Raw genomic sequence first — 57,671 nt, 5'->3', positions numbered from 1 at the left:
GAAGAACTTTTTGGGCACGAAGCTGGTCTCTTCGGTGAGCAATCGTCACTGTTTTTGCAAACTGAGTCAAAAAGACAGCTTCTTCTACCGCAGAATCGCCGCCACCAACGACCAAGAGATCCTCATCTCTAAAGAAAGCTCCATCACAAACAGCACAGTAGGAAACCCCTCTACTATTAAGCTCCTCTTCACCAGGGACATTCAATGAACGGTGGTTAGACCCTGTTGCAATCACCACGGTTTTAGCTTCAAATTCCCCATCATCTGTGACAATCTTTTTGGTTGCTCCGTGGTCTTCGATGCGCTCTACCTGACCAAACAAATGTTCCACGCCAAGATTTTCTAAAGGCTCAAACATTTTTTCAGCCAAATCTGGGCCACTAATATTCGCATAGCCAGGATAGTTTTCGATGTCAGACGTATTGTTCATTTGACCACCTGGAATTCCTCTCTCAATCAATGCGACCTTTAAATTGCTTCGTGCTGCATAAAGGGCAGCAGTCATCCCTGCAGGACCTGCTCCAATAATCACTGTATCAAACATACTAAACCTCTTTCTGTTTTGTTGTAACCATTATAATTCTAACACAGTCTTTTTGCAATTATCGTGCTTGAAAGATAAACAAAATCCCTATGACCGCAAAGGTTAAAATAGGAATCGTCATGATATCAATTAAGAGGATATCATACAAATGGGCTTGTCGTTGCTTGGCTGTTTTATCTTTCTTCTTAAGGGCACGGTAGCCAATCCAAATACAAGAAGCGATCCCAACTAAAATCGTTGTCGTCACTAAACTTTGTAAATATAAGGACAATAATTTATTTAACATCACGACTCCAAATATTTTTACATTTTCAGAAAACAAACCCAGCTAGCATCGCCAGCTGAGTCTTACCTCTCCTCTATTATATCAAACATAGGTCCGTTTGTAACTAGCAAAGAATTCTTTTGTCCGTTCTTCTTTTGGATGTTGCATGATTTCCTCTGGTGTTCCAGATTCAATAATCCGTCCTTTATCCAAAAATAATACCTTATCTGCTACTTGCGCTACAAAAGACATATCATGGCTGACCAGTACCATGGTTTGTCCTGATTTTGCCGCATTGGCAATGGATTTTTCAACTTCTCCAACCAATTCTGGATCCAAGGCTGAAGTCGGTTCATCCAACAAAAGAACCTCTGGTTTCATGGCCAAGGCACGGGCCAAAGCCACCCGTTGTTTTTGTCCACCTGAGAGGTGACGAGGATAGTGATTTTCACGATCCGATAAACCGACTTTTGCCAGTTCTTCTCGAGCAATTTTCGTTGCTTCTTGATCGGATAACCCCTTCACAACAATGAGCCCTTCTTTCACATTTTCAAGGGCTGTTTTTCTACCAAACAAATTAAACTGTTGGAACACCATGGCCAATTTTCTTCTTAAGGTTAAGATTTGATCTTGGGTAATGTGTTCAAAATCAACTTCGAAATCATCAATCTTAATTCTACCACTATCTGGTGCTTCCAAATAGTTTAAACTGCGTAAGAAGGTTGATTTACCAGCTCCCGAAGACCCGATTAGGGCCACGACTTCCCCTTTTTGAATTTCCAAACTTAGATTATTTAAAACCTTTTGACCTGAAAATGTCTTTGATAATTCTGAAATATAAATCATTAGATCCGGACCTCCTGATCTGGTAAATCAATTGCTACGGGAGTCTCAATATCCAGTCGACGTTCAATGTGACGGCCTAGTATTTCAATGAGAATGTTCACAATCCAGTAAACAATCGATACCGTGATAAAGCGTTCAAAGTACTTCAAATCGCTCCCCCCAATAATCCGTGCTTGAGCAAAAATTTCAACCACACTGGCACTAAAGGCGAGCGAGGTCCCCTTGGTCAAGCCAATGAGAGAGTTGATTAAAGTAGGAGTTGCAACGACTGCTGCATTGGGAATAATAATCCGGCGATAAACTTGACGGTTGGTCATCCCAAGACTACGCGCTGCCTCAATTTCACCAGGATCCACTGATAAAATGGCTGCCCGGATGGTTTCACTCGCATAAGCTGCCTCATTAAAGGCAAGAGCCACAATTGCAAATAACTCAGCTGGAATAGCATTAATATTAAAAGCTGTTCCATAAGACTGATTGATTGCTTTTAAAATAAGAGGAATCCCATAATAGGTCAACATCAACTGAACCAACAAAGGAGTCCCCCGTAAAAAACTGACAAAAACAGCTTGAATCGGGTATAGAATTCGTACACGATTAATTTTGACCAGAGCAAAAATCATGGCAAAAATAATCCCAAAAAATGCGCCTCCTAGGGCTAGTAAAATCGTCACAGGCAATTTTCCTATGACAGACGGAAATGCATCCAATACGGCTCTCAAACTAAACAGCTTGCTATCTGGAACGTGTTTTAAAAAGTCAGCATACCAGTTGGCAGCTAAAAGATTAGTTGTAAACATTTTTGTTACTTCCTTTCTCGAACATAAACATTCTATCACATTCACTATCGGAATTCCAAAAATTGCTACAGAAATAGAAAAATGATAGACTACTCAAATTTAGTCTATCATAATTTTAGACAAGTTCCTAATAGTTTTTCTTTATGGAGTTCATAAAGAAAATCTATGTTTTCTTCTGAACATTTGAAAGAAGGGGTTAGAAAGTTTGGCGTTTGGCCTTACGTTCCGCCCGACCACGCGCACGGTTTTCAGCTCGCTTAGCTTTTCTCCGCTTTTCATCAACTGCCCATTTGATTTTTTTCTTGTAGCCTGGTTTGATTTTTTTCTTTTTCTTCTTCACCAGACCAATCATTTCGATGTCGAGTTTCTCTTGCTTTTTCTCACGATTCGCCCGTCTGTCCCGATCATAAGTATCTTCAATAACCCCATTTTTCAACACTTTCGGTACGAAACGAATGCCCATTTTTTCTAGTTCACGGATATCTGAATCATCACTCGGTTGATAAAGAGTAATAGCGACACCTGGTAGACCATTGCGTCCTGTCCGACCGACACGGTGGACAAAGAAGGAAAGATCTTGTGGAATAGCATCGTTGATGACATGACTCCCCCCTTCGATATCAATCCCACGAGCCGCTAAATCTGTGGCCACAATATACTCAAAATCAAGATTTTTAACCTGATTCATGATCCGTTTCCGTTCACGTGGTGGGATATCTCCGTGAATCTTTGCCACTTTCAATCCCTGAGCCACCAAATAGGCATGGAGATCATCTGCTCTCGTTTTGGTATTAACGAAAATCATGGCCAAATAAGGTTGCAAGGTCTTGGTCAATTGGTAAATTTGCTCATTTTTATCCCGACCCTTGGTGGAAACCAGCCAATTATCGATGGTATCTGAAATCACCGTCTTAGTCTTAATTTGCTCCATGACTGGGTTTGAGAGATATTTTTTCAAGAAAGGCTGCAATTTTTGCGGAATGGTGGCTGAAAAAACTAAAAATTGCAGTTGTTGCGGAAGCCTTGAAGCAATCTTATCCACAGTAGACAAGAATCCCATGTCCAGTGTCATATCTGCCTCATCTACCACAAAAGTATGGGCCTTATGAATAGCCAGATCACCCGATGCAACCAGATCATAGATCCGGCCTGGAGTTCCAATCACGATATGTGGTTGTTTGACCTGCAATTTTTCAATCTGACGGCTTTTATCCGTTCCTCCAACATAATTCACAATCCGAATCTCTTTGTCAGAATGACTAGCGATTTGACGAGCAGCTTGGTAAATTTGCGTCGCCAACTCCCGACTAGGAGCCGTGATGACCGCTTCAACTTGCTCACTGTCTTCATTTAAGGTTTGAAAAATCGGCAAGAGGAAAGTATGGGTCTTCCCAGAACCTGTCTTTGACTCTCCAACCAAATCATTTCCAGCTAGGACAATCGGAATTAGTTTTTCCTGTACTTCGGTTGCTTCTCTAAAATTGATTTCTTTCAGTGCCTCTTGAATATAGGGCTTAAAATTAAACTCTGTAAATTTCATTTTCTCAGTTCCTTTCATGATCTCTATTATTATATCAGAAAAGCTGTCTTCTTGCCTCTCTTATGGGTCATTTTTCCTAACCAGCGAAGTCTCTCTGAGTCAGCAAAAAAACGATGGGCAAGCCCACCGTCGTTTTATAGGTAGAGAAGGACTAGAGTCACGACACTTGTCACTAAGGCAATGCTCCACATAAAGGCATCCACTTTCCATTCTGACCAGTTTCGGCCATTGCCAGAAAGGCCACCCAGTTCTAAATGATGGTGGAAAGGAGTCATTCGGAAAATCCGACGTCCTTCCCCGTAACGTTTCTTGGTCCATTTGAAATAGGTCACTTGTAGCATTACTGAACCCGTTTCAATGACATAGACCAGACCAATTAAGAGCAGGGTCCACTCGACATGCAAAGCCATTGACAAGGCTGCAAGCATCCCTCCAAGAGCTAGACTACCGACATCTCCCATAAAGATTTTAGCCGGCTTGTGGTTGAAGACAAAGAATCCTAGCAAGGCCCCAATCATACTCAAGGTGACAAAGAGAATGTCCCATTTCCCTTGCATATAGGCAATAAAGGAATAGGCACTCAGGCTAATGGCAACGGAGATGCTGGCTAATCCATCAATCCCATCTGTCAAATTGACCGCATTTGAAAAACCAACCAACCAAAATAAAGCAAAGAGAATGTAGAAATAGCCCAAGTAAAGTTCATATCCGAAAACATTCAAAAGGCTTCCTGCACCGTGGCGTTCAGAAAAAATATAGAAGATGATTCCACCAACAAGTTGAAGGGCCAATTTTTGTTTTGGGTTAAGACCTTCATTAATCTTACGAAAAACTTTTAAAAAGTCATCCAAAAATCCAACAATTCCATAAAGAATCAAGATAAATAGAATCAGTTGAACAGGGCGCGTGAAATTTCCAGTCAATACGGTAACGACAAAACTAACTAGAACGGCTGTAATGAGAAATACAACTCCACCCATTGTCGGAGTGCCAGCTTTCGCTTTGTGTTGTTTCACATCTTCGTGCATTTGTTGCCCGGAAATATGAGCACGATGGTAAAATCGAATAAAGGCTGGAATAGCAGCCACTGTTAATAGAAACGATACAAGGATCGTAGCAATATACATCTTAGTCTCCTAATGTTAAGGTAATCTTTTTAGTTTTATTGAGTGAGGTGTTCATTTTGACACTTTGTTTGGTTACTTTCTTTCCACTACCTTTATAGGTAATCTCAATTCCAGTCCATTCTCCAAAGATATCAGCATTTTTCTTTGTCCAACCATACATATCTGGAACCGCATCAAAGTCTTCTGTTAATAACAATACTTGCTGATTGGCTTTGACTTTAGAGCCTACATCCACAGACATTTTGCGGATATTTTCCCCGGTTCCTAGGACAATTGGCTGCACCAAATTGCGACGCAATTCCTCTGAATAAGCACCTGGGCTCAGATTTTGTTTCAGATTCAACTCCTTAGAGAGAGTTTCTACTGAAGGGATTTTGTAGGTCGTTTCTTTGGTCACACCATCCAAAGTTGGTGCCTCTGATGTCAAATGCAATTCGTCTTTTAAAGCAACTGCATCTTCCAAAATAGGATTGACCAACTCTTCCCAGCTGGTGGCTGAGAATTTCACTTCTGGTTGTTGGACCGTCACATACATAATGAATTCAGGATCTTCTGCAGGTGTCATGGCTACAACCGAGTTGATATAATCATTTTCTCCTTGCAAGTATCCTTGATCTGTCGCCATTTGGGCAGTCCCTGATTTCACCGCAACGTTTTGACCGGGTACCTGAATGATGGGTCCATCACTGTACAAGGTTCCATACTCTGGATCTGTTCCGACGGTGATCATATAGTTCCGTGTCTGTTGCGCAGCTGATCCTGAAACTGGTTTTCCAACAACTTCTTTTTTTGATTTGCGGGCTGTGTCTGATTTTTTATCGTAAATGGCACTAATAAACTTCGGCTCCAACATTTGTCCATCATTAGCGATGGCACTAAAGGCCCGTAACATTTGGGTTTGACTGACGGAAATCCCTTGACCAAAGGCAGATTGTGCCTGACTGACATAGTTATCCCCTGGAAGACCCCCGTAAGCTTCATTTCCCATTCCAAAACGGGTCGGAAGACCGAATTTAAAGCGGGTTAGATAGTCCATCCAGACAGCATTTCCCATTTTTTGCTCTAAGCGGGTCATCCCCACGTTACTTGAGTAAGCAAATCCCTGTGCGATATTCATATAGCGACCTTCAGACAGCCCCATATTGACATCCCAGTCACGGATGGTCGCATCTTTTACTTGTAGTTCGTTATTGTAGTATCCCTCATTATAAGCTGGGAAGGTTCCATGATCAATCGCCGAAGCTAATAACATGACCTTCATCGTTGAACCCGGTTCATATTGATCTTGATAAAGGATGGTATTCCAGGTTTTCAAGTTTTTCAGATCCAACCCTTGTTTGGTATCCGCATTATAGGATGGACGTTGCGTTGTCGCTAGGATCTCTCCAGTTTTTGCACTCACAAGAGTCGCACTAACATACTTTCCTTTTACTTTTTCTTGGAAAACATCCATTCGCGTCTCAAGGTAGGTCTGCAACTCTGCTGAAATAGTCGTATAGACATCTTTTCCATCTTCTGTTTTGACAGAAACCTTATCTGAACCAGGAACGATATTGCCGTTTCGGTCTTTGTCATAGGTGATAACCCCATTTTGACCAGCGAGAATACGATCGAGGGATTTCTCCATCCCTGATTGCCCCTTCAGGGTTTTATTCCCCTCTTTATCTTCTTGAAGAGAGGCCTGACCTATAAATTGAGAAGCAAAAACTCCATTTTTATAGCTTCGATTTGGACTGGTTGTAAAGGCAACCCCTTCAATCTTCGCCGCTTCCATGGCCTCACGGATGGCTGTCATATTACTATAAGTTATGCCGTTTCCGTTCGAGCCAAAAGAAACCTGTTTCAATTTCTTTTGCGACAACTGTTGAATGACGTAATCCTCATCCATCCCTAAGTACTGCTTAAAGATTTCTGCTACTTTTTTAAATTGGCTCTCTTCTACATAGAGGATTTTCCCAGTTGCTGATTTGTACTTTTTATCAATAATGGCATAAACATTATAGGTCGTCGCATCTTCAGCAATTACTGCTCCATTTCGATCATAGATCGTTCCACGTTTTGCAGGAACAATGACCGTCTGCTCATGGACTTTCTTGGCTTGATCCGATAAGGTCACACCAAATTTTTTGTCAGTCCCAATGATCATTGCAAAATTAATCAGAAAGAGAAAAAAGAGGAAAATCGCCAGTACACTGAGATTTTTCCCAACTTGTTTTCGATTCTGATCCGGCAAGCGACGTTTCTTTATCGAATACCCGATCAAAAATTTTTTGAATTTATTCATCACTACTTGCACTCACTGTTTTTCGATTTTCTTTTTGCAGCTTCATTCCTTGGGAGCTAGCCAACTGTGATAAGCGGTCATAACGTGTTAATTCATTGACCTCTTGACGAACATCTGCCAATTCCGTCTTTTTGGCTTCTAGTTCCGTATTCAAATCAGTCAGTTCACTTTGAACTTGTAAAATCCGTGTCTGCATAAAGACAATACTAATGGCTAAAATCACAGCTGTTAGGACAATCGACCCATAAAAAGCCTTTTCTACTCTAGAGAAACGGCGAAAGCGGTCTTGCAGTATCTGTGTTCTTGTTCTCTCATCTCTTGCTGCCATATCAATTCCTCTTACTTGTGTATTTTTCGAGCAACCCGTAATTTTGCTGAATGAGATCGATTATTTTCCTCAAGCTCTTTTTCACTTGGCAAAATAGGTTTCCGGTTAACCAACTCCATCTTTGGTTTCAAATCATCTGGAATAAAGGGAAGCCCCTTTGGAACCTCAACCGTCGAAGCTTCTTTAAACAATTGTTTGGTCAATCGATCCTCTAACGAATGAAAGGTAATCACAGAAATACGACCATCGAGGGCCAACAAATCCATGGCTTGCTGAATCGATTCATCTGCAGCTCCCAATTCATCATTGACTTCGATACGAATGGCTTGGAAAATCTGTTTCGCAGGATGGCCCTTTTTCTTGAGCTCCTTAGCTGGTTTAGCAGATTTAATAATCTCTGCTAATTCAGTCGTCGTTTCAATCGGTTTAATTGCTCGTGCTTGCTCAATTTTCCGCGCAATTTGCTTGGAAAATTTGTCTTCTCCATATTTGAAAAAAATACGGACTAGATCATGGTAATCGTAGCTATTAACGACCTCATAGGCTGTCAAGGAAGCTTCTTGATTCATCCGCATGTCCAGTGGCGCATCTTTCTTGTAAGAAAATCCGCGTTCCCGTTCATCTAACTGAGGACTAGACACACCTAGGTCATAACAGATCCCATAAATTTCAGTCACACCTAAGTCATTTAGACGTTCCTTCAAATGACGAAAGTTATCCTTAATGAAGGTCACCATGCCTTTCTCAATGAAAGGTGCCAATCGGATCTTAGCATTCTCAATTGCATGCTGATCTTGGTCAAAGGCATAAAGATGGCCCGATTCATTTAATTTTGTTAACAAATATTCGCTGTGGCCTGCCCCACCCAATGTGGCGTCTACATAGATCCCATCTGGCTTAACATCCAGCATATCGATCGTTTCATGAAGCAAAACCGTTACATGATGAAATTCTTTACTCATATCTTTACTATTTTACCACAAATGGGACCAAGATGCACTCCTGAAAGAAAATTCACTAACTAACCCTATCGGACCTTTTCAGATCCTACAAAATACCTAGAAAGGCTTGATTTTATTTGTTTCCTCTAGGATTTATGATACAATATTCTTATGAAAATAAGAAAACAGATTCTCATCCCACTTTTATTGGTCGATGCTATCGCTCTCTACTTTTTTCTAACCACTATTGAGGCTTGGATTTTTTGGCTTGCTGCCCTGATCCTAGCCGGCTCACTTTGGTGGCTCAAAAAAGCCATTCAAGGACAAAAAACAGAGATGGAAGAAAAATAATTTCTTCCACCTCTGTTTTTCTTTTATTCCCTCCAAGTAATTCCTTAAAAGAAAGCAAACTAGCTCTGAAATAATAAAGAGCTGGGACAAAAGTCCTAGCCTCTCAATTATTTTTTGACTGTCGAGCAAGACGCAGTGGTTGAGTGGGATATACTACGCTGATTTCATCAGCTTTTACAGCCCTACTCAACTGTGCGGAGGTGGGACAACGAAATCGAATTCTAACGAATTACCGATTTCTGTCCCACTCTCTTGCGGTTTATTGATTATGTTTCCAATTGCTGTAAATCCCAAAAAGAATGATCCAGATGGTTGCCCCAATCGCTCCAATGTATGTTGATTCTTGCAAGAAGAGACAAACAAATACAAAGAGGAAGAAAACAATGGTCAATGGATTCAACACTTTATAGGCTGGCATGACAAAACCATCTGGCATAAATTCTTTCGATTTACGGTACTTAAGATGGGCGAGCATGGTCAAAATGTAAATAGCAATGTAGACACCAGAAGAAGATGCCGTAATCAAGGCAAAGGCATCTGAGACACCTGGCAAGATATTGATAAAGGCTGAAACAGCAACCACAATCGCAGAAAAAATAATCGCGCGACTTGGAATCCCCATACGAGATAAGCTATTCAGTCTCAAACGATTCATCACTTTGCTGTTTGGTGTTTCTTTTGCAATCTGGTACAAGTGACGCCCTGTTGAATAGAGGGTGGAATTCAAGGAAGATGCAGCAGCTGTCAGTACGACAAAATTAATCAATCCTGCTGCCCACTTGATTCCTACCATCTGAAAGACCGTTACAAACGGTGACTTATTGACAGGAAGCTGTTGCCAAGGGAAAATAGCCATAATCGCCAACAAAGCTCCTACATAAAAGATTACAATCCGGATTGGAATTTCTTTAATAGCTTTTGGCAATACTTGTCGGGGATTAGCTGTTTCAGAAGTAGTAATTCCAACAAATTCGATTGCTTGGTAAGCAAAGAAGACCATTTGGAAGGCCATGACGAACTTGACCCAACCATTTGGAAACATTTGAAAACCATTGGTAATGTTACTTAAGCTAGCGTGTCCAGCTGGTGTTTCAAAATTCGTCGTCACCATAAAGATTCCTGTTGCGATCAAGGCTAAAATCGTGACAATCTTGATCATTCCAAACCAGAATTCAACCTCTCCAAAAACCTTCACAGCGATCAAGTTTACACAACTTAAGAGCGCTAAAAAGATAATTTGAATCTGCCAGGCTGGCCAATTTGGAAACCAAAGCTGGACATAGTTGGAAACAGCGGTGATCTCTGCCATTCCCAAAAATACCAAGGAGACCCAATAGGACCATCCTGAAAAATAACCCCAACCTTTTCCTATATACTTGGTGATAAAGTTGATAAAGGTGTGTTGATCAGGGTCCATATAGAGCATTTCTCCGATCGCCCGCATCATCAAGTACATGAAGGCGCCAGTCAGCATATAGACTAAAATAATAGAGGGCCCTGTCAAAGAAAGGGAACGACCGGCTCCAAGAAAGAGTCCTGTCCCGATGGTTCCTGCAATAGCGATCAGCTGAACATGCCGATTTTGCAGACCACGAACCATCCCATTTTCGGTTTCTTCACCAGGATGATGTTTTTTTGACATATAATTACTCCAATTCTTTTTCTGTACATTTTCAGAAAAGTATACTTCAAATTTTCATACAATCTACTATACCATGTTTTTAAAAATTGGTCAATCTAGTGCAGAATATTCTGAATTTTATAGATTAAAAAGAGTGCTGGAGTCTCTTCCAGCACTCTTTTGCTTATGAATTAGGGTCATCGAGGCTACGGCCATGCAAACCTTTTTCACGTTGCACTTGGCGTAGTTTCTCAGGTGTTACATCGTTACCTTCTTCATCCACAATTTTGATCCCTTCGATGTGGTGACGAACCGAACGACGATAACCTTCAATGTATTCTTCACGAAGTTTTGCTTGTTCCACTGCTTCTTCAGGAGTCAAACCTTCTGTTTTTTTCTTTTTAGCAAGCTCATTGATTCGAGCGATTTTTTCAGGTGTCATAATAAGACCTACTTTCTACCTGTCATCAGGTCATTATTTTGTGTTCAATTGATTAAAGGCTGCAACAGCGTTGGCTTTCGCTACAAGACCTGCAAGAAGGGCCAAACGGTTGTTTTTAACAGCCTCATCTTCTGCCATAACCATGGTATTGTCAAAGAAAGCATCGATGACTGGGCTAAGGGCAAAGAGTTGAGCCAATTTGTCGCTAGCTGAACCTGTCAATTCAAGCTCTTCAATTGCTTTAGCAAGGGCTTTTTCTTGATCGTTTTCAAAGAGACTAGCGTCGACTGCTACTGAAGCATCTGCTTTTTCTGCCAAGTTGAAAGCACGTGAGAGGGATTCAACAGCTGCCTTATAACCATCCGTCTTAGCAGCTTCTGAAAGAGCTTCAGCTGCTTCCAGCATATCTGCTACGACAAAGTTTGAACCAGCAAGAACAGCTTCTTTGATATCTTTTGGTGTGCGTCCCATCATCTTGTCCACACGCGCCTTGATGAAATTGAGCACTTCTGCTTGATTGTCATAAGAAAGACTAGCAAATGAAAGTCCGTAAAGACTGTCGATTAACTCATCCATCGGGATGTACCAACCAAAGGCATCCAAGATACGAACAATTCCTTGTGTTGCACGACGAAGCGCATACGGGTCATTGGAACCAGACGGAATCAAACCGACTGAGAAAAAGGAAAGGAGGGTATCCAATTTATCTGCAAGCGCAAGGATAGCACCAACCTTAGTCTCTGGAAGGGCTCCATCTGCTGCATCAGGAAGGTAGTGCTCACGGATAGCTGTCGCTACTGCAGGATCCTCACCAGCAAGGAGGGCGTATTTTTCACCCATGATTCCTTGCAATTCATCGAACTCTCCGACCATACCAGTCAAGAGGTCAAATTTGTAGATTTCAGCTGCACGCGCTACGGCTGCCCTTTCTTCAGCAGTCAAACCAGCTTGTTCAGCTAATGATGCTGCAATGACACCGGCACGAGCCATGTGTTCTGAGAGAGAACCGATTTTTTCATGGAAAGTCACGTTAGCCAATTTAGCAACCAGGTCTTCAATCTTGAGTTTTTGGTCTTCACGCCAGAAGAATTCACCATCTTCGAGACGTGCCACCAATACTTTTTCATTTCCTCGGATAACATTTTCCAAGTGCTCAGCATTCCCATTACGAACTGAGATGAAGTTTGGTTTTAGCCGACCATCAAGGTCACGTACAACAAAGTACCGTTGGTGGGTTTCCATTGAGGTCACCAAGACTTCTTCTGGAACGTCCAAATATTTAGTGTCAAAACTTCCCATAAAGGCAGTTGGATATTCGACCAAGTTCAAGACTTCGTTCAAAAGTCCTTCTTCGATTTGGACTTGAACACCTTGTTCTGCTTCGATAGCTTTGATTTGCTCACGAATCATGTTTTCACGTTCTTTGCTATCCGCAATCACGTAAACAGTACGAAGGTCTTCTTCATAAGAATCCGCATTGGTAATTTCCACTTCATGTCCAAGGAAACGATGTCCACGACTCACACGACCTGAATGGATATCCAAGAAGTCGAGGTCAAGCGCTTCATCACCCAAAAGGACAATCAAGGTATGAACTGGGCGAATGTATTCAAAGGTGTTGTTAGCCCAGTGCATGCTGACAGGGAAGGTCAATGAAGCAAGTACTTCTGGAACGCCAGCCAATACTTCTTTAGCAGGTTTTCCAGCTTCATGTTTCGTCACGTAAACGTATTCTTCACCCTTAACTTCACGGAATTCGATGTCATCTACAGTCAAGCCTTTTCCACGGACAAAGCCTTGCGCTGCTTTTGAGAAGTTTCCATCAGCATCCAAGGCGATTTTCTTAGAAGGTCCTTTAAAATCTTCAGTCAAATCCGATTGTTGATCCGCTAAACCAATCACACGAACTGCCAAACGGCGTGGTGTTGAGAAGGTTTGAATGCTTTCGTATGAAAGGCGATTGTTATCCAAGAAGGCTGCCATTTTCTCACCGAGTTGTTTTTCACTTGGTGTGACAACGTAGGCTGGCAACTCTTCAAGTCCAAGTTCTACTAGTAAGTTTTTTGTCATGTTTCTTCCTTTACAAATTTCTTTTTTTGATAGGCACCTTAGGTACTGGGGACGTTGCTAACTAACTTTGTGAGGCTGTAAGGAAATCTCATGTCTCCTTGACAGCGATTTCCAACAGTCTCATCAAAGTGGATTTAGCCAACTGATTTTTGAACCTAACGTTTCAAAAATCCCCATATACCAGTACGGCGGCGCCTATCCCTTTAGCAAGTCTTCGACTTGCCTCTGGGTAGTCATGTGGGCTCACTTTGTTTGCCCATTTCCATTCTTGTAACGCTTATTATTCTTCCTCTTCTGCTAGGAGTTTGGCGCGTGTGGCTTCGTCAAGGAGTGGGTAACCAAGTTTCTTACGTTCTGCAACGAAGGTCTTAGCTACGACACGGGCCAAGTTACGGATGCGGGCAATGTAACCGGCACGTTCTGTAACGGATACTGCTCCACGAGCATCTAGCAAGTTAAAAGTATGTGAACATTTCAAAACGTAGTCATAGGCAGGGTGAACAAGACCCAATTCCAAGGCACGTCCTGCTTCTTTTTCAAATTTTTCGAAGTTTTCAAGAAGCATATCTTGGTCAGAAACTTCAAAGCTGTATTTTGAGTGTTCGTATTCTGGTTGAAGGAAGATTTCTCCGTATTTAACGCCTGGAGCCCACTCAATATCGTAAACAGAATCTACTTCTTGGATGTAAGAAGCCAAACGTTCCAAACCGTAAGTGACCTCAGAAGTTACTGGACCAGTTGCCAATCCACCAACTTGTTGGAAATAGGTGAACTGAGTGATTTCCATACCGTCCAACCAAACTTCCCAACCAAGACCAGCTGAACCAGTTGATGGGTTTTCCCAGTTATCTTCAACGAAACGGATATCGTGTTCCAAAGGATCGATACCCAATTTTTCCAATGACTCAAGGTAAAGTTCTTGGATGTTTGATGGAGATGGTTTCATAACTACTTGGAATTGGTGGTGTTGGTAAAGACGGTTTGGGTTTTCCCCATAACGACCATCAGCTGGACGACGAGATGGCTCTACATAAGCCGCATTCCATGGTTCAGGACCAATGGCACGAAGGAAGGTGTAAGGACTCATGGTTCCCGCACCTTTTTCATTATCGTAAGCCTGCATGAGCATACAACCCTGGTCATTCCAGTATTGTTGCAAAGTCAAAATAATTTCTTGGAAGGTTAGTTTTTTTGACATCTTCTTCTCCTTTTTATAAATTCTTGCGACATGAGTCCGCCTCGTCGATTTTACGAAGCAAGACGAGTTAGTACTGCGTCTAGCTCAGGCACCAGGGTGCCTGAGCGTGGGGCAGTCCGACTGTAAGGAGGTCTCTGCCACTAACGCAGTGGAAAGTCAATTTTTTAGACATGTTTTACTCCTTATTCATAAAGTTTCTTGTGACTCAGGATGCAAAAAGAACCGTGTCTCTGCTCCTAAGTCGTTTGACCTAGGGGCGTCAGAAACGCGGTTCCACCCTAATTTATTACTTCATTTTATTTTACTTTACTCAGCTTTTACTGAGAGAAAGTGCCACTTGCTTACTTTGCTCTACTTGGCTCTCACTATCCCAAGCTCGCTAGAAAAACGCCGTAAGCCCTTCTTTCTTGACTAGTATTATAGCAAATTTTTAGGTACTTGTAAATAAAAATCCATCTGAAACAAATGTTTCAGATGGATTTTAGGCTAACAAACTATCTTATATCAATTATGGACGTCTTGCAGCTTTTGGTTTTTTACCATGAAGTTTTTTCTTGGCATTCTTCAAGGCTGTCAAGGCATCTTTCACATCTTGTTGGCTTGCTGCTGGATTTGAAAGGATGGTTTGTGCATCCTTGAAGGCTGCTAGGTAAGCTTCTTTTTCTTCATTTCCAGCATAGATGAATTTAGCATTCTTTTCTTGGAACTTCAATTCTTCCTTGATGTATTTTTCAAGGCTTGAAAAATCAGTTGCTTTCCCGTTTAATTTTCCTTCCGCACGGCTAAGCTCAGCAAGTGCTTGATTGATTTGTTCTTGTTTCACAGTTGGATCAACTGCAAGCAAGGCTACTGTTTGGAAAGCGCGGTCGTAGTCGCGACGTACTTTTTCTTTGGCATTGGCATAACGACCAGTTTTAGTCGTAGCATCGTAAGCCTGCATGGCTTCTTTCAAGGCCGCAACGTTTGAATCTTTCCCATCCAAAGCTTGGCTAGCAGCTTCAAGACTAGCTAGAGCTTGGTTGACTTGCTCTTGACTAACCTTGTTGGTCAAGGCTACTTGGGCCGCTTGTAAGGCTTGATCATAGGCTTCCTTCTTATCCGCACTCGCATTGAAGTATTGAGCTGTCTTTGTAATATCTGCTTGGTTGTTTAAAGCAGCCAAGAGATCCACTTTCGAGATCACTCCAATACGATAATTGTTGTTGCGCCCTGCGACAACTGAGATCACTGGTGCTTCCTCAGTTAGTTCATAGCCTGTAGGAAGAGTTGCAACCAAGGTATATTGACCAGTTGCGACAGATTTACCAAAGCCATTTTTACCATATTTTTCAGCAGGCAAGACAAAGTTTTCACCATCTGCCCCTTTCAATACGATCGTAGCTGCTTTTGAAACCGGTTGATCAAAGCTGATGCTAACTGGTGCATATTCTAAAGTATTGGCAAGGAAAGCGATCGTTTGGAAACTATTATCTTCTGTCAAATCAAATTCTTGCGTTAAGCCGCTGACAAATTTCACTTCTGTACGATCATACGTAAAGATTTCTGCAGTGTAATGACCAAAGTTCAAGAAGTTAATATCTTTTGTCTTATCAACTGACACGTATTGGCCATTGCTATCTTTGATTCGGTAAACATACATAGTATCCAAATCTTTGTTCGTTTTAGCGTCACGAACTGCGATTTGAACCCGACCACTATTTTGATCCCGAACTAAATCAGCTAGTGAAACATAATCTACGTTCCCCGCAAAATCTTCTACATAGTAGTAGATATTCTTCTTATCGATGTTTTCAGGAAGATCGAAGCTACCATCTGCATTGGCCTTGATCACATGGTAATTTTCAAGCGCACGTGTGCCATTCTTATCTTCACTGGTTTGGACCATTGTCCCCTGATCATCAAATGGAGTCACATAGACGAGTTTTTCAGTTAAGATACCACCATCGCCAACATCTTTGGCTTTACGTGATACAAACTGTTGTGCTCCGTCTTTAAAGCGAATATAGCCAGATGTAATCACTGGTTTTTGAGTATCAACCCGAACCTTGAAAGTCGTTGATTGCTCCTCAGCTCCAGGAACCATTGGGGTGTAACGGATGACATAATCATATAGACCATCTGCTACCGCATTCCCATTCGCATCAATACCATTCCAGGCAGTATTAGCTAGCGTATAGCTTCGTGGGTTCTTTTGGTCACCGTTGAAGAAGTTCTTACGATGGTCAGATGGAGTTCCTTCCCACAATGGATTTTTATGTTCCGTATCACTTGCTGCATAAACAGTTGCACGAAGGTTTTCAATATTTCGAAGAGCGACTATCTTGTATTCAACAAGGTCTTTATTCCCATCTTCATTTGGTGAAATGGCAATGCGAACATTTCCATTCTCATCTAGTTGAAGAGAATGTGTACCTTCCGCATTTTCTTCAATACCAAGAACGGTAATCCGACGACCATCTCGTTTTCCTTGTGTGAGGAGAAGGTCATTTCGAAGGGTAACAAGCGCAGAAACGTTGGCACTAGAGGAGATATTCAAATCTTTTGGAACATGATAGTAGAATCCATCTTTTCCTTCGCGAACCAAATCATAGATTGGTTTTTCAACAGCTGGAAGGTTTTGGAATTCTCCCTTGAATCCCATAAACGGCAAGCTGACCACATCCCCATCATCTGCCGGATCTACAAAGCGAACAAATCCTTCAAGGAAATAGCCGTTCGGCATTTCTTTGCTCAACTCTTCTGTGAATTTACTTGTATCGACTTTCACCGTAACCGTTTCAGAGCTATGTGCTTTCACGGTTACTTCAGGCCAAGCTGTTTCAGTCAATTTACGTGGACGGAGGGTAAATTTACCATCCTTCACTTCATCTGTGTCAGTATTCACCAACATTTTCAAGGTACGATCGGTATCTGAAATATTGTGAACCGTCACATCAAAGGTAAAGCTATCTCCAACATTTCCAAGAGTAACGCTTGGATAGTTGTTTTCACCAGTCACATACAAGTCTGTTGAAACGGCTGCAGCTGTGTCTACAACCCCTGCTCCTTGTTGACGTGGAGAAGTATAAACACCGGTTTCTTTATTAACATGTGGTTTAGCCGTAGACATCATCAAGGCTTTGACAGTTTCAGAAACTTGTTCTGGAGTCAATTCTGGGTGGTTCTTCACAAGGTATTCTTTGACCAAAGCTGCCACACCTGCTACATGAGGAGAGGCCATACTTGTACCACTCATATCTCCGTAGGTATTATCATTCAAAGAAGAAAAGATATTTCCACCAGGTGCTGTGACATCTGGTTTCAACTGACCATCTGTTGTTACTCCCCAACTTGAGAAATCAGACAATTGATCTGCCTCTGGAGATGGACGGTTGGCCATAGTATTGTTAAAGACAATTTTGTAGGAACCTGCCTTAAGAGCTTCCCCATAACGTTTTGAAATAAAGACAGATGGGATCTTTTTCGCATCTCCTTCAATTGCCATTCCAAGGTTCGATCCTTCCACATTATTGTAGACCAAAGCTCCTGCTGCACCATGATGGAAGGCATTCGCAATCTTTTCTGAGAATGGAATTTCCCCGCGTTGGATTAAGGCTAATTTACCGGTAAGATCCAGATCTTTGAAATCATCTTCTTTTCCAAGACCAACTGACACATATTCGTACTCTTTGCCTTTTTCAAAATCAGCGTCTGCAGCAGATTTACTGTAATCAAACTTCCCGTTATCTACTTCTGCATTACCTTCCAAACCTTTGACTTCAAAAACCTCTGTGGTAATGATTTTATTATTGATTGAAGCAACAGAAATAGAGTCCTCTACCGTTGATGGATTTCCAACCAAACCGTAATCTGGATTTTCTGCTGCTGGTCTAGAATAACCATTCCCAAAAGTATTGCTATTTCCTGCAGAAATTAAGACAGATACGCCTTTAGCGCGCGCCCGTTTAATGGCATCCACAATATCTGAATCCGCATTGACCGTAGAACCAGTCGTAGAACCAAGACTCATGTTGATAGTATCTGCACCAAGAGCTACAGCATCATCAATTGCTTTTACATAAAGAGCAGATCCCGTTGTTTTTTGGCGATCTGAGAAGACACGCATAAACATAACTTGCGCTTCTGGTGCTACACCATAGATCTTTTCTCCGTTTCCTGCTGCTTTATCAGGATTCCCTGTTGCAATCCCTGTAACGTGCATCCCATGAGAATCTCTTTCGGCCTCTTTGATATTGTCGGTCCCATCAAAGTAGTCATAGGCATAGACAACCTTGTCGTTGTACCATTTACCATAATCAATTCCTGCTGCTTTCTTAGCAGCTTCGATTTCTCCTTGGTTTTTAAACTTAGCTTTTGAAGGATCGGTAATCCGAAGAACCTCGTGGTTCACATCCAAACCAGAGTCGATGACGGCGACAACCATCCCTTCCCCTTTATAACCTTGCTTCCAGGTTTGGGGAACAGTAATAATTTCGTCACTTTCGATGCTTTGAGGTTTTTCAGCTGCCTCATGGCGATTCGTTGTTTCTGAACTTGTCGCAGTAGCCACTGCTGTTGCTTTTTCTACAGGTTTTTCCGCTACTTCCGGTTTTGTTTCTGGAACAGTAGCTGCCTCTTTCGGAGCTTCTGTTTTTTCAACAAGAGCTGCTTCTGTTGCATTCGTTGTCTTTGCAGCAACTGTTGCTTCTTTTGCAACTTCTACTTTCTCACTAGCAACTGCTGTACTTGCTTCTGTTGCTTGTGAATGCTCTTCTTCAGCAGGTGCCTGTTGAGTAGTGGCTACAAGCTGTGTTCCAGCACTCGTTTGGCTGGCCGCTTGTTCTTCAGCACTCGCTTGTGCAGATCCAAATACCAAAACAGCCCCTAATAAAACTGAGGCTACACCAAATTTGTATTTTCTTAATGAAAAACGTTCTTGTCTATTCATAGAAACTCCCCTTTTATTTTAATAGTAACTATTATAACGCAAAATTATCTGAAAATTCATTCAAAAAACAAATTGTAACACAAATGTAACATTCACGAATGTTACTAACTATTAACTAATTTTCGTTCGGAAAATTTTGAAGTTGCATGGGAAAGCATTATAGAACATCTGTTTTTATTAGAGTTTTAAAATTATTTAATCATTGAAAGGATTTTAAAAACCGAGAACGAAACTGTCCTCGGTTTTCATTAATGAATAGATATTCTTTCTTAAAAATCTTTGGTGTCTGGATCTGGTGCACCTGCTTCAACCGGAAGATGGCGAAGGAGTTCCATATCATCTGCTGTCAATTCAAAATCAAAGCAATTTAAATTACTCGCAATCCGCTCAGGTGTAACCGATTTGGGCAATGGAAGGAAACCTTCTTGCAAACTCCAAGCCAAGGCTAGTTGAGCGACGGTCTTTCCATATTTAGTAGCCATTTCTTTTACTTGTTCATTTTGGAACAATTCTCCTTGGCCAAAAGGTCCCCAAGCCTCTAGTAAAATGCCATGCTTACGACTCGCTGCAATGGCTTCGCTTTGGTAAACCCCAGGTGCTAGACGAATTTGGTTCACAGACGGAATGACCCGAGCTGTTTCAAGGAGGGCTTCCAAATGATGAGGCAGAAAATTGCTAATACCAATAGCTCGAACCTTGCCAGCAGCTAGCATATCTTCCATTGCCCGCCAAACCTCAGCATTTCGTTGTTTCCAAGCATCATTTTCTCGAAGTGGTTTTGGATTTGGCCAATGAATCAAATAAAGATCTACATAGTCCAAGCCCAGTTTTTCAAGAGACTCTTCCAAAGCAGCTTGAGCATCTTCGTAGGTGTGATTCGTATTCCAAAGTTTGGTGGTAATAAACAGGTCTTCGCGCGCAAGACCACTGTCTTTAATGGCCCGACCCACACTCTCTTCATTCTGATAAATCGCAGCTGTATCGATATGGCGGTAACCTGCTTTTAAAGCAGCTAAGACAGCTTGATAGGCTTCTTCTCCATCTGCTGCTTTCCAGGTTCCAAATCCTAATACAGGAATCTCCACCCCATTATTTAAACGATAATTGTTCATTTTTTCTTTCCTTTCTTCGATTTCGGTTTCTTAGGCCCTCGAAGCTTGAGCTCTGGCTTAAAAATATTCTTCTTGGTTGGCTCCATCTTCTTGCTATAAAAACTATAGAGTAAAAATGCCCCACCAACAATCACAATAAAGATATTTTTTCTTACAATCCCATAGAGCAAGAAAAAAATTCCCATCAATAAAAAACGTATATCAATTGCCTTCATAAGCTACCTCACATTTCAATTCCCATTATAGCATGAAAAGACAGCATTCACAAAATTGCACTACCATTGGTAAACAAAAACCTCTCTAGGTATGACCTAGAGAGGAAGTATTCTATCTTCGATTCTTGAATCTAATTCGTTGCCTGGTAACGTTTGACCCCATCGAGATAGGTCGCAACCAGATCCAAATTTTGGTCAAGTACGATGAAGTCCGCGTCATATCCTTCTCGAATTTGACCACAAACATCATCAATATGGACTGATTTTGCCGGATTGAGGCTGGCCATCATCACTGCTTCGTGAGGGTTAGCAATTCCCCACTCTACAACATTTTTTAATCCATCTTTCAATTTCAAGATTGAGCCAGCTAGATTACCAGTTGATTTCAAGCGAGCAGTCCCTTCAGCAACCACGACTGGGAATTCCCCAAGCATATAATCCCCGTCTTCTAATCCCCCAGCTGTCATACAGTCCGTAATCAAGGCAACATTTTCTTTTCCTTTTTGTTTCATCAGGATATCACACGCTAGCGGATCAACGTGATGGCCATCACAGATCAACTCTGCTGTGGTATGAGGCAACTCATACATGGCACCAACCATACCGAGTTCACGGTGCGTCAAACCACGCATACCATTGTAGGCATGCACCCAGACACTCGCACCTGCATCAACCGCTTTTTTAGCTTCTTCAAAAGTAGCATTGGAGTGTCCCAAAGCGACTGTCACCCCTTCTCCTGTAATAGTCCGAACAAATTCTTCCACCCCTTCACGCTCGGGAGCAAGGGCAATCTTATTCAACAGACCATTGGCAGCTTTTTGCCAAGCACGGAATTCTTCCATACTTGGATCCTTCATATAAGACGGGTTTTGAGCTCCCTTGTATTTTTCTGTGAAATAAGGTCCTTCAAAATAAATCCCGCGAATCTTAGCTCCTGTTGCTTCTTTGTATCGTGCACCGATATTTTCAGTTACTGCCAAAAGTTGTTCGTAAGAGGAAGTCAAGGTCGTAGGCAAAAAGCTCGTAACCCCTGTACTCAAGAGCCCTTCACTCATGGTATGGAGAGTGCCTTCGATATTGTTATCCATCACATCTACCCCACCAAATCCGTGAATATGGGTATCTACGAGGCCAGGCGCAATACTGTACCCTGAATAATCCAACACATCCGCACCTTCTGGTAAGCTTTCCACATGTTTTCCAAACTTGCCATCAACGAGTTCCAAATAGCCTCCGCGGCGAACCCCATGTGGATAATAAAATTGATCTGCTTTAATATATGTAGACATAAAATCGTCCTTTCCATTGTAGGAACTGTGTTCCATTTATATTCATACATATTATAACGCTTTCACTTCTATTTGTAAATGGTCTAGACCTATTTTTGAATAGAATCCAACAAAAAAACAGAGTAAGCTTCCTACTTACTCTGTTTGACGTTCCTTAAATTTGCTCGATTTGTACTTTTTCAGCCAGATTCATGGCATGGTCTGCAACTCGTGTATAGTGAGAAATAATATCAATAAAGTTCACTCCGGCTTGAGGTGTACATTCACCTTGGTTCAAACGACGAATATGGGTTTTCCGAAGTCTTTTCTCCAACTTTTCAATTGCCTCGTGACGTGCTACCAATTGGTTTGCAAGACTCACATCATTGTTCTCAACAGCTTTTAAGGCATCCTCTACAAATTGATGGGTTTGGTTGTAAATATCTTCCAATTCAGCCAAGGCCGCTTCTGAAAAGACCACTTTCTTACGAATTAAATAATCGGTCAGATTGATCAAGGCTTCCGCGTGATCTCCAATCCGCTCCAAATCCCGTGAAGAATCCAAGATATTGGTGAGAACTTCACTTTCTCTCGGACTCAAGGCTTCACTTGACAAACGAATCAGGTAGCGAGTCAAATCATCATCGATGGTATTGATGGCTTCTTCTGTCTTATGACCCTTTTCAGCTGTTTTCTCATTTTGATGAACAATATAATCATAAGAGAGGCTAAAGGCTTTATCTGCATATCCACCTAAATGAAGCAACTCTTTTTTCGCATTTCCAAGAGCAATCGAAGGTGCTTGAGTGATCAAATTTTCATCCAAGTAGAGCGGTTCATATTTGACAACCTCGTCCTCACCAGGAATCAGCTTGGTCACAAAGTATGCCAAAGCTCCAATGAATGGGAACTGGATGATGGTATTGGTTATATTAAAGGTTCCGTGAGCAAAGGCTATGGTCATTTCTGGGGATAAATGAAGAGTCGTTTCAAACCATTGAATCAAAGAGGTAAACGGAACAAGGAAGACAAGACAGATAATGGTTCCGATAACATTAAAGGCTACATGGGCACCTGCCACACGTTTGGCCGCAATATTAGCTCCCAAGGAAGCAATGATAGCTGTAATGGTCGTTCCGATATTATCACCAAAGAGAACTGGGAGGGCTCCTTTCAGGTCAATCAAATGACTAGCATAGAGATTTTGCAAGATACCAATGGTTGCAGAAGAGGCCTGAATCAAAAGTGTTAAGCCTGATCCAACAAAGACACCCAAGATAGGACTTTTACTTAACTGCACCATATAGTCACGAAAGACTTGCAAATCTTTAAGAGGTTCCATAGCCCCACTCATCAAGTTGAGGGCAAAGAAGATACCACCGACACCAAAAACGATTCGTCCAACATTATTAACCAAACGATTTTTGGTAAAGAAGAGACAAACCGCTCCGATAAAGAGCATGGGAAGAGCGTAGTCTCCTAATTTAAAACCAATGATAAAGGAGGTAATAGTCGTTCCAATATTGGCCCCCATAACAATACCAATAGCTTGACGGAGGGTTAGAAGTCCTGCACTCACCAGACCGACCGTAATCACTGTAACCCCTGAACTCGACTGAATCAAGGCAGTCATCCCAATCCCTACTAAGACTCCAAGAAAGGGATTACTCGTATATTTATCAATATAGTAGCGAAGACGGTCCCCTGCAGCTTGTTGCAGTCCTTCTCCCATGGTTTTAATACTATAGAGAAAGAGACCCAACCCTCCCAAAAAGTTAAACAAAATTTCCTGCCAGTTAATGGACATGATCATTCCTCCAATTATGAGATCAGAAATAAAACTCCTCTCCTATTGTAAAGGATAATTTCCAATCACACAAGAGATTTCTGTAAATTTCTATTATTTTTTGAAACCGTTTTTTTCTTTCTGTTTTATTTTCCTCATTTTAAGAGCCAAAAAAAGAAGTTGGAAATTTCCAACCCGAGACTGTAGACAAACTATTCTTTTTTATAAATCTAATAAATTCTATAAAAAGAAATGTTACTCGTTAGAGTGATTCAATCATCTACTGAAACTTTTCGTCGTGAGAAAAGTACCTGAAACTTAATAGTTTCAGGTACTCGGAATTATTGAGACCTTAGGCTCAATAATTAGTCATGGAACTTCGAAGAAGTTCGCTGACGTCCGTACTCACCTAAGGAAAGTTTCTAAGAAGACTTTGTCTTTCAATCTGGGCGTGGAAAATTTCCAACCTCTCTAGTCTTTGTTCAAATTGCGTAACATCTCATCGATCTTGTTACCGTATTCGATAGACTCGTCTTTGACAAAAGTAAGATCCGGAATCTTGTACAGTTTCAAATTCCGACCTAATTCACGCTTGATGGTTCCTGTTGCTTTTTCAAGGCCTGTCTGAGCCTTTTGATTGTCTGAAGCCAAATCACTCATAATTGAATAATACACTTTGGCCATAGACAAATCACCTAGCATTTGAACATCCGTAATAGTAACGCCTTGAACACGCGGGTCACGGACTTTCTTTTGTAAAATCTCATTGACTTCACGCTTGATTTCCATCCCTACTCGATCTGTCCGAAAATGACTTGCCATAGGAACTCCTTTCTGCTCTGTGTTTAAAAACTAGGAAATCAGAGGGTCCCCCTCTTTTTTCCTAGTCAACTGTTATTTTTTAATTTCTTCCATAATGTAGGCTTCGATGGTATCATCTGTCTTGATATCATTGTAGCCTTCAATCATCAATCCACCTTCACGACCATTTGTGATCTCTTTGACATCATCTTTGAAGTGCTTCAAGCTTGCAAGAGCACCGTCATAGATCACGACACCGTCACGAATGACACGGACTTTGGAATCACGAGTAACCTTACCACTGAGGACCATAAATCCACCGATGGTACCCACTTTAGAGACCTTAAAGGTTTCACGAATAACTGCTTCCCCGATGACTTTCTCTTCGAACTCAGGATCCAACATACCCTTCATGGCATCTTCCATTTCTTCAATCACTTTGTAGATGATTGAGTGAAGACGGATTTCTACCTCATCAGCTTCAGCCTGTTGACGTGCTTGTGGAGTAGGACGGACGTTAAATCCGATGATGAAGGCATTTGAAGCTTCTGCAAGGGTGACGTCTGATTCGTTGATCGCACCAACTGCTGAGTGAACGATGGTCACTTTCACACCTTCCACTTCAATCTTTTGAAGGGAAGCAGCAAGGGCTTCAACCGAACCTTGTACATCGGCTTTAATGATGACATTAACAGATTTCACTTCCCCAGCCTTCAAGGTATCAAAGAGATTTTCAAGGCTGACGCGGTTGGTTGCTTGACGTTGTTTCATCAGCGCACGTTTGGCACGTTCTTCACCAGCTGCACGCGCAGATTTTTCATCTTCATAAACCGCAAAGTGGTCACCCGCCATAGGCGCTTCGTTCAAACCAGTGATAGAAACCGGAGTAGATGGTCCTGCCACCTTCACACGACGTCCAAGGTCATTGGTCATGGCACGGACACGTCCAAAGGTATTTCCGACAACGATTGGGTCTTGAACATTCAAGGTACCTTGTTGAACAAGGAGGGTTGCCACTGCACCTTTTCCTTTATCCAAACGCGCTTCGATAACAGTACCGATGGCACGAACAGTTGGATCTGCCTTGAGTTCTTGGATTTCGGCCACAAGAAGGACCGTTTCCAAGAGTTCATCGATATTTTGGTTGAACTTGGCTGAGATTTCTACAAACTCAGAATCACCACCCCAAGCTGTTGACATAACTCCATGCTCTGCCAATTCACCGATGACACGCTCTGGATTAGCTCCTGGTTTATCGATCTTGTTGATGGCCACAATGATTGGAACATTGGCAGCTTTTGAGTGGTTGATGGCTTCGATGGTCTGTGGCATCACCCCGTCATCTGCTGCTACAACCAAGATGGTAATATCCGTAACAGATGCACCACGCGCCCGCATAGAAGTAAAGGCCGCGTGTCCAGGTGTATCCAAGAAGGTAATCTTCTTGCCATTTTCCACGATTTGGTAGGCACCGATATGCTGGGTGATTCCTCCCGCTTCACCTGTTGCTACACGTGAATTACGAAGGGTATCCAAAAGGGTAGTTTTACCGTGGTCAACGTGTCCCATGATGGTGACAACTGGTGGACGCTCTACCAACTCATCTGGATTCAAATAACCATCTTCAACGAAGAAGCGTTCGATATCGGCATTGTCCACTTCAACCTTTTTCTTGGCTTCAATTCCATAATCCACCATCAAGAGTTCAATCGTATCTCCATCCAGCGATTGGTTTTGAGTCGCCATGACTCCCATCATAAAGAGTTTCTTGACGATTTCAGCCGGTTCACGCTTGATGCGTTTTGCGATTTCTGCAACCGTCATTCCATCCGTATACTCAAATTCACTTGGTAATTCATGGAATTTACGCTCTGTTACTGGTTTTGGAGCATCATTACGGTTGTTCTTTCCTTTTTTATTTTTCTTATTGTTATTCCAGTTACTATTTCTCTGATTTCTCACTTGATTTTGACTATTTCGATTCCTTTGTTGTTTTCTTGGACCATCTTCTTCACGATCAAAATCATCGCGTTTCTTATCTGGTCGCGCTTGTTTCTTCCGACGTGTATCGACTTGAGCTGGAGCAGCAGCAACAGCTGGTTTTGTATGGTTCTCAAGAGCTGGCTCCTGTACAGGTGCTTTCACTTCTGGTGCTTCTACCCGTTTCCGGCGCTGTTGACGTTCTTGTTCTGCTTTTGCAGCTTGTTGTTTGTAGCGATCTTCACTTCCACGTGCGTACTCAGCATTTTGTTCAGCTTTCAGTGCTGCTGCACGCGCTTTGAAATCAACTTTTGGTGCCACTTGGGGTTGTCCACTACGTCTTTGATCTGGTCGGTTATTGCGACGCTCAGAACCTTGATTTCGTTGTTCATTTCGCTCTTGTGGTCGTTGATTTCGGTTGTCACCATGACGCTGATTGTCCTTGCGATCACGTTTTGGACGATTGTCTTGTTGTTTCCTACGTTCAGCCTGCTCTTTTGCACGCGCTTCTCGTTCCGCTTTAAAGTTACGACTCTTTGGTTTAGCAGCTGGCGTTACTGATTTTGTCTCAGTTGCTCCTTCTTTTTTGACGGGCGCTGCTTCTTTTTTCTCTGCGACAGCCGTTGTCTTGGCAGCCACTTCTGCTACTTTCTTTTCGACTGTTTCTTTTTTCGCTGAAAAGCTCTTGATCAACTTTTCAGCAACATCAGTATCGACACTAGATGCATGACTCTTGACGTCAAAACCTAATTCTTTCGCTCGAGTGACGACTTCCTTACTTTCCTTGCCCAATTCTTTGGCAATTTCGTATAATCTTTTCTTAGACAATTGCTGTCCTCCTCTTCTATTCCATAAGAGACCTCATTTTCTTTGAAAATCCAGCATCTACAACAGCGACGACCTTACGGGCACGTCCAATTGCAGTGCTTAATTCTAGTGTTGAAAACACGGTAGATACTTGAACCTCATAATAGTGACCCTTATCCGTCACCTTTTTTGTCAGGTTACTAGCTGCATCATTTGCCAGAAAAACTAATTTCGCTTTTTCTTCCTGGATTGCTTTGATCACGAGTTCTTCTCCAGAAATGAGTTTTCCTGCTCTTTGCGCCAAGCCCAACAAATTACTTATCTTTTGCTTATTCAAGGCCTAACTCTCTTCTCTTCACCTTATGATCTACATAAGCGATCAATTCATCATAGAAAGCTTCTTCCACTTCCATATTAAAGCTACGATTAAAAACTTTCTTTTTCTTAGCAAGTGCCGCTTCTTCATTGTCTAACTTGATGTAAGCACCTCGACCATTGGCTTTGCCAGTTGGATCGATAAAGACTTGTCCTTCTTTATTTTTGACAATGCGAAGCAAATCGCGCTTATCAATAATTTCATTTGAAACGACAGATTTTCTTAAAGGGATTTTTCTTGTTTTTACCATTTTCCCTCCCTCTCTTAATCGACTTGCTCTTCGCCACTTTCTACTTGGTCTTCAAAAGTTTCTTGAGCTGCTTCCATTTCTTCGAACTCACTAGCAGATTTGATATCAATGCGGTAACCAGTCAAATGAGCCGCCAAACGAACGTTTTGACCACGACGACCGATGGCAAGAGATAGTTTATTATCTGGAACCACAACGAGAGCATGTTTGCTATCTTCATCATCAAAAATAACTTGGTCCACTTCTGCAGGAGCGATCGCATTGTAGATGAATTCAGCTGGATCTGGAACCCACTCGATGACATCGATATTTTCTTCTGTCGGAACCATACGGTCTAATTTTTGATCGTATCGAGCTGGGTGGAACTTGCTGGTAATCTTTTTAATATTCGATCCACCACGACCAACAATAGTCCCAATCGCATCTACGTTTGGATTATGGCTACGAACCGCAACTTTTGTACGATCTCCAGCTTCACGCGCTACACTCATAATCTCAACAGTTCCATCATAGACTTCAGGAATTTCTTGTTCCATCAAACGTTTGATCATTTCAGGATGGCTTCGACTAACAAAGACATTGACACCACGTGGATTATCTTCTACCTTGTAGACAAAGACTTCAATCCGATCATGAGATTGGAACACTTCTCCTGGAATTTGGTCTTGCTTAGACAATTGAGCTTCGATCGAACCAAGATTGACATAGATAAATCGATTGTCAAAGCGCTCCACCGTTCCACTCATGATTTCATTTTCATGTTCTTTATAAGTGTTATAGGTGATGGTGCGCGTTTGTTTACGCATTTTTTCCATGATCGTTTGTTTAGCAGATTGAGCTGCTACACGACCAAATTCAGCTGGTGCTTCTTCAAACTTGATCTTATCCCCCAACTCATAAGCAGAACTAATGGCCAAGGCATCCTTCAAGCTGATTTCTAAACGGCTATCAAAGACTTCATCCACCACTTCACGAACCGTATAAACACGGAAATCTCCAGTTTTTTCATTGAATTCAATCGCTGCACTTTCTGATTGTCCATAACGACGGCGATAAGCTGAACGCAATGATTCTGTGACGGCTTCGATGATATCTTCTTTTTTGATCCCTTTGTCTTCTTCCAAAATGCGGAAGGCTTCTAGCATTTCTTTACTCATGTTTTTCTTGCCTCTACTATAAAGGCATCCTTTCTTTCATTCTGTTACAATTTTACAGCCAACCTTGCTTTGGACACAAGGTTATAAGGAATTTCTACAGTTTTCTTTCGTGTTTTATCCATATACTCAATGGTCAAAACATCCTCTTCAAAACCTACCAAGTTTCCCTCAAAAACCTTTTGCTTTTCAACAGCCTTATACAAGCTGATATTGACATACTTGCCAACAGCTCCCTCGAGTGCTTCCTTGGTTTTCAAAGGTCTCTCCAAGCCAGGACTGGTGACTTCTAAAAAGTACTGTTCTGGAAATGGGTCTGGTTTGATTTGATCCAATAGCGGGCTAATGATTTCTGTCAAATCCGCTGTATCATTCAGTGTGATTCCTTCTGGTTTGTCTACGAAAATGCTTAAGACGTAGTCACCACCCATTTTGCCATATTCAACATCGACCAATTCAAATGGTTCCTTTATAGCTGGCTGAATCACTTCTGTTACTAAGTCAACAATCGTTGCGATGGTTGCCACCTCCTCATAGATAAGAGGCGAAGATATTTCCCCGCCTCTCCTTTTCTATTCATTTAAGGTATTATAACACGATTCCCCAACGATTGCAAGGAATATGCTAAAACTGTGCTTCTACACGGTAAATGACCTGGCCTTTACTGGAGAACTTTTTCTCATATTCCGTCATGACATTCCCCTCAAAATCACTAGCATGAAGGTCCAACCAGACTCCCTTCAAAGTCATTCCGTATTGAGAAAAGCTCACCAAACTGTATTCAAATAAACCTCGATTATCTGTTTTAAAGTGAATCTCCCCATGTTCTGGAAGAATTTGCTTGAAGGTATCCAAGAAAGTCTTGTAAGTCAAGCGACGCTTCTCATGACGTTTCTTAGGCCAAGGATCTGAAAAATTCAGATAGAGTTGATCAATTTCCCCATCTTCAAAATAGTTGGTCAAGCTATCTCCGTCTACCCAAAGCAATTTAATGTTAGGAACATCAGCTTCTAAGACCTTATCTAAAGCATAACTCAAGACCGATTTTTGAATATCAATTCCGATGTAGTTGATCTCTGGATTGGCCTTGGCCATCCCAGTAATAAAGGCCCCTTTCCCGCTACCCACTTCGATATGAATAGGATGGTCATTCCCGAAAATTTCATGCCACTTTCCCTTGGCATCTTCTGGATTTAGGACCACATATTGCGGGTTCGCTTCTAATAATTCAGTCGCTCCCTTGCGATTTCTAACTCTCATATTTCCTTTCCATATTTCAACCGGAAATTGCGCAGAGCATAGATCTCGCGATTGACATTTTCTAAATCATTATTTTCATAGTATTTAGCAATTTGGCACAAGAAAGAGTATTGACCAAACCAATAGAGTTTATCAAATACTTTTTGATTGTACTTGTAGCCATAATAGCCTAACCAATCGCGCCAATTAGAATCTGGGATATAGTGACTCAAGATATGCGCCACATCCAACATCCGGTCTGTCAAACGAACAGAGTCCCAATCGACTAGATAAATCAAGCCGCTCTCTGTTTCAATCCAGTTACTATGACGAACATCCCCGTGGACGATCGTCGCATAATCCTCCCGAAAGGCAGGCACTGTCTTACGTAAATTCTTTACGACTGATTGGATATAGTGGTTCTGACGTAGGGCAATTGGCAACCGATTGCTCCAAGAATTGAGCAATTCTAATGGAGATTCCACAGGATAGCCAAGTTTTTTCAATTGGGTCATCAAAGGTCTAGAACGGTGCAATCTCGTTAAAATATTGACGACTTGTTTTTTCGACATCCCATTTGGCGTGAGAATTTCCCCATTCAACCATTCTTGGGCACTCATCACATTTCCATCTGGCAATCGTCGACTCCATAATAATTGAGGAGCAATCTGTTCTTTTGCTAGACCCGCAAGGATTGGGGTCGTATTCATTTTTACAAAAACGCGCCCACCATCTGGGTAGGTCCCCATGTAGGCCTTCCCACTCTTCCCAGGAATTGGGGTGAGGCTTAGCTCTTTTTCATTCGAGTCCATCTTTTCCTCCGTAAAAAGTTTCCAATCTATTTTACTAATTTTAACGACTTTCGTCAACCAAGCGCGCCATCTTAAATGGAAGATAGAGTAGGATTAAAGCAACTGTGTAAGCCAGTAAGCCTAACAACAGGACTTTATCTGAAACAAAGACCAGACCAATCCCCCCTTCTATCACCGTTATCATCCCCATGACCAGCTGAATCGTTTTGTTCAACCCTGCCTTTTTACTGCCCTTTTTCATCGGGAAAAGGAGGGTCAAGGGTTGGTAATCAAAAGCACTGTAAAGCCCCAGTAATTGAAAAATAACCAAGTAATTGAGCAAGGCTACAAGGGCAATCACTACGAGAGGCTGGGGAATAAAGATGATAGCGAGAATGGAAAGAGCCAAGAGTCGGAGAGTCATAGAGAAAAGATCTCCATTCCGTAGGAAGGAGCGCATATATAAGTGAAGCCACGTATTGCCATGTGTTTTGGGAAGAAGCCCTAAGAAACCATCCAAGTAAGCTCTTCTTTTAACACTGTTAGTAATACCTTTCACCGTTGTAAACAAGGCAAAGAAACGAAGGATCAATTGTTTCCTTGCATTCTCACGAGCAATGGCCAAGGTCCAATTCAAATTTCCATCCTGGTAGAAGTGCGCTTCCTTCCAGCTAAAAACAGCCCCTTTAGCCACTCCTAAGACAAGGATATAGGCTACAATAGCAAGGTTATCCAGCCCCGTTGCCAGAAGAAGAGGCACAAATAATAGAAGGACAAAACTTTGAATCAAAAACCAAAACACAAAAGACTTCTTAGCCTGCCCTTTGATATAACGTTTCACTTTCTCTTCCTTTACTAAAAGGAATAAAGCGTCGGGCTTCTCTAAGTAGGTCGCAATGGAGCCTATCGGAACCAAGAGGAGCAAACCAATCATGAGACTCCAGCGGATCAGGCTTGTATCTTTGGGTAGATCTTGCAAGAATTGGCTGTATTGAACCGCCAAAAATCCTATGAAAATCAGCATAAAGAGGACGAAATGATCATTGAGAACATAGCGGCTATATTTTACACATTGAGTTCGAAACGTTTCTTGCCGTTTTTTCATCAACTCTTTCATGCTGTTTCCTCTTCTGTCAAGGTCATGTAGATATCATTTAGACTTGCTTTCTCATCCCCAAAAGTTGAACGCAGCTCATCCAAGGTCCCTTGTGCTCGGACCTGACCCTTATGGAGGATCACAAAACCATCACACATCTTTTCAGCCGAATCCAGAACGTGGGTACTCATCAAAATCGATTTTCCTTTTGCTTTCTCATCTGCCAATAACTGAATCAAATCTGCAATCGCAACAGGATCCAATCCCAAAAAGGGTTCATCGACAATATAAAGACTTGGATCCACTGCATAGGCGCAAATAATCATGACCTTTTGCTTCATCCCTTTTGAAAACTGGGTCGGGAACCAATCTAATTTTTCAGCCAAACGAAATCGTTCCAACAAAGGCTGGACGCGCACCATGACCTGATCCATGTCTAAATCATAGGCCATAGCTACGGTCTCAATATGCTCTCTCAGGGTTAATTCTTCATATAGGCTAGGAGTTTCTGGAATATAGCCGATTTTTTTACGATAGTCAGTTGGAGCTTCTTGAAGACTCAAGCCGTCAATCCGTACTTCCCCAGCATAAGGATGCAGGAGACCAATAATTTCATTAATCGTGGTTGACTTCCCAGCTCCATTTAGTCCAATCAAACCAATCAGTTGGCCATCCGGAACTGAAAAACTCACCTCTTTCAGGACAGGGATGTTGACATAGCCCCCTGTCAACTTGTTGATTTCTAACATATTTTCTCCGATTTCTGGTATAATGTTCTTATATTATAACAAAATTTAGTCTAAATGAGGTGTATTTATGGTTGACGATTGTATTTTTTGTAAGATTATAGCTGGCGACATTCCTTCCTCTAAAGTCTATGAGGACGAGGAAGTCCTCGCATTTTTGGACATCTCTCAGGTTACACCAGGTCATACGTTAGTAGTTCCAAAAAAACACGCTCGCAACCTTTTAGAGATGGACGAAACCGCCACAGCTCAACTATTTGCACGTGTTTCTAAAGTTGCTAAAAAAGTAGAAGCTGCTACCCAAGCTAAGGGAATGAATATCATCAGCAACATGGAAGAAGTTTCTGGACAAACCGTTTTTCACACACATGTCCACATTATCCCTCGCTATTCCGATCAAGATGAGCTTGCCATTTCATTTACTGAACACGAGCCTAATTTTGAACAACTAGCAGTTCTCGCAGAAACTATCAAAAACAGTTAAAAAGGAGGCCATATGAAACTCAAAAATCTCTTTTGGTTTGCAACAGGAGCTAGCATTAGTTACCACCTAGTAAAAAACCGCAAAGAAATTAAAACAGAGGTGACTGAATCCAGCCAATTGGTCAAGGGAATTCAAGATAACCTAGCAAAAATCCAACGTAATCTGGATATTATCCAAGACCAAAAGACCAATCTTCAAGAATTGGTAATGGATTTCCAATACAAGACCAAACTATTTCGTCAACAAGCAACAGCCTCTCTAAAAGAAATTCAAGACATCTGGCAACCAAGTAAAAACGATTGAGAAAACTCAATCGTTTTTTTCTTATTCTGAAGGTACCGTAGGTGTCACACTGCTCGACTCTGTAGCTGCAGGAGCAACTGGTGTCACTGGTGCAACAGAACTTTGAGGCGTCACCACTCCCGTATCCTGGGTCGATGGTACAACTGGTAGTTGGTTAAACTCTTGGTAAACAGGTGCTTCCTCAGATGATGCCGCTGGCGTATCATTTTGAGAAGAAGCATTCTTCAACTCTTCATCTCCATCTAATAGGTAAGCATTGGTTTTCAAAGTTTTGATTTCTTTTAGTCCCAAAGCTTTGCGGATGATATTTTGAATTTTCAAGATATGTTTTGAAGTGACAATCTGATAACTTCCGCCATCTGCTAAGGTAGCATCTTCTCCTTTCAGCTGGTACTGATGAATCGTTGAAAGAGCATCTTTATATCCTAGCAATTGAAGAAGGCTATTACTGTCAAGCGCTATGTTGGTTTGCATATTGTCACTAACAGACTCAATGATTCCTTTGTAGTGACTCAAACTATTGAGGCTTAAAACTTTCTCAACAATCTTTTTGATCACTTCACGTTGGCGTTTTTGACGTCCGTAGTCTCCTTCTGGGTCTTGGTAGCGCATGCGTGAATAAACGAGAGCTTGATCCCCATTAATCTCCTGACGTCCTGGTGCGATCTTAGCCGTATATTCTGGCTCATTTTCCTCGATCGAGATATCGAAGTCAAATGGATTGTTGACCGTGATGCCACCAACCTTATCCACTAATTGAACCAACCCCTTCATATTGATCATGACATAGCGGTCAATATGGATATTCAAAAGATCTTGAATGGTCTTAATGGCTAACTTGGCACCACCTTGAGCATAAGCTGAATTCAATTTTGCTTGGACCGTTTCGCCATCTGAAGTAATATTGGTTAGGATATCTCTTTCCAAGCTCGTCATGGTTGTTTCTTTTGTTTGAGGATTGACAGTCACCAAAATCATGGTATCACTATTTCCGGCCCAAGGATCTTCCCGAGAACCGCTACCTGTATCAACCCCCATCAAAAGGATGGTCATCGGCTTGTTTTCTGCAATAACATTGGTCTCATTCCCAAAGCCTTTATAGGTCTTACTGAGAGTCCCAGTCGTTTGGTTTAGGATGGTAAGGCCATAGGCCCCAATCCCAATCACTGTTACCGTCAATAAGCTCAAAAACATCAAAATAATTTTTTTAACCATATAGAATCTCTCTCTAATCTATCAGTTTCCCCATAAGGTAAACATCTAAGAATTCTCCTTCAGCTGAACAAGCTCCACGAGCTTGGCAACCTTCGATCTCAAAACCTAACTTTTTATACAGGTGAACCGCTCGTTCATTGCGCACTTGGACATTCAAGACTAGTTTCCTAAGAACACCGGTCGAGTGCGCCCACTCGATTGCTTCTTCCAACAAGATCTGTCCAAGTCCTTGATTCCAATAAGCTTTTCGAACCACAATAAAGACATCTCCAATATGCTGAACAGACCGTTGAGAAGCCGCAGTGATATTTAACAAAGCTGCCAGTTCCTGATCTAGAAATAGCAAGAGGCAAATCCGGTTATCCGCCATCTCTTGCACCATTAGAAAATGCTCCATATCTGCTGGAGACATGCCAATCCCAGCTTCATCTAGCGTCATGTAGTCTGACTCTTTCCCAACTTGATTTAAGAAATCAACGACAAGAGCCGCGTCTGCACTTTCAGCTTGTCGAATTTCTAATGTCACTTCCTTTTCCTTAGTCATCGGTTTTTTCCACCTGCTCAAAGGATGCTAACAAAGCTTCTGCACGCGCTCCATGAGCTTCAAAAGCTAACTCTCGACCATCTTCTAATTTTCGGATAAAAATTTTTAGATAAGCATCCGAGAGACTCGGCTCAATCAGCTCTCCCCATTCAATAATGGTAGCACCATCTCCAAATAGAAAATCATTTAAATCAATAGAATCTGGATCATTCCCAATCCGGTAAACATCCAAATGGTATAAAGGCAAGCGACCTTCGTATTCACGAACAATGGTATAGGTCGGGCTTTTAATCATCTGATCAATCCCTAACCCCTTTGCAATTCCCTTGGTAAAGGTCGTTTTTCCTGCCCCTAGATCACCTGATAAGATGATCACGTCTTGCTTTTCTATGAGTTTTCCTAGCTGTTTTCCTAGAGCGATCAGCTCCGTTTCATTGTGACTAATCATTTCTCTATTATACCAAACTTTTTAAAAATCTGCTCTTTCTTTTAGAAATTGTTCCACTCCGGTTGGTTTTTTATAGATAGACAAACTATTTTAAAGTAATATAAGTTAAGTGATTCTGCAAAAAAATAAATTTGAGTTCCAATTTTTAAATCGATTTAAGAAAATACTAAAACTTTCCGCTGTGAGAAAAGTGCCTGAAACCACTCAGTTTCAGGCACTCGGAATTATTGAGACCTTAGGCTCAATAATTAGTCATGGAACTTCGAAGAAGTTCGCTGACGTCCGTACTCACCTAAGGAATGTTTTTAGTATAACTTTGTCTTCAATCTGAAAAGAATGGGAAACCACTCCCATTCCTTTTAAATCTTTCCCTGATAACTAATTCAAGGCCATGCTCACGTAGTTTAAAATAAAGAGAACATCTAAAATCCAAATCATGCTGTGCACTTCTTTGGCTTGTCCTTTAACCACTTTCACCAAGCTATAGGTGATAAATCCAGCAGCGATCCCTTGTGTAATCGAGTAGCTGAATCCCATAAAGATAGAGGTGAAGAAGGCAGGAACTGCTTCTGACATATCTTCCCAATGGATATTTTTCAAGCCACTCAACATCATGATTCCAACAACAATCAAAATTGGAGCTGTAGCAGCGGTCGGTACAATCGCCAATAAAGGACTAAAGAGACTTGAAATAGCAAAACAGATCGCAACAACCAAGGCTGTCAAACCAGTGCGTCCACCAGCTCCAATACCAGCTGCAGATTCAACATAAGTCGTTACGTTTGAAGTTCCTGCAATGGCTCCGACTGAAGTCGCTACAAGGTCTGAATAGAGGGCCTTATCTAATTTCGCTGATTGATGGTTTTCCCCATTTGTCGCAACAATCCCAACTTTTTCGCCCGTACCGATTAAAGTTCCAATTGTATCAAAAATATCAGTCAAGGAGAAGGCTAAGATGGCCATTAAGGTCTCAGGCAAACGAGACGTATTGGAAATCAAAGATCCCAATCCTTTCGATCCCAAAGCTTGACCAAAGATCGTGCCTAAATCATTAAAGGCAGCTCCTAGATGGTTACTTGCAAAGTCAATTTTAGTGATATCAACAACATGGATGAGAATTCCAAGCACAGTCGTTACTAAGATAGAAAGGATAATCCCTCCCTTAATCCCTTTGACAACAAAGAAAATAGTAATCGCAAGACCAACAAGAGCCAAGAGGACAGCCGGATTGTTAAAATCAACCAATCCAGGAACAGCAGATGCATTGGCTGAGATCGTTGCATTCGCCTTATCTGCTCCTTCTCCGACCACTGTATAGGTATGAGGGTCAATCGTGAATTTTAAAAATCCTGCATTTTTAATCCCAACATAGGCCAAGAAAATCCCGATCCCCGCTGAAATAGCAGAGCGAAGAGCAGTCGGAATCGATTCGATGATCATCTTCCGAACTTTTGTCAATGTGATAATCAATGAAATCACACCACAAATGAAGACCATTCCCAAAGCTTCCTGCCATGAGTAGCCCATACCAAATACAACGGTAAAGGTAAAGAAGGCATTCAAGCCCATTCCTGGTGCTTGTGCATACGGTAAATTGGCATAAAAAGCCATCATCAAGGTTCCGACAACAGATCCAATAATCGTTGCAAGGAAGACCCCTTGAGCTGGCATACCTGTTTGTGACAACATTTGCGGATTTACGAAGAGGATATAACTCATCGCAAAAAAGGTTGTCAAACCAGCAAGAACCTCTGTTCGAACAGTGGTTCCATGTTCTGAAAGTTTAAAAAACTTATCCATTTCAGAATAAACTCCTTTTTCATCATTCTCGCTCCCAATCAATTTGCGAACGTTATTTCTATTTTACCAAAAGATCTTTCGCCTTTCAAGAAATCCTACTTCTCTTCTCGATTTTTGAGCGCTTTTCCGATTTTTCTGATATAATGGTCTCATTCTTCTCGAAAGGAACTGAAATATGCATAAAAAGATGATCGCTCTGGATCTAGACGGTACCCTCTTAAATTCCGAAAGCAAATTGAGCGACTTTACCATTGATACGATTAAAAAAATTAGTGCTCTAGGACACAAAGTGATTATTACAACAGGACGTCCCTACCGTATGGCGCATACCTACTACAAACAACTAGAGCTCAATACTCCGATGATCAATTTTAACGGCTCCCTTACGCATCTACCTGAGAAAAAATGGGCAGATGAACAATGTTTGACTTTAGATAAAAAATACCTGTTAGATATGGTCGCTAACCGAGACACTATCCAAGCGGACTTTATAGCAGGCGAATACCGCAATAAATTCTTTATTACCGATCCAAATGAGCACGTTGCAGACCCTAAATTATTCGGTATTGAATCTTTCCAACCAGAAAATCAATTCAATCCCGAGCGGGTAACGAGCGACCCAAACTGTATCCTCTTTCAAACGAAAGCGGAAGACAAATATGCTCTGGCAGATGAAATGAATCGTCATTATGACTACAATCTGTCTATCAATACTTGGGGTGGTCCCTTAAATATTCTGGAATGCAATCCAAAAAATGTGACCAAAGCTTCTGCTCTGAACTACCTTCTGGATAAACTCAATATGGATCAGAAGGATTTGATTGCCTTTGGAGACGAGCACAACGATACCGACATGCTAGCTCTCGCTGGTCATGGATACGCCATGAAAAATGCCAGCTCCGTCCTTCTCCCTTATGCAGACTCCGTCACAGATTTCACGAATAACGAAGATGGTGTCGCGCGTCAACTCATTCAATTATTCTTATAAAACTAACAGACATGAGTTATCCCCTCATGTCTTTTTCTGCGCCAAATCCTTAATCGGTTAATCAATACCCCCCTTTTTTTCCATTTTTTTCATTGCCTCGTCATCTGGTTTGTGATATTATTAACATAATTATTAAAGAAGCGTTTTCAAAAATTCTAAACCGCTTCTCGTTCACTTAAGGAGGAACAAAATGAAAGCTGTTGTTGTAAATCCAGAAGGTACTGGTGTTGAAATCGTTGCAAACAAAGACATGCGTCCACTTGAAACAGGGGAAGCACTTATTCAAATCGAATACTGTGGTGTCTGCCACACTGACTTGCACGTTGCTCACGGGGACTTCGGTAAAGTTCCAGGCCGTGTTCTTGGACACGAAGGAATCGGTATTGTTAAAGAAATTGCTCCAGATGTCAAGAGCCTAAAAGTTGGGGATCGTGTCAGTGTCGCATGGTTCTTCGAAGGATGTGGAACTTGTGAATACTGTACAACTGGTCGCGAAACTCTTTGCCGTACTGTAAAAAATGCTGGTTACTCTGTTGATGGAGGAATGGCTGAACAATGTATCGTTACTGCAGATTACGCAGTGAAAGTACCTGAAGGATTAGATCCAGCCCAAGCTTCTTCTATTACGTGTGCAGGTGTTACCACTTACAAAGCCATCAAAGAAGCCAAAGCTGAACCAGGACAATGGATCGTTATCTATGGAGCTGGTGGACTTGGAAACTTGGCTGTTCAATATGCTAAGAAAGTCTTCAATGCACATGTCATCGCTGTCGATATCAACAATGATAAACTAGAATTGGCGAAAGAAGTTGGTGCAGACTTTGTCATCAACGGTCGCGAAGTCGAAGATGTCCCAGGATTGATCAAAGAAAAAACAAATGGTGGAGCTCACTCTGCTGTCGTAACAGCTGTTTCTAAAGTAGCTTTCAACCAAGCAGTAGATTCTGTTCGTGCAGGTGGCCGCGTGGTCGCAGTTGGTCTTCCTTCTGAAATGATGGACCTCAGCATTGTGAAAACTGTATTAGATGGTATCCAAGTCATTGGTTCTCTTGTAGGAACTCGTAAAGACTTGGAAGAAGCTTTCCAATTTGGTGCAGAAGGCTTGGTAGTCCCTGTCGTTCAAAAACGTCCAGTAGAAGATGCTGTCAAAGTATTTGACGAAATGGAAGCCGGAACCATTCAAGGACGTATGGTACTTGATTTTACAAACTAAACAACTGAACCTACAGGACTAGCCCAACTGGGCTAGTCTTTTTGAGTGCTCTCAATCACTCTATTTTACAATTTATTATATATTTATTTCTGTTTTCGAGAATATCGTTTGATTCTTGGAATCTTTTCATTGAGAACAAAATCCTATAAAACATATCTATTATTGATTTTTTAAGCATCAACAAGTAATAAACAAAATTCATTCAAGAGCATTCTTTTTCTATCTAACGATAATTTAACATAATAAATCAATGTTTTTACATCGAGATTTTGATAGAAAAATTGACTTAAGTGTGGAAACGATTTATAATAAAGTAGCTTAAAGTTTTCTTAAACTGAAAGTCAAACAAATTTTATAAGGAGGAATGTCAATAATGAGTATTGGTATCATTATTGCTAGCCACGGTGAATTTGCAGCTGGAATCCACCAATCTGGCTCGATGATCTTTGGGGATCAAGAGAAAGTTCAAGTGGTTACGTTCATGCCAAGTGAAGGCCCGGATGATCTCTATGCTAAATTTAATGCAGCTGTTGCCGCATTTGATGCAGAAGATGAAGTCTTGGTTTTGGCTGACCTTTGGAGTGGTTCTCCATTTAACCAAGCAAGTCGCGTCATGGGAGAAAATCCAGATCGTAAATTTGCGATCATTACAGGATTAAACCTTCCGATGTTGATTCAAGCTTATACAGAACGTTTGATGGATGCAAATGCCGGCGTTGATCAAGTCGCTGCAAACATCATCAAGGAAGCAAAAGACGGTGTCAAAGCCCTTCCAGAAGAATTGAATCCTGTTGAAGAAGCTAGTACTGCCGCTGCTGCTCCTGTAGCCCAAGCTGCTATTCCAGAAGGAACAGTTATCGGAGATGGAAAACTCAAGATTAACCTTGCCCGCTTAGATACACGTCTTCTTCATGGACAAGTCGCAACTGCTTGGACACCTGATTCAAAAGCCGATCGGATCATTGTTGCTTCAGATTCTGTTGCTAAAGATGAACTCCGTAAGGAATTGATCAAACAAGCGGCACCAAATGGTGTGAAAGCAAACGTTGTCCCAATTCAAAAATTGATCGACGTTGCAAAAGATCCACGTTTTGGAAATACCCATGCTTTGATCTTATTTGAAACACCTCAAGATGCTCTTCGCGCCATCGAAGGTGGTGTTCCGATTAAAACCTTGAACGTTGGTTCAATGGCCCACTCAACTGGTAAAACCATGGTGAACAATGTGTTATCAATGGATAAAGATGATGTGGCTACATTTGAAAAAATGCGTGATCTTGGAGTAGAATTTGACGTCCGTAAAGTGCCAAATGACTCTAAGAAAGATTTGTTTGACTTAATTAACAAAGCTAACGTTCAATAATCGATTACTTACGAAAGGATTTTAAACATGTCTATTATTTCTATGGTATTAGTGGTCGTTGTTGCCTTCTTAGCAGGTCTTGAAGGTATCCTTGACCAATTCCAATTCCACCAACCCCTTGTTGCTTGTACCTTAATCGGTTTGGTAACAGGTAATTTGACTGCTGGCATTATGCTTGGTGGTTCACTTCAATTTATTGCACTTGGCTGGGCAAACATTGGTGCCGCAGTTGCACCCGATGCTGCCCTTGCATCTGTCGCTGCTGCCATCATCATGGTACTTGGGGGAGACTTCAGTACAAAAGGAATCGCTGTTGCTCAAGGTGTCGCTATTCCACTTGCAGTTGCTGGTCTTTTCTTGACCATGATCGTCCGTACCCTTTCCGTTGGTTTGGTTCACACTGCCGACGCTGCTGCTAGAAAAGGGGATATCAAAGGTGTAGAACGCGCTCACTTTGTGGCCCTTCTTCTTCAAGGTCTTCGTATCGCCATTCCTGCAGCCCTCTTGTTGATGATTCCTGCTGAAACTGTCAAAACTGCTCTTGAACAAATGCCAAAATGGCTCTCTGATGGAATGCAAATCGGTGGTGGTATGGTTGTAGCCGTTGGTTATGCCATGGTTATCAACATGATGGCGAGCCGTGAAGTATGGCCATTCTTTGCCATCGGTTTTGCTCTTGCAGCTGTTAGCCAATTGACCTTGATCGCCCTTGGAGCAATTGGTGTTGCCCTTGCCTTGATCTACCTTACTCTTTCTAAGAAAGGTGGCAATGGAGGTGGCGGTGCCTCTACTTCTAACGATCCAATTGGCGACATTCTCGAAGACTATTAAGAAAGGTGTGACACTATCATGACTGAAAAATTACAATTATCAAAATCAGATCGTCAAAAAGTTTGGTGGCGTTCAACCTTCTTGCAAGGTTCTTGGAACTATGAACGGATGCAAAACTTGGGTTGGGCATACTCATTGATCCCAGCTATCAAAAAACTTTACACGAAGAAAGAAGACCAAGCAGCTGCTCTTGAACGTCACATGGAATTCTTCAACACTCACCCATACGTTGCCGCTCCTATCATCGGGGTAACACTTGCTCTTGAAGAAGAAAGAGCAAACGGTGCTGCGATTGACGATGCTGCCATCCAAGGGGTTAAAATTGGTATGATGGGTCCTTTGGCGGGTATCGGAGATCCAGTCTTCTGGTTTACAGTACGTCCTATCCTTGGTGCCCTTGGTGCATCACTTGCTGCGTCTGGTAACATCCTTGGCCCACTCATCTTCTTTATCGCATGGAATGCGATTCGTATGGCCTTCTTGTGGTACACGCAAGAACTTGGATACAAAGCAGGTTCTGAAATTACCAAAGATATGTCTGGTGGGATCTTGCAAGACATCACCAAGGGAGCTTCTATCCTTGGGATGTTCATCCTCGCTGTCTTGGTAGAACGTTGGGTATCTATTAAATTCATCTTTAATGTTTCTTCTGTCAAATTAGACGACAAAGCTTATATCCACTGGGATAAACTTCCTGAAGGATACAAGGGTATCCAAGAAGCCTTCGCTCAAGTTGGTTCAGGCCTATCTCAAACACCTGAAAAAGTTACAACTTTCCAACAAAACTTGGATTCATTGATTCCTGGTTTGATGGGATTGCTTCTTACTTTCGCTTGTATGTGGTTGCTTAAGAAGAAAGTATCTCCAATCACTATCATCATCGCCCTCTTTGTAATCGGTGTCTTGGCACACGTTGCTGGCTTGATGTAAGCAAAGATCAACAAAAAAGAAGGTTTCGGCCTTCTTTTTATTATGATATAATGAAGTGAACAGCAATACAGGAGGATCTCATGGCTCAATCATTGAATAAAACCGTTGAATTCCATACTACAGGGGTTTCTTACCTTGGAGTGGGGGGAAAGGTTGGAAAAATCCTAGTCGGGAATGCCGCTTTTGAATTTTATGCGGATGCTAATGTTGAAGACTACATCCAAATTCCCTGGCAAGAAATCGAGCGAATCGGAGCCAATGTATCCGGACGTAAAATTAGCCGCCATTTTGAAATCTATACCAGAGAATCAAAATTTCTCTTTGCTTCAAAAGACTCTGGAAAAATTTTAAAGATTGCTCGGGAACATCTGGGAAATGATAAAATTGTCAAACTTCCTACGTTGATCCAAATCATCACGGCTAAAATTAAAAATCTATTTGCAAAATAGGATCTTTTCTTGTATAATAGACGCAAACGGATAAGTAAGTTAAGAGGTTCTTTCAGAAAGTCTGCGGTTGCTGCGAGCAGATAGAAATCTTAATTGAAATTCTACCGTTTCTTTAAAATACAATATCGAATCAAGTGCACACCTGTGAAGTTGGATGGAACCGTGGCTCTGCCACTCCAACACTCTGACAGGTGTGTTTTTTGTTAAAGGAGAAGCTATGTTAGATATTAAACGGATTCGTACAGACTTTGATGCGGTTGCTAAAAAATTGGCAACACGTGGCGTAGATGCAGCTATTTTGAATGAAATGAAAGAAATCGATGCTAAACGTCGAGATATCTTAGTCAAAGTAGAAAATCTCAAAGCAGAGCGTAACACTGTATCTGCTGAAATCGCACAAGCTAAACGCAACAAAGAAAATGCAGATGATAAGATTGCTGCCATGCAAACCCTCTCTGCTGAGGTCAAAGCATTGGATACAGAATTGGCTGAAATCGATGCAAAATTGACTGAATTCACCACTACCCTTCCAAACATCCCTGCTGACAGTGTCCCTGTTGGAGCAGATGAGGATGACAACGTTGAGGTTCGCCGTTGGGGAACACCGCGCGAATTTGGCTTTGAACCAAAAGCTCACTGGGATTTAGGTGAAGACCTTGATATCCTTGACTGGGAACGTGGGGCTAAAGTTACTGGTGCTCGTTTCCTCTTCTACAAAGGACTTGGAGCTCGCTTAGAACGCGCTATCTACAACTTCATGTTGGACGAACATGGTAAGGAAGGCTACACTGAAGTCATTCCTCCTTACATGGTCAACCATGATTCTATGTTTGGTACTGGTCAGTATCCAAAATTCAAGGAAGATACTTTTGAACTTAGCGATACCAATTATGTCCTCATTCCAACAGCTGAAGTTCCTTTGACGAACTACTACCGCGATGAAATTCTTGATGGGAAAGATCTTCCAATCTACTTCACCGCTATGAGTCCATCTTTCCGTTCAGAAGCTGGTTCAGCTGGTCGTGATACTCGTGGATTGATCCGTTTGCACCAATTCCATAAGGTTGAAATGGTGAAATTTGCTAAACCAGAAGAATCATATGATGAATTGGAAAAAATGGTTGTCAATGCTGAAAATATCCTTCAAAAACTGAACCTTCCATACCGTGTAGTAGCTCTCTCGACAGGAGACATGGGCTTCTCAGCTGCCAAGACTTATGACTTGGAAGTATGGATTCCAGCGCAAAACACCTACCGTGAAATCTCAAGCTGTTCCAATACAGAAGATTTCCAAGCCCGCCGTGCGCAAATCCGCTACCGTGATGAAGCAGATGGCAAGGTAAAACTCCTTCACACTTTGAACGGTTCTGGATTGGCAGTCGGACGTACCGTCGCTGCTATTCTTGAAAACTACCAAAACGAAGACGGTTCTGTGACCATTCCAGAAGTCCTTCGCCCATACATGGGTGGCGCAGAAGTCATCGCACCAAAATAAAGTTTAAAAAAACTGAGTCTTGCAAATTGCAAGCTCAGTTTTTTAATATTTACGAAAACGTTGGTAGCGTTTCTCCAGAAGATCTTCGAGAGGTAAGGCTTGTAAAACCTTTAACTCTTCCTGTAATTCCTTCTTCACTTGAGCCAGTAGTTCTCCATTTGAAAATCCATGCTCGGGAATCACCTTATCGACAATTTCCATATTTAATAATTCGTGAGAAGTAATCTTCATCAACTCTGCTGCTTCCATGGCACGACTTCCATCTTTCCAAAGAATAGAGGCGAAACCTTCTGGACTCAAGACTGCATAGATGGAGTTCTCAAGCATCCAAACCTTATCTGCTACAGCAAGAGCTAAGGCACCACCAGAACCACCTTCTCCGATGATAATCGCGATAATTGGAACTTTTAAATCACTCATTTCCATGAGGTTACGAGCAATGGCTTCCCCTTGTCCTCGTTCTTCAGCACCAACACCAGGATAAGCACCCGCTGTATTGATAAAGGTCACAACTGGACGGCCAAATTTCTCTGCTTGCTTCATGAGGCGCAAAGCTTTTCGATAGCCTTCTGGATGGGGTTGCCCAAAATTACGTTTTAGATTATCTTGAAGATTTTTTCCTTTTTGGATTCCAACGACTGTAACCGTTTGATCGCCTAAGCGTCCAATCCCACCAATCACCGCACCATCATCACGGAAGTTTCGATCTCCATGTAATTCGATAAAATCATCAAAAATTCCTTGAGCAAAATCAAGCGCAGTCAATCTTCCTTGGTCACGTGCCTCTTTAATAATCTGTGTTATTTTACTCATGTTTACCTCCATGAAGGGCCAATAATTGTCCAACTGTTGCTCGGATTTGGCTTCTCTCCACGATCAAGTCTACAAATCCATGTTCTTGTAGAAATTCTGCTTTTTGGAAATCATCTGGCAATTTTTCACGCACAGTTGATTCGATCACGCGCCGACCGGCAAAACCAACCAAGGCCTGACTCTCTGCCATGATAATATCACCTTCCATAGCAAATGAGGCTGTCACCCCACCAGTTGTTGGATCGGTCAATACCGTCAAATAGAATAATTTTTCTTTAGAATGACGTTGAACAGCTGCAGAAATTTTCGCCATTTGCATCAAACTCACGATTCCTTCTTGCATCCGAGCGCCACCGGAAGCGGTAAAGAGAACAACTGGCAATTTTTCTTTTGTCGCAAATTCAAATAAACGAGTAATTTTTTCGCCTACCACAGAACCCATTGAAGCCATGATAAAGTTGGAATCCATGATCCCAAGCGCAACTTCTTGCCCTTTAATCAAGGCAGTTCCAGTCAGGACAGCTTCATCCAATCCTGTCATTTCCCGCACTGCTGCTAGTTTCTTCTTATAATTTGGGAAATTCAAAGGATCTGTCGTTTCGATTCCTGTAAACATTTCTTCAAAGCTAGCTGGATCCACTGTCAGCGCCAAGCGTTCTTTAGCAGAAATACGGAAGGTATAGCCACAATTCGGGCAGACACGCTCACTACCTAAATCCTTTTGGTAAATGGTATGTTTACAACCTGGGCATTGTGAAAATAGTTCATCAGGAACTTCAGGTTTTGGCTGAGGCTCCTTCCAGGCTGACCTATTCGGATTGATCCGAATATATTTATCTTTTTTAGAAAATAATGCCATTACTTACTCCTTATAATATGCTACAGTATCTGAAGCATTACTATAAAAGCCTGAAACTGTGAAGATGATGTTCATACTTCCCTCACAAGTCCAGGCTTTTTCATCATTCCTTATTATAATTTGGAAGGAATTGTTCCATCAAAAATGCAGTGTCATAATCACCAGCGATCACATGTGAATCTGAAATCAAATCCAACTGGAAACTACTATTGGTTGTGACACCATCGATTTCCAACTCATAAAGAGCTCGCTGCATTTTCATCAGTGCATCAAAGCGATTTTCCCCATGGACAATGATCTTAGCAATCATACTATCATAGTATGGTGGAATCGTATAACCAGGATACACAGCAGAATCCACACGCAGGCCAACCCCACCACTTGGAAGATAGAGATTAGTAATCTTACCTGGGCTTGGTGCAAAGTTAAAGGAAGGATTTTCCGCATTAATCCGGCATTCAATCGCATGGCCTTTAATGACAATATCCTCTTGAGTAACGGATAATTCTTGGCCAGCTGCGATTTTAATCTGTTCCTTAACGATATCAACTCCTGTTACAAATTCTGTGACAGGATGCTCTACTTGCACTCGAGTATTCATTTCCATAAAGTAGAACTCACCCTTGCCTTCATCATACAAGAATTCAATCGTTCCAGCATTCTCGTAACCAACTGACTCAGCTGCACGAACAGCTGCAGAACCAATACGATTACGAAGAGTTTTTCCGATAGCAATTGAAGGGGATTCTTCTAGAACTTTTTGATTGTTCCGTTGGAGAGAACAATCGCGTTCACCTAAGTGAATGACATGTCCATGCTGATCCGCTAAAATCTGTACTTCAATGTGGCGTGCTGGATAAATCACCCGCTCCATATACATGGCACCATTCCCAAAAGCAGCTTGAGCTTCTGAGGAAGCAGATTCAAAAGCAGCAACCAAATCTTCTGGTTTTTCAACCTTCCGAATTCCTTTACCACCGCCTCCTGCAGATGCTTTCAACATCACAGGGTAACCAATGCGCTCTGCAATTTCGAGGGCTTCTTCAGCTGTATAAACTTCACCATCTGATCCAGGAATAACAGGTACTCCTGCTTTGATCATCTGTTTACGAGCATTAATCTTATCCCCCATCATATCCATGACTTTAGCAGAAGGGCCGATAAATTTAATACCAACTTCCTCACACATGGTTGCAAATTTTGAGTTTTCACTTAAAAATCCAAAACCAGGGTGAATAGCTTCTGCACCTGTTAAAACAGCTGCAGACAAGACAGCACTCATATTCAAATAAGATTCTGTTGATTTAGCAGGTCCAATACAGACTGCTTCATCCGCTAGTAAGGTATGCAAGGCTTCTTTATCAGCAGTAGAATACACCGCAACCGTCTCGATGCCAAGTTCACGAGCCGCACGAATAATGCGCACTGCAATCTCACCACGATTGGCGATTAAGATCTTACGAAACATAGATAGACCTTTCTTAATTTCCAATTGCAAAAGTAAGTGTTCCTGAAGCTGCAAGCTTACCGTCTACCTCTGCTTTCGCTTCAACAACAGCAATTGTTCCACGACGTTTGACAAAAGTAGCTGTCATCACCAGTTGATCTCCTGGAACGACTTGTTTTTTAAACTTCACCTTGTCCATCCCTGCATAAAAGACTAATTTCCCTTTATTTTCAGGTTTTGACAACTCTAGTACACCTGCTGTTTGTGCCAAAGCTTCCATGATGAGAACACCTGGCATAACAGGATATTGTGGAAAATGTCCATTAAAAAACGGTTCATTAATTGTCACGTTTTTGATGGCAACAATCGTATCTTCGCTTGTTTCTAAAACGCGATCCACCAAAAGCATTGGGTAACGATGCGGCAAAGCCTCACGAATAGCATTAATATCAATTGTCATTTGATTCGAACCAATCCTTTTCCAAATTCAACCATTTCTTCATTCATTACCAAAATTTCAGTGACTACCCCATCTTTAGGTGCTGGGACTTCATTCATCACTTTCATGGCTTCGATAATCAAGAGTGTTTGACCCTTAGTGACCTTATCTCCTACAGATACAAAGGCCGGTTTATCCGGAGCTGGTGACAAGTAAGCCACCCCAACCAATGGACTTTCAACCACATCACCTTCGGCCTCTTGAGCTGGAGCAGCAACTGGTTCAGCTGCTACAGCTGGAGTTGCTGGTGCTTCAACAACAGGGGCTACGACAGGAGCTTGAGGTGTTGCTACCACTTCAACTGCAGGAGCTACCGGTGTAGTCGCAACTGAAGTCGTTTGATTTTTACTCAAATTCAATTCTTCGCCATTATTTTTATATGAGAATTCACGCAAAGTTGACGCATCAAATTGAGCCAACAAATCTTTGATTTCAGAAATATTCATGAATTAACCCTCCCAACGTTTAAAGGCTAGAACAGCATTGTGTCCTCCAAAACCAAAGGTATTTGAGATAGCGTACTGAATATCCGCTTCTTGCCCTTCACCATAAACAACGTTTGCTTCGATATAGTCAGACAATTCTTTAGTACCAGCCGTTTTTGGTACAAAGCTGTGACGAATCGCTTCGATGGTAGCAATCGCTTCAACTGCACCAGCGGCACCAAGCAAGTGTCCTGTAAATGATTTAGTAGATGATACAGGAACTTCTTTACCAAGTACAGAAACAATAGCTCCGCTTTCACCTTTCTCATTGGCAGGTGTAGATGTACCATGAGCATTGACATAATCGACGTCTTCAGGCTTAATACCAGCTTCATTGATCGCTAATTTAATTGCTTTGGCCGCACCTGAACCATCTGGTGTCGGTGTTGTCATATGGTAGGCATCACAGTTTGAACCATAACCAACAATCTCAGCCAAAATGTTAGCACCACGTTTTTGGGCATGTTCCAAACTTTCGATGACAAGAACCCCTGAACCTTCCCCCATCACAAAACCATTACGGTCTTTGTCAAATGGAATAGATGAACGTTCTGGGTCTTCCGTTGTTGAAAGGGCCGTAAGGGCATTGAAACCACCGATACCAATCTTAGTAATCGAAGCTTCAGCACCACCTGCCAAAACAACATCATGCATACCAAATTTAATTTCACGGAAAGCTTCACCAATTGCATCATTGGCAGAAGCACAAGCAGTTGTCACGGATTTACATACCCCTTGAGCCCCAATCTTAAGTGCGATGTTTCCAGCACCCATGTTTGAAAGAGCTTTCGGAATAAACATGGGTTGGATTCTCTTCATCCCACGTTCATGCATCCGGATAATTTGGTCTTCCAATTCTTGCAAACCACCGATACCAGATGATACAATCACACCTACACGATCGCGGTCTTCTTCTTCCATATTCAAGCCTGAATTTTCAATAGCTTCCATCGCAGCATAGATTGCATACAATGAGTACGTATCCATACGATTTTGATCTTTTTTCACAAAATATTTATCGAATGGGAAATCTTGAATTTCACCAGCATTAAAGACTGGAATTTCGGAAGCATCAAATTTCGTAATGGGCTTGATTCCAATTTTTCCTTCATGAAGGCTATTCCAGAACTCCTCTGGTGTATTTCCGATTGGTGAGGTTACACCGTAACCTGTAACAACAACACGATTTGTAGACATATATATTCTCCTTTTGTCGGATGGATATTTAAGTAAGTGATTTTCGATCAGTGAGCATTCATTATTGCATAGTCATTCCGCCATCAATGGCAATTGTTTGACCTGTTAAATATTCTTGACCTGCCAAGAAAGCCGCAACTTCTGCCACTTCTTCAGCTTGACCAATTCGTTTCATTGGCACTTGAGCTAGCATGGCATCTTTCATTTTCTCTGGAATAGCGTCTGTCATATCCGATTCAATAAAACCAGGTGCAATGGCATTCACACGAACGCCACGGGCCGCAACTTCACGCGCTACTGATTTGGTAAAACCAATCAAACCAGCTTTTGAAGCCGCGTAGTTCGCTTGACCAATATTCCCCATTAGACCAACAACAGAGGACATGTTGATAATGGCACCTTGACGAGCCTTAGACATAGGTTTCAAGACAGCTTGTGTCATATTAAAGGCACCGGTCAAGTTGATTTTCAAGACCCGTTCAAAATCTTCTTCAGTCATTTTCAACATCAACTTGTCGTTTGTAATGCCAGCGTTATTGACCAAAACATCAACACTTCCAAGCTTTTCAATTGCTTCAGCTACCATACGTTGAGCATCTTCGCCATTAGAAATATCCCCAGAAATACCAACAACAGTCACACCATAGTCAGCAAACTGCGCAAGCAAGTCCTCAGAAATTTCAGAACGTCCATTTAGGACAACATTGGCACCGAGACTCGCAAATTTATGAGCCACAGCCAATCCAATTCCTCGTGTTGAACCTGTTACAAAAACATTTTTATTTTTAAGTTCCATCTTTACCTCGTTTTAAGCATTCAGAAGTGCATCTAGACTAGCCTGATCTTCGACGTTATGAGTTGGAAGAGTTTTATCAATTTTCTTCAAGAATCCTGACAAGACTTTTCCAGGTCCGATCTCGATGACTTCATCTACACCAAAGTCTTGAATCGTAGCAATTGAATCATAGAAACGAACCGGTTCTTTTACTTGACGGGCCAACAGTGCTTTCACATCTTCCGACTTCATGATCGTAGCTTCTGTATTCCCAACTAAAGGAAGATCAAAATCATTAAATGATACTTTTTCTAGTTCAGTCGCCAATTTTTGACTAGCAGATTCCAGTAAGGCTGTGTGGAATGGACCTGACACATTCAAAGGGATCAAGCGTTTGGCACCTGCTTCCTGCAATAGTTCCACAGCATAGTCCACAGCCGCAACCTCACCACCAATCACAATTTGTGCTGGCGTATTGTAGTTAGCTGGTGTTACTACACCCTTTTCAGATGCTTGTTGACAAATCTCTTCGATCAAACTTGGATCTGTATTCATAACAGCAACCATTTTCCCACTTCCAGCAGGAGCTGCTGTTTCCATGAATTCACCACGTTTCGCAACCAAAGCTACTGCATCTTCAAACGAAAGAGCTCCAGCCGCAACTAAGGCAGAATATTCCCCCAAAGAGAGGCCGGCAACAATATCAGGAGTGATACCATTTTCTACTAAGAGACGATAAATGGCTACTGACGTTGTCAAAATAGCTGGTTGAGTATAGCGTGTCTGATTCAGTTTTTCTTCGTTAGAATCAATCAATTCACGCAAATCATAGCCTAGAATACGACTAGCCGTATCAAATGTCTCTTTAACAACGGGATAAGCCGCATACAAATCGCTCGCCATGCCCAATTTCTGAGCCCCTTGACCAGCAAATAAGAACGCACGTTTTGTCACTATCCTAATCCTTTCGACGTTTTTAGACGTTTACATCTGCCCAACGAGCAGCCTCTCTTTGAATCACCTTGGCTGCACCATAATAGATATCTTCTAGAATTTCAGCACAAGTTTCTTCCTTGCTCACAAGACCAGCAATTTGGCCTGCCATTACAGATCCATTGTCAACATCTCCATCAACAACGGCATTGCGAAGCGCACCTGCTCCTAATTCTTCAATTTCTTCTTGAGTCTTCTTACCTGCCAAGAAATCTTTTTCAGCTTGGTTATAGGCAGAAGCCAATTTATTCTTGATCGCACGAACAGGGTGTCCAACAACTGATGCTGAAACTACCGTATCAATATCTTTCGCTTTCAAGATTTTATTCTTAAAGTTTTGGTGAGCATTAGATTCTTTAGCAACCACGAAACGAGTTCCCACCTGAACAGCTTCGGCACCTAACATAAAGACAGCTGCAGCACCGGCACCATCAGCGACACCTCCAGCACCAATTACTGGAATAGAAACAACTTCAACCACTTGACGAACCAAGGTCATAGTCGTCAATTTACCAATGTGGCCTCCAGCTTCCATCCCTTCTGCAATCACTGCATCGGCACCTAATTTTTCCATCCGTTTTGCAAGGGCAACAGATGGAACAACAGGAATGACAGTGATCCCTGCTTCATGGAAACGATCCATGTATTTCCCAGGATTTCCAGCACCAGTTGTAACAACTTTTACACCTTCTTCAATCACCAGGTCAACAATGTCATCCGCGAATGGGGACAAAAGCATGATATTTACACCAAAAGGTTTATCTGTAATAGACTTCACTTTATCAATGTTAGCCTTTACAACTTCTTTTGGAGCGTTCCCGCCACCAATGATTCCAAGACCACCGGCATTTGATACTGCTCCAGCCAAGTCACCATCAGCGACCCATGCCATCCCACCTTGGAAGATTGGATATTTAATATTCAATAGTTCAGTAATTCGTGTTTGCATTATACCTACCTCTTTTTTCGCTTAAGTAATAGTTTGAGTTCGAAAGATTGTTTCTTTGAGCCTCAAACTATTACCTAAACAAGAGAGAATATCTTTCGATACTCTCATCTATCATTATTTTGTTTTTTCTTCTACGTAAGCGACAAGATCACCAACTGTAGACAATCCTTCTTCAGTTTCGATTTGGATATCAAAAGCATCTTCGATTTCAGAGATCACTTGGAACAAATCCAATGAATCAGCTTCTAAATCTTCGAATGTAGATTCAAGAGTTACTTCTGATGGTTCTTTACCAAGTTCTTCAACGATAATTTCTTGTACTTTTTCAAATACTGCCATGACAGGCCTCCTTAAAAAATAATATATAAATTTTTAAAATGTGTTTCCACATGTTTAACTAGATTGTAACAAGAAGTGTGCCCCATGTCAAACCTCCACCGAATCCTGTAAGAAGAATTTTTTGACTTCCATCCATCTTGATTCGATGATTCTCGACACACTCTGATAATAGAATGGGGATACTAGCAGCACTAGTGTTCCCATATTCCATCATATTTGCTGGGATCTTCTCTCTAGAGACACCCAGTTTTTTTGACATCTTATCTAACATTCGGTCATTCGCCTGATGTAAAAGAAAATAGTCAATCTCTTCTACTTCCATAGAGGCGTCTGCTATAATCTTTTGAATGCTTTTCGTGACATCACGAACAGCAAAATCAAAAACTGCCCGTCCATCCATCGTCAGATATCTTCGATCGGTAACTTCCTCTGAATAAGGGGAAGACAGACCCACATAGCAAGACTCAAGACTAGCTCCTCGGCTACCATCCGTAAAAAGACTTTCAGCTAAAAACGATTTTTGTTCGCTCGCTTCAAGCAAGACACCGCCAGCTCCATCTCCAAAAAGTACTGAAGTAGAGCGATCTGACCAGTCTAATACTTTTGAAAGCGTCTCACTACCGATCACAATCCCTCGCCGGTACATCCCTGAAGAAATGTATTTTTCAGCAGTGGCTAATGCAAATACAAACCCGCTACATGCTGCAGTCAGGTCAAAAGCAAAGGCTCGAGAAGCTCCAATATTAGCTTGTACTCGGGCTGCAGTCGATGGCATTAAGCTGTCTGGAGTAATCGTAGCCACAACGATAAAATCAATTTCTTCAGCGTCTAAGTTTGCTTTTGCTAATAATCTTTGTGCGACAACTGTTGCAAGATCACTGGTCGTCTCATCTCTTGAAATGTGACGACGAAGAATGCCTGTCCGACTACTGATCCATTCATCACTTGTATCCATAATCTCAGCTAAATCATCATTCGATACGACTTGGTCAGGTACATAATGAGCAACTTGACTAATTTTAGCAAAGACCATTATTTAATTTCCTCCAAGAAACGATACAGATTTTGCAATCCTTTTTGCATCACTTTCTTCTCTTCGGGACTCATATCTCCAATAATCTGGTTGACCATCCGTTTATGGAATTGCTGATGAAGTCGATAAAGTAGACGACCATTCTTTGTTAAACTCAAGTGTACAACCCGGCGATCAACTTCAGATCTTCTTCTTTCGATATACCCTTTGCGCTCAAGATTATTCAAACTTGTCGTGACAGTCCCCAAAGTCACCATCAACTCCCGTGAAATATCACTCGGGGTTGCATTCGGTGTCGAACCAATCACGTCGATCGTATGCATTTCTTTAATAGAAACATCTTTAAATCGACTTGCTCTTAGGCTCGTCTCCTCGATAACCAAAACATTATTAAAGATGGATGTTAAATAGTCATTAACTAATTGGTAATTCAAAACTCCACCTCCTAATTTTACTTTGATAGTCAAATTTTATCAAAAATGAAAATAATTTGCAAGCATTTTTTCATAAAACATAGAAAAAATACAAATTTATTTTCCTTTAAATTGTGGCCGACGCTTTTCAGAGTAGGCAATAACCCCCTCTTTAAAATCTTCTGTAAATGCTAGTTTCTTTTGCAAATTTAATTCAAGATTCGCATATTGGTCCCATTCTTTCAAGAAGGCTTCCCAAACCATTTCTTTCATGGCAGCATAAGAATTTGAAGATCCTCTTCTTAATTTTTTAAGCAATTGATCAACTGTTTTCTCAAGTTTTTCAGATTCACAAACGCGGTAAGCTAGGCCATATTCCGATGCTTTTTCTGCGGTCAAAGCTTCACCAGTCATTACTAAATGAGTAGCCCGAGACATACCAATAGCTTTTCCTAATAAGAATAACCCACCCGCATCTGGTGCTAAACCAACCCCAACAAAGGCTTGAATAAATTTAGTACGATCACTAATAATACAAAAATCAACAGCTACTGCTATGTTGGCCGCCGCTCCTGCGACCGCTCCATCAGCTACCATAATAACCGGCTTAGGTAATTGCTTAATCTTCTTAGAAATAGTATTAACTAATTCAGCAATTAAAACAAGAGACTCAATGTCATCTGCATCGACTGCGCGTTTCATTTCACTCAAATCTCCACCAACTGAAAAGATTTTCCCTTCTGCTGATAGAATAATGAATTTTACTTCCTCATTTTTTTCTGCATCTTCCAAGGCAGCTAAAATTTCCTGACACATTGGAATGTTAAAACCATTGGAAACTTCAGGACGATTTAAAGAAATTGACGCGAGATCGTTTTCAACAGAATACAAAATTGTTTCAAACATCACAGACTCCTTTTATTTAAATATAAAATATTTTGATATTAAAACTTTTTAATTATAACATATCATACCATAAAAAATAAGAATAGTAAAATATATCTATAAGATGTAACAAAATTGTAAAATTTGAATCATGACAATTTCTAGCCTCATAAGATCCACCTATTCTATGCCCTATTTATAAATACATTGTATCAACAACTGAAGTTTGGTATAATGTACTAATGAAACTATTAAGGAGAAAATATGAAAGTAACTAAATTCGGTGGAAGTTCTCTAGCATCAGCTCCACAATTAAAAAAAGTACTTGATATCATTAAAGATGATCCAGAAAGAAGATTTGTAGTTGTATCAGCTCCAGGCAAACGCAACGCTGAAGATACAAAAGTAACAGACGCTCTGATCCGGTATTATAAAGAATTTACTTCAGATAAGGATGTCACACAAACACAACAGTGGATTATTGAACGTTATCGTGCCATTACAGAGGAATTGGGTCTCAAAGATTCTATTATTCAGGAAATTGCTGAAGATATCTATGATTTAACAAATTTACCTAAAAAAGGGAATCCATTTACATACGATGCATTCCTAGCAGCTGGTGAAAATAACAATGCTAAACTCATTGCTGCCTATTTCAATCAAAATGGATTAGAAGCAAGATATATCCATCCAAAAGAAGCAGGAATTACGGTCACTGCAGAACCTTCCAACGCTCGTATTTTACCATCTAGTTACGATAAAATTGAAGAACTAAAAGATTCAAGTGAAGTGATTGTCATTCCAGGTTTCTTTGGTGTTACTCAAGATGGCGACATTTGTACATTTTCTCGTGGTGGATCTGACATTACAGGATCGATCATTGCAGCAGGTGTAAAAGCAGACTTATACGAAAACTTTACAGACGTAAATGGTATCTTTGCAGCACATCCAGGTATTATTAAACACCCACATTCTATTCCCGAATTAACCTACAAAGAAATGCGTGAATTAGCCTATGCTGGTTTTTCAGTCTTGCATGATGAAGCACTCGTTCCAGCATACAGAGGTAAAATTCCATTAGTTATTAAAAATACAAATAATCCAGACCACCCTGGAACCCGCATTGTTTTGGAACATTCAAATGATCATGTGACTGTTGTAGGAATTGCAGGTGATTCAGGATTCGTTAGTATTAACACTACAAAATACCTTATGAACCGTGAAGTCGGTTTTGGTCGAAAAGTCCTTCAAATTTTAGAAGATCTCAATATCAGTTGGGAACATATGCCAACAGGAATCGATGACTTGTCCATCATTTTGCGTTCTCGTGAACTGACTCCAATCAAAGAACAAGAAATTTTAAAACAATTAACGCAAAAGCTCGAAGTTGACACAGCCGAAATTGAACATGATCTTTCCATCATTATGATTGTTGGTGAGAAAATGAAGAGTCAGGTAGGGGTTACTGCCACTGCAGCCAAAGCACTATCAGAGAATGAAGTGAATATTCAAATGATCTCGCAAGGTTCTAGTGAAGTTTCCATCATGTTTGTTGTAAGTAAAGATCAAGAAGAAAAAGCAATTAAAGCCTTATATCAAGCATTTTTCCCAAATAACTAAATAGAGAAAAGCTCCGTTAACTAAACGGAGCTTTAATTAACATTAAAATGAAAAGTAAAAAAAGAGATCAATTACTTGATCTCTTTTATTCTATACTCCGCCAGTAGGACTCGAACCTACGACATCATGATTAACAGTCATGCGCTACTACCAACTGAGCTATGGCGGAATAAAGCTAAGCGACTACCTTATCTCACAGGGGGCAACCCCCAACTACTTCCGGCGTTCTAGGGCTTAACTGCTGTGTTCGGCATGGGTACAGGTGTATCTCCTAGGCTATCGTCACTTAACTCTGAATGATTAAACATTCAAAATTGAACATCTATATTCTAACAAGTTAACCTTTCGTTGTCAATATCTTCTGACTCTTTGGATAAGTCCTCGAGCTATTAGTAT

55 protein-coding genes, 1 tRNA gene, 1 rRNA gene and 2 pseudogenes (1 of these 59 running past the window's edge) are annotated in these 57,671 nt (G+C 41.4%); 11 read left to right on the top strand and 48 right to left on the bottom strand.

Going from position 1 to position 57,671, the window contains the following annotated elements; genetic code table 11:
* From trxB to rsmH, 9 genes are all read right to left on the bottom strand, one after another.
* Positions 1-544 carry the 5' portion of a thioredoxin-disulfide reductase gene (gene trxB, locus HMPREF2832_RS07345; protein ID WP_049496800.1) on the bottom strand. It extends 368 nt beyond the left edge of the window, so the window shows 544 of its 912 coding nt (coding positions 1-544); its start codon is at positions 542-544; the stop codon falls past the left edge of the window.
* 58 nt (positions 545-602) lie between these two features.
* Positions 603-830: a DUF4059 family protein gene (locus tag HMPREF2832_RS07340; protein ID WP_003003995.1), complete on the bottom strand. Its 228-nt coding sequence runs from the start codon at positions 828-830 to the stop codon at positions 603-605.
* 81 nt (positions 831-911) lie between these two features.
* Positions 912-1,655, bottom strand: coding sequence for an amino acid ABC transporter ATP-binding protein (locus HMPREF2832_RS07335; protein ID WP_003003991.1), 744 nt, complete (start codon positions 1,653-1,655; stop codon positions 912-914).
* A complete protein-coding gene (locus tag HMPREF2832_RS07330; RefSeq protein ID WP_070506166.1) occupies positions 1,655-2,455 on the bottom strand; it encodes an amino acid ABC transporter permease in 801 nt (266 codons plus the stop codon). The genes HMPREF2832_RS07335 and HMPREF2832_RS07330 overlap by 1 nt, the downstream gene beginning before the upstream one ends.
* A 196-nt stretch (positions 2,456-2,651) precedes the next feature.
* Complete coding sequence (locus tag HMPREF2832_RS07325; protein WP_070506165.1) at positions 2,652-3,995, bottom strand: DEAD/DEAH box helicase; 1,344 nt, start codon at positions 3,993-3,995, stop codon at positions 2,652-2,654.
* 134 nt (positions 3,996-4,129) lie between these two features.
* Positions 4,130-5,122: a phospho-N-acetylmuramoyl-pentapeptide-transferase gene (gene mraY, locus HMPREF2832_RS07320; RefSeq protein ID WP_070506163.1), complete on the bottom strand. Its 993-nt coding sequence runs from the start codon at positions 5,120-5,122 to the stop codon at positions 4,130-4,132.
* 1 nt (position 5,123) lies between these two features.
* Positions 5,124-7,406, bottom strand: coding sequence for a penicillin-binding protein PBP2X (pbp2X, locus tag HMPREF2832_RS07315; RefSeq protein WP_070506161.1), 2,283 nt, complete (start codon positions 7,404-7,406; stop codon positions 5,124-5,126).
* Entirely contained in the window at positions 7,399-7,734 is a 336-nt protein-coding gene (ftsL, locus tag HMPREF2832_RS07310; protein ID WP_049485557.1) for a cell division protein FtsL, read from the bottom strand. The genes pbp2X and ftsL overlap by 8 nt, the downstream gene beginning before the upstream one ends.
* Before the next feature lie 11 nt (positions 7,735-7,745).
* Positions 7,746-8,696 (bottom strand): 16S rRNA (cytosine(1402)-N(4))-methyltransferase RsmH, encoded by a 951-nt coding sequence (gene rsmH / locus HMPREF2832_RS07305; protein ID WP_070506159.1) that lies wholly within the window; start codon positions 8,694-8,696, stop codon positions 7,746-7,748.
* 150 nt (positions 8,697-8,846) lie between these two features.
* Here rsmH and HMPREF2832_RS07300 point away from each other — a divergent pair, with 150 nt between their 5' ends.
* Complete coding sequence (locus tag HMPREF2832_RS07300; RefSeq protein ID WP_037599920.1) at positions 8,847-9,026, top strand: hypothetical protein; 180 nt, start codon at positions 8,847-8,849, stop codon at positions 9,024-9,026.
* 259 nt (positions 9,027-9,285) lie between these two features.
* Here HMPREF2832_RS07300 and HMPREF2832_RS07295 read toward each other — a convergent pair whose 3' ends face one another.
* From HMPREF2832_RS07295 to HMPREF2832_RS07205, 20 genes and pseudogenes are all read right to left on the bottom strand, one after another.
* On the bottom strand, positions 9,286-10,668 hold the full coding sequence (locus HMPREF2832_RS07295) for an amino acid permease (protein WP_049496781.1): 1,383 nt from the start codon (positions 10,666-10,668) through the stop codon (positions 9,286-9,288).
* A 163-nt stretch (positions 10,669-10,831) separates the two neighbouring features.
* Complete coding sequence (locus HMPREF2832_RS07290; RefSeq protein WP_003012632.1) at positions 10,832-11,089, bottom strand: DUF896 family protein; 258 nt, start codon at positions 11,087-11,089, stop codon at positions 10,832-10,834.
* A 33-nt stretch (positions 11,090-11,122) separates the two neighbouring features.
* Positions 11,123-13,159: a glycine--tRNA ligase subunit beta gene (gene glyS / locus HMPREF2832_RS07285; RefSeq protein ID WP_049496779.1), complete on the bottom strand. Its 2,037-nt coding sequence runs from the start codon at positions 13,157-13,159 to the stop codon at positions 11,123-11,125.
* Between the two features lie 280 nt (positions 13,160-13,439).
* A complete protein-coding gene (gene glyQ, locus HMPREF2832_RS07280) occupies positions 13,440-14,357 on the bottom strand; it encodes a glycine--tRNA ligase subunit alpha (RefSeq protein WP_049496776.1) in 918 nt (305 codons plus the stop codon).
* A gap of 508 nt (positions 14,358-14,865) precedes the next feature.
* A complete protein-coding gene (locus HMPREF2832_RS07275) occupies positions 14,866-19,284 on the bottom strand; it encodes a S8 family serine peptidase (protein ID WP_070506158.1) in 4,419 nt (1,472 codons plus the stop codon).
* 269 nt (positions 19,285-19,553) lie between these two features.
* Positions 19,554-20,396 (bottom strand): aldo/keto reductase, encoded by an 843-nt coding sequence (locus tag HMPREF2832_RS07270; RefSeq protein WP_070506156.1) that lies wholly within the window; start codon positions 20,394-20,396, stop codon positions 19,554-19,556.
* Positions 20,393-20,611 carry a hypothetical protein gene (locus HMPREF2832_RS07265; protein ID WP_003018530.1) on the bottom strand — a complete coding sequence of 73 codons (219 nt, stop codon included), beginning with the start codon at positions 20,609-20,611 and terminating at the stop codon, positions 20,393-20,395. The genes HMPREF2832_RS07270 and HMPREF2832_RS07265 overlap by 4 nt, the downstream gene beginning before the upstream one ends.
* A 131-nt stretch (positions 20,612-20,742) precedes the next feature.
* On the bottom strand, positions 20,743-21,900 hold the full coding sequence (nagA, locus tag HMPREF2832_RS07260; protein ID WP_042760248.1) for an N-acetylglucosamine-6-phosphate deacetylase: 1,158 nt from the start codon (positions 21,898-21,900) through the stop codon (positions 20,743-20,745).
* Positions 21,901-22,054: 154 nt separating this feature from the next.
* A complete protein-coding gene (locus HMPREF2832_RS07255) occupies positions 22,055-23,686 on the bottom strand; it encodes a Na/Pi cotransporter family protein (RefSeq protein WP_070506188.1) in 1,632 nt (543 codons plus the stop codon).
* Positions 23,687-24,136: 450 nt separating this feature from the next.
* Positions 24,137-24,487, bottom strand: coding sequence for a 30S ribosome-binding factor RbfA (gene rbfA / locus HMPREF2832_RS07250; protein WP_003003976.1), 351 nt, complete (start codon positions 24,485-24,487; stop codon positions 24,137-24,139).
* A 72-nt stretch (positions 24,488-24,559) separates the two neighbouring features.
* Positions 24,560-27,052, bottom strand: a pseudogene (gene infB / locus HMPREF2832_RS07245) (translation initiation factor IF-2); the annotation flags it as partial.
* A 98-nt stretch (positions 27,053-27,150) separates the two neighbouring features.
* Positions 27,151-27,274: pseudogene (locus HMPREF2832_RS10590) on the bottom strand (translation initiation factor IF-2 N-terminal domain-containing protein); the annotation flags it as partial.
* Positions 27,275-27,290: 16 nt separating this feature from the next.
* Positions 27,291-27,590 carry a YlxQ-related RNA-binding protein gene (locus HMPREF2832_RS07240; protein ID WP_003010399.1) on the bottom strand — a complete coding sequence of 100 codons (300 nt, stop codon included), beginning with the start codon at positions 27,588-27,590 and terminating at the stop codon, positions 27,291-27,293.
* Positions 27,583-27,879, bottom strand: coding sequence for an RNase P modulator RnpM (rnpM, locus tag HMPREF2832_RS07235; protein ID WP_003010401.1), 297 nt, complete (start codon positions 27,877-27,879; stop codon positions 27,583-27,585). Before rnpM ends, HMPREF2832_RS07240 begins: the two co-directional genes overlap by 8 nt.
* Before the next feature lie 14 nt (positions 27,880-27,893).
* The gene (gene nusA / locus HMPREF2832_RS07230; RefSeq protein ID WP_003010402.1) at positions 27,894-29,036 is read right to left on the bottom strand and encodes a transcription termination factor NusA; all 1,143 of its coding nucleotides are present in this window, start codon (positions 29,034-29,036) and stop codon (positions 27,894-27,896) included.
* Positions 29,037-29,080: 44 nt separating this feature from the next.
* Positions 29,081-29,560: a ribosome maturation factor RimP gene (gene rimP, locus HMPREF2832_RS07225; protein WP_021154518.1), complete on the bottom strand. Its 480-nt coding sequence runs from the start codon at positions 29,558-29,560 to the stop codon at positions 29,081-29,083.
* 97 nt (positions 29,561-29,657) lie between these two features.
* On the bottom strand, positions 29,658-30,293 hold the full coding sequence (gene trmB, locus HMPREF2832_RS07220) for a tRNA (guanosine(46)-N7)-methyltransferase TrmB (RefSeq protein ID WP_024056398.1): 636 nt from the start codon (positions 30,291-30,293) through the stop codon (positions 29,658-29,660).
* A complete protein-coding gene (gene ccrZ, locus HMPREF2832_RS07215; RefSeq protein WP_003003852.1) occupies positions 30,290-31,084 on the bottom strand; it encodes a cell cycle regulator CcrZ in 795 nt (264 codons plus the stop codon). Before ccrZ ends, trmB begins: the two co-directional genes overlap by 4 nt.
* A 40-nt stretch (positions 31,085-31,124) precedes the next feature.
* Positions 31,125-32,180: an ABC transporter permease gene (locus HMPREF2832_RS07210; protein WP_070506152.1), complete on the bottom strand. Its 1,056-nt coding sequence runs from the start codon at positions 32,178-32,180 to the stop codon at positions 31,125-31,127.
* A complete protein-coding gene (locus HMPREF2832_RS07205) occupies positions 32,177-32,908 on the bottom strand; it encodes an ABC transporter ATP-binding protein (protein WP_070506150.1) in 732 nt (243 codons plus the stop codon). The genes HMPREF2832_RS07210 and HMPREF2832_RS07205 overlap by 4 nt, the downstream gene beginning before the upstream one ends.
* A gap of 67 nt (positions 32,909-32,975) precedes the next feature.
* On the opposite strand from HMPREF2832_RS07205, the gene HMPREF2832_RS07200 reads away from it, so the two are divergent.
* Positions 32,976-33,389 carry an HIT family protein gene (locus HMPREF2832_RS07200; RefSeq protein WP_003012582.1) on the top strand — a complete coding sequence of 138 codons (414 nt, stop codon included), beginning with the start codon at positions 32,976-32,978 and terminating at the stop codon, positions 33,387-33,389.
* Between the two features lie 12 nt (positions 33,390-33,401).
* Positions 33,402-33,692 carry a hypothetical protein gene (locus HMPREF2832_RS07195; protein WP_049515149.1) on the top strand — a complete coding sequence of 97 codons (291 nt, stop codon included), beginning with the start codon at positions 33,402-33,404 and terminating at the stop codon, positions 33,690-33,692.
* A gap of 21 nt (positions 33,693-33,713) precedes the next feature.
* Here HMPREF2832_RS07195 and brpA read toward each other — a convergent pair whose 3' ends face one another.
* From brpA to HMPREF2832_RS07175, 4 genes are all read right to left on the bottom strand, one after another.
* On the bottom strand, positions 33,714-34,907 hold the full coding sequence (gene brpA / locus HMPREF2832_RS07190; protein WP_049472477.1) for a glycopolymer--peptidoglycan transferase LytR: 1,194 nt from the start codon (positions 34,905-34,907) through the stop codon (positions 33,714-33,716).
* Between the two features lie 13 nt (positions 34,908-34,920).
* Complete coding sequence (locus tag HMPREF2832_RS07185; RefSeq protein ID WP_070506149.1) at positions 34,921-35,451, bottom strand: GNAT family N-acetyltransferase; 531 nt, start codon at positions 35,449-35,451, stop codon at positions 34,921-34,923.
* Positions 35,444-35,899, bottom strand: coding sequence for a tRNA (adenosine(37)-N6)-threonylcarbamoyltransferase complex ATPase subunit type 1 TsaE (gene tsaE, locus HMPREF2832_RS07180; RefSeq protein ID WP_070506147.1), 456 nt, complete (start codon positions 35,897-35,899; stop codon positions 35,444-35,446). The genes HMPREF2832_RS07185 and tsaE overlap by 8 nt, the downstream gene beginning before the upstream one ends.
* Positions 35,900-36,277: 378 nt before the next feature.
* Positions 36,278-37,699 carry an NCS2 family permease gene (locus HMPREF2832_RS07175; RefSeq protein WP_003003910.1) on the bottom strand — a complete coding sequence of 474 codons (1,422 nt, stop codon included), beginning with the start codon at positions 37,697-37,699 and terminating at the stop codon, positions 36,278-36,280.
* Between the two features lie 175 nt (positions 37,700-37,874).
* Between HMPREF2832_RS07175 and HMPREF2832_RS07170 the strand changes: the two genes are divergently transcribed.
* The 7 genes from HMPREF2832_RS07170 to serS all read left to right on the top strand — a co-directional run bounded on the left by HMPREF2832_RS07170 (position 37,875) and on the right by serS (position 44,968).
* Positions 37,875-38,687 carry a Cof-type HAD-IIB family hydrolase gene (locus tag HMPREF2832_RS07170; protein WP_070506146.1) on the top strand — a complete coding sequence of 271 codons (813 nt, stop codon included), beginning with the start codon at positions 37,875-37,877 and terminating at the stop codon, positions 38,685-38,687.
* A 190-nt stretch (positions 38,688-38,877) separates the two neighbouring features.
* Positions 38,878-39,900 (top strand): alcohol dehydrogenase AdhP, encoded by a 1,023-nt coding sequence (gene adhP / locus HMPREF2832_RS07165; protein WP_070506144.1) that lies wholly within the window; start codon positions 38,878-38,880, stop codon positions 39,898-39,900.
* A gap of 373 nt (positions 39,901-40,273) precedes the next feature.
* Positions 40,274-41,263, top strand: coding sequence for a PTS sugar transporter subunit IIB (locus HMPREF2832_RS07160; protein ID WP_003010431.1), 990 nt, complete (start codon positions 40,274-40,276; stop codon positions 41,261-41,263).
* A gap of 27 nt (positions 41,264-41,290) precedes the next feature.
* Positions 41,291-42,094 carry a PTS mannose/fructose/sorbose transporter subunit IIC gene (locus tag HMPREF2832_RS07155; RefSeq protein ID WP_049498151.1) on the top strand — a complete coding sequence of 268 codons (804 nt, stop codon included), beginning with the start codon at positions 41,291-41,293 and terminating at the stop codon, positions 42,092-42,094.
* 18 nt (positions 42,095-42,112) lie between these two features.
* Positions 42,113-43,024: a PTS system mannose/fructose/sorbose family transporter subunit IID gene (locus HMPREF2832_RS07150; RefSeq protein WP_003010435.1), complete on the top strand. Its 912-nt coding sequence runs from the start codon at positions 42,113-42,115 to the stop codon at positions 43,022-43,024.
* A gap of 80 nt (positions 43,025-43,104) precedes the next feature.
* Entirely contained in the window at positions 43,105-43,473 is a 369-nt protein-coding gene (locus HMPREF2832_RS07145; RefSeq protein WP_023920226.1) for a DUF956 family protein, read from the top strand.
* Positions 43,474-43,690: 217 nt separating this feature from the next.
* Positions 43,691-44,968, top strand: a complete 1,278-nt coding sequence (gene serS, locus HMPREF2832_RS07140; protein ID WP_003018473.1) for a serine--tRNA ligase — start codon at positions 43,691-43,693, stop codon at positions 44,966-44,968.
* A gap of 42 nt (positions 44,969-45,010) precedes the next feature.
* On the opposite strand, the gene HMPREF2832_RS07135 is transcribed toward serS, so the two are convergent.
* The 13 genes from HMPREF2832_RS07135 to HMPREF2832_RS07075 form a co-directional block, all read right to left on the bottom strand.
* On the bottom strand, positions 45,011-45,781 hold the full coding sequence (locus HMPREF2832_RS07135; RefSeq protein ID WP_049498150.1) for an acetyl-CoA carboxylase carboxyl transferase subunit alpha: 771 nt from the start codon (positions 45,779-45,781) through the stop codon (positions 45,011-45,013).
* Positions 45,774-46,640: an acetyl-CoA carboxylase, carboxyltransferase subunit beta gene (gene accD, locus HMPREF2832_RS07130; protein ID WP_049498149.1), complete on the bottom strand. Its 867-nt coding sequence runs from the start codon at positions 46,638-46,640 to the stop codon at positions 45,774-45,776. The genes HMPREF2832_RS07135 and accD overlap by 8 nt, the downstream gene beginning before the upstream one ends.
* A 103-nt stretch (positions 46,641-46,743) precedes the next feature.
* Positions 46,744-48,108 (bottom strand): acetyl-CoA carboxylase biotin carboxylase subunit, encoded by a 1,365-nt coding sequence (locus HMPREF2832_RS07125; protein ID WP_003018446.1) that lies wholly within the window; start codon positions 48,106-48,108, stop codon positions 46,744-46,746.
* 13 nt (positions 48,109-48,121) lie between these two features.
* Positions 48,122-48,547: a 3-hydroxyacyl-ACP dehydratase FabZ gene (fabZ, locus tag HMPREF2832_RS07120; protein ID WP_003004019.1), complete on the bottom strand. Its 426-nt coding sequence runs from the start codon at positions 48,545-48,547 to the stop codon at positions 48,122-48,124.
* Complete coding sequence (gene accB, locus HMPREF2832_RS07115; protein ID WP_061604604.1) at positions 48,544-49,032, bottom strand: acetyl-CoA carboxylase biotin carboxyl carrier protein; 489 nt, start codon at positions 49,030-49,032, stop codon at positions 48,544-48,546. The genes fabZ and accB overlap by 4 nt, the downstream gene beginning before the upstream one ends.
* A gap of 3 nt (positions 49,033-49,035) precedes the next feature.
* Positions 49,036-50,268, bottom strand: coding sequence for a beta-ketoacyl-ACP synthase II (fabF, locus tag HMPREF2832_RS07110; RefSeq protein ID WP_014712692.1), 1,233 nt, complete (start codon positions 50,266-50,268; stop codon positions 49,036-49,038).
* Positions 50,269-50,329: 61 nt separating this feature from the next.
* The gene (gene fabG / locus HMPREF2832_RS07105) at positions 50,330-51,064 is read right to left on the bottom strand and encodes a 3-oxoacyl-[acyl-carrier-protein] reductase (RefSeq protein WP_003010456.1); all 735 of its coding nucleotides are present in this window, start codon (positions 51,062-51,064) and stop codon (positions 50,330-50,332) included.
* A gap of 12 nt (positions 51,065-51,076) precedes the next feature.
* On the bottom strand, positions 51,077-51,997 hold the full coding sequence (fabD, locus tag HMPREF2832_RS07100) for an ACP S-malonyltransferase (RefSeq protein ID WP_049498147.1): 921 nt from the start codon (positions 51,995-51,997) through the stop codon (positions 51,077-51,079).
* A 22-nt stretch (positions 51,998-52,019) separates the two neighbouring features.
* Positions 52,020-52,985: an enoyl-[acyl-carrier-protein] reductase FabK gene (fabK, locus tag HMPREF2832_RS07095; protein WP_049498146.1), complete on the bottom strand. Its 966-nt coding sequence runs from the start codon at positions 52,983-52,985 to the stop codon at positions 52,020-52,022.
* 114 nt (positions 52,986-53,099) lie between these two features.
* Positions 53,100-53,324, bottom strand: coding sequence for an acyl carrier protein (locus tag HMPREF2832_RS07090; RefSeq protein WP_003003892.1), 225 nt, complete (start codon positions 53,322-53,324; stop codon positions 53,100-53,102).
* Positions 53,325-53,382: 58 nt separating this feature from the next.
* Positions 53,383-54,357: a beta-ketoacyl-ACP synthase III gene (locus HMPREF2832_RS07085; RefSeq protein WP_049498145.1), complete on the bottom strand. Its 975-nt coding sequence runs from the start codon at positions 54,355-54,357 to the stop codon at positions 53,383-53,385.
* Entirely contained in the window at positions 54,357-54,791 is a 435-nt protein-coding gene (locus HMPREF2832_RS07080) for a fatty acid biosynthesis transcriptional regulator FabT (protein ID WP_009732277.1), read from the bottom strand. Before HMPREF2832_RS07080 ends, HMPREF2832_RS07085 begins: the two co-directional genes overlap by 1 nt.
* A gap of 96 nt (positions 54,792-54,887) precedes the next feature.
* Positions 54,888-55,679, bottom strand: a complete 792-nt coding sequence (locus HMPREF2832_RS07075; protein WP_049498144.1) for a trans-2-decenoyl-ACP isomerase — start codon at positions 55,677-55,679, stop codon at positions 54,888-54,890.
* A 240-nt stretch (positions 55,680-55,919) separates the two neighbouring features.
* Here HMPREF2832_RS07075 and HMPREF2832_RS07070 point away from each other — a divergent pair, with 240 nt between their 5' ends.
* Positions 55,920-57,275 (top strand): aspartate kinase, encoded by a 1,356-nt coding sequence (locus HMPREF2832_RS07070; protein ID WP_049498143.1) that lies wholly within the window; start codon positions 55,920-55,922, stop codon positions 57,273-57,275.
* Between the two features lie 95 nt (positions 57,276-57,370).
* On the opposite strand, the gene HMPREF2832_RS07065 is transcribed toward HMPREF2832_RS07070, so the two are convergent.
* Both HMPREF2832_RS07065 and rrf read right to left on the bottom strand, forming a co-directional pair.
* Positions 57,371-57,444, bottom strand: a tRNA-Asn gene (locus HMPREF2832_RS07065).
* A 5-nt stretch (positions 57,445-57,449) separates the two neighbouring features.
* A 5S ribosomal RNA gene (gene rrf / locus HMPREF2832_RS07060) occupies positions 57,450-57,565 on the bottom strand.
* Positions 57,566-57,671 lie beyond the last annotated feature (106 nt).

Origin of the sequence: Streptococcus sp. HMSC073D05, assembly GCF_001812015.1 — a bacterium.
Lineage (GTDB): Bacteria > Bacillota > Bacilli > Lactobacillales > Streptococcaceae > Streptococcus > Streptococcus parasanguinis_D.
The sequence above is the reverse complement of the archived record's forward strand: the minus strand, read 5'-3'. Positions and strand labels throughout refer to the sequence as shown.

Coding starts and splice junctions, on each gene's coding strand:
- accD (WP_049498149.1), bottom strand. CDS start 46,640: ATGGCATTATTTTCTAAAAAAGATAAATATATTCGGATCAATCCGAAT.
- rnpM (WP_003010401.1), bottom strand. CDS start 27,879: ATGGTAAAAACAAGAAAAATCCCTTTAAGAAAATCTGTCGTTTCAAAT.
- HMPREF2832_RS07200 (WP_003012582.1), top strand. CDS start 32,976: ATGGTTGACGATTGTATTTTTTGTAAGATTATAGCTGGCGACATTCCT.
- nagA (WP_042760248.1), bottom strand. CDS start 21,900: ATGTCTACATATATTAAAGCAGATCAATTTTATTATCCACATGGGGTT.
- HMPREF2832_RS07135 (WP_049498150.1), bottom strand. CDS start 45,781: ATGAGTAAAATAACACAGATTATTAAAGAGGCACGTGACCAAGGAAGA.
- HMPREF2832_RS07175 (WP_003003910.1), bottom strand. CDS start 37,699: ATGGATAAGTTTTTTAAACTTTCAGAACATGGAACCACTGTTCGAACA.
- fabK (WP_049498146.1), bottom strand. CDS start 52,985: ATGCAAACACGAATTACTGAACTATTGAATATTAAATATCCAATCTTC.
- HMPREF2832_RS07150 (WP_003010435.1), top strand. CDS start 42,113: ATGACTGAAAAATTACAATTATCAAAATCAGATCGTCAAAAAGTTTGG.
- nusA (WP_003010402.1), bottom strand. CDS start 29,036: ATGAGTAAAGAAATGCTAGAAGCCTTCCGCATTTTGGAAGAAGACAAA.
- ccrZ (WP_003003852.1), bottom strand. CDS start 31,084: ATGGACTCGAATGAAAAAGAGCTAAGCCTCACCCCAATTCCTGGGAAG.
- HMPREF2832_RS07160 (WP_003010431.1), top strand. CDS start 40,274: ATGAGTATTGGTATCATTATTGCTAGCCACGGTGAATTTGCAGCTGGA.
- HMPREF2832_RS07070 (WP_049498143.1), top strand. CDS start 55,920: ATGAAAGTAACTAAATTCGGTGGAAGTTCTCTAGCATCAGCTCCACAA.
- HMPREF2832_RS07085 (WP_049498145.1), bottom strand. CDS start 54,357: ATGGTCTTTGCTAAAATTAGTCAAGTTGCTCATTATGTACCTGACCAA.
- HMPREF2832_RS07155 (WP_049498151.1), top strand. CDS start 41,291: ATGTCTATTATTTCTATGGTATTAGTGGTCGTTGTTGCCTTCTTAGCA.
- adhP (WP_070506144.1), top strand. CDS start 38,878: ATGAAAGCTGTTGTTGTAAATCCAGAAGGTACTGGTGTTGAAATCGTT.
- fabG (WP_003010456.1), bottom strand. CDS start 51,064: ATGGAACTTAAAAATAAAAATGTTTTTGTAACAGGTTCAACACGAGGA.
- HMPREF2832_RS07290 (WP_003012632.1), bottom strand. CDS start 11,089: ATGACACCTGAAAAAATCGCTCGAATCAATGAGCTTGCTAAAAAGAAA.
- fabF (WP_014712692.1), bottom strand. CDS start 50,268: ATGTCTACAAATCGTGTTGTTGTTACAGGTTACGGTGTAACCTCACCA.
- HMPREF2832_RS07340 (WP_003003995.1), bottom strand. CDS start 830: ATGTTAAATAAATTATTGTCCTTATATTTACAAAGTTTAGTGACGACA.
- HMPREF2832_RS07270 (WP_070506156.1), bottom strand. CDS start 20,396: ATGAACAATTATCGTTTAAATAATGGGGTGGAGATTCCTGTATTAGGA.
- glyQ (WP_049496776.1), bottom strand. CDS start 14,357: ATGTCAAAAAAACTAACCTTCCAAGAAATTATTTTGACTTTGCAACAA.
- HMPREF2832_RS07210 (WP_070506152.1), bottom strand. CDS start 32,180: ATGAAAGAGTTGATGAAAAAACGGCAAGAAACGTTTCGAACTCAATGT.
- HMPREF2832_RS07255 (WP_070506188.1), bottom strand. CDS start 23,686: ATGTCCATTAACTGGCAGGAAATTTTGTTTAACTTTTTGGGAGGGTTG.
- HMPREF2832_RS07300 (WP_037599920.1), top strand. CDS start 8,847: ATGAAAATAAGAAAACAGATTCTCATCCCACTTTTATTGGTCGATGCT.
- HMPREF2832_RS07090 (WP_003003892.1), bottom strand. CDS start 53,324: ATGGCAGTATTTGAAAAAGTACAAGAAATTATCGTTGAAGAACTTGGT.
- accB (WP_061604604.1), bottom strand. CDS start 49,032: ATGAATATTTCTGAAATCAAAGATTTGTTGGCTCAATTTGATGCGTCA.
- brpA (WP_049472477.1), bottom strand. CDS start 34,907: ATGGTTAAAAAAATTATTTTGATGTTTTTGAGCTTATTGACGGTAACA.
- glyS (WP_049496779.1), bottom strand. CDS start 13,159: ATGACAAAAAACTTACTAGTAGAACTTGGACTTGAAGAGTTGCCAGCC.
- HMPREF2832_RS07185 (WP_070506149.1), bottom strand. CDS start 35,451: ATGACTAAGGAAAAGGAAGTGACATTAGAAATTCGACAAGCTGAAAGT.
- HMPREF2832_RS07195 (WP_049515149.1), top strand. CDS start 33,402: ATGAAACTCAAAAATCTCTTTTGGTTTGCAACAGGAGCTAGCATTAGT.
- HMPREF2832_RS07335 (WP_003003991.1), bottom strand. CDS start 1,655: ATGATTTATATTTCAGAATTATCAAAGACATTTTCAGGTCAAAAGGTT.
- HMPREF2832_RS07145 (WP_023920226.1), top strand. CDS start 43,105: ATGGCTCAATCATTGAATAAAACCGTTGAATTCCATACTACAGGGGTT.
- rsmH (WP_070506159.1), bottom strand. CDS start 8,696: ATGAGTAAAGAATTTCATCATGTAACGGTTTTGCTTCATGAAACGATC.
- HMPREF2832_RS07205 (WP_070506150.1), bottom strand. CDS start 32,908: ATGTTAGAAATCAACAAGTTGACAGGGGGCTATGTCAACATCCCTGTC.
- HMPREF2832_RS07295 (WP_049496781.1), bottom strand. CDS start 10,668: ATGTCAAAAAAACATCATCCTGGTGAAGAAACCGAAAATGGGATGGTT.
- fabZ (WP_003004019.1), bottom strand. CDS start 48,547: ATGACAATTGATATTAATGCTATTCGTGAGGCTTTGCCGCATCGTTAC.
- serS (WP_003018473.1), top strand. CDS start 43,691: ATGTTAGATATTAAACGGATTCGTACAGACTTTGATGCGGTTGCTAAA.
- rbfA (WP_003003976.1), bottom strand. CDS start 24,487: ATGGCAAGTCATTTTCGGACAGATCGAGTAGGGATGGAAATCAAGCGT.
- mraY (WP_070506163.1), bottom strand. CDS start 5,122: ATGTATATTGCTACGATCCTTGTATCGTTTCTATTAACAGTGGCTGCT.
- tsaE (WP_070506147.1), bottom strand. CDS start 35,899: ATGATTAGTCACAATGAAACGGAGCTGATCGCTCTAGGAAAACAGCTA.
- HMPREF2832_RS07275 (WP_070506158.1), bottom strand. CDS start 19,284: ATGAATAGACAAGAACGTTTTTCATTAAGAAAATACAAATTTGGTGTA.
- HMPREF2832_RS07265 (WP_003018530.1), bottom strand. CDS start 20,611: ATGAAGGCAATTGATATACGTTTTTTATTGATGGGAATTTTTTTCTTG.
- HMPREF2832_RS07330 (WP_070506166.1), bottom strand. CDS start 2,455: ATGTTTACAACTAATCTTTTAGCTGCCAACTGGTATGCTGACTTTTTA.
- HMPREF2832_RS07125 (WP_003018446.1), bottom strand. CDS start 48,108: ATGTTTCGTAAGATCTTAATCGCCAATCGTGGTGAGATTGCAGTGCGC.
- HMPREF2832_RS07170 (WP_070506146.1), top strand. CDS start 37,875: ATGCATAAAAAGATGATCGCTCTGGATCTAGACGGTACCCTCTTAAAT.
- pbp2X (WP_070506161.1), bottom strand. CDS start 7,406: ATGAATAAATTCAAAAAATTTTTGATCGGGTATTCGATAAAGAAACGT.
- trmB (WP_024056398.1), bottom strand. CDS start 30,293: ATGAGAGTTAGAAATCGCAAGGGAGCGACTGAATTATTAGAAGCGAAC.
- HMPREF2832_RS07325 (WP_070506165.1), bottom strand. CDS start 3,995: ATGAAATTTACAGAGTTTAATTTTAAGCCCTATATTCAAGAGGCACTG.
- ftsL (WP_049485557.1), bottom strand. CDS start 7,734: ATGGCAGCAAGAGATGAGAGAACAAGAACACAGATACTGCAAGACCGC.